This window comes from Antrihabitans spumae, assembly GCF_043944905.1.
Classification (GTDB): Bacteria; Actinomycetota; Actinomycetes; order Mycobacteriales; family Mycobacteriaceae; genus Antrihabitans; species Antrihabitans spumae.
Window position 1 is genome coordinate 1 of sequence record NZ_JBIMSN010000060.1, and the last position, 56,191, is coordinate 56,191.

The window sequence follows — 56,191 nt, forward strand, 5'->3', positions numbered from 1 at the left end:
CCCGAAACAGCTCCGTCACGAAACCGTTCCCGCCGATCCACCCCCATTAGTCTTTTCGGCGGGCCCAACCACCGAAAGGACTCACGAGGCCGAAGGCCCCAACGTGTCCCCGAAGGCGCAGGATGACAGCTCGGCGAGGGCTGGATCCTGGTGAGCGTGCTCCGGCGCCTGCATGGCGAGCAGCACATTCAGTAGCATGCCCTGGGCGATGAATTCGCGCGCTCGTTCGGGGGTGCACCCGGTACGACGGATCAATTGCTGATAGATAGCGGACATGCATTCGCGAGCCTGGGCACCGATCTCGGGCACCGCACCACCGGTGAAGCCGTGCATCATCACCAGAAGTAGGTCGCGGTCGGTGACGAGTTCGCTGTAGGCCGAAGCCAGGGCATCCCAGATTTCATCGCGATGCGGGTCGGCCTCGAGTTTGTCGAGCTCGGCATCGAACGCCGCCATGATCGCGTCGCCTGCGCGACGGAAGACTTCGAGGAAGAGTTCGACCTTGGAGCCGAACATTCGCACTACGTAGGGCTGGGACACGCCGGCCTCGCGTGCGACAGCATCGGTGCTGGTACCGGCATACCCGCCGACTGCAAACGCCCGAGAGGCCGCCGCAAGAATAAGCTCACGCCGCTCGGGGGCGCTCATCCTGGTCGCGGGCTTTGTCGAAGTTTCTACGCTTGCCATATTGACATGTTATCAGTTGATTACTACGTTCGACAGCACTAGTTATCATTCGATGCTTACAAGGAGTGATCATGACGATCGTCTCGGATCCACCTGATCTACTGTCGGACCGCGGGGCGGCGGCGAACGTCCCCGACAACCCGAAAGAAACGTCCAGACGAAGGATTCCAGTGTGGCTCGCACTGGTAGCGGCGTCGTTGCCGATGTTCATGGCGACGCTGGACAACCTCGTCATGACCAGTGCACTGCCTGTCATTCAGGCCGATCTCGGTGCCACGGTCGGGCAGCTGCAGTGGTTCGTGAACGCCTACACACTCTCTTTCGCGACGTTGATGCTTGCGGCCGCGACGCTCGGTGACAGGCTCGGCCGCCGCAAGCTGTTCGTCGGCGGCATCACGGTCTTCACGCTTGCCTCCATCGCATCCGCACTCGCGACCACCTCGGCAATGCTGATCGCAGCACGAGCAGTGCAGGGAATGGGAGCGGCCGCGATCATGCCGCTGTCGCTCGCGCTGCTCGCCGGTGCTGTCCCAGCAAGCAAACGCGCGCTTGCCATCGGCGTCTGGGGCGGAGTGTCGGGTCTGGGTGTTGCACTCGGGCCGGTCGTCGGCGGAGCCGTCGTCGACGGTGTCTCGTGGCAGGCCATCTTCTGGCTCAACGTGCCCGTCGCCGTCGTCGCCGTTCCGCTCGCGCTGTACGCACTCGGCGAGTCCCGCGGTCGCAAGGTGCCGCTCGACGTCGTCGGCGTTCTACTCGCCGGAGCAGGCATCTTCGCCGGTGTCTGGGGCATCATCCACGGCAACGACGATGGCTGGACCTCGACGTCGGTGCTCACGACACTCGTTGCGTCCGGTGCGCTCCTTGTCGCATTCGTCGTCAGGGAGTCGAGGATCCGCTTTCCCGTAATGCCGTTGCGGCTCTTCGGATCTCGAAGCTTCTCCATGGCCAACATCATCGGCCTGACGTTCTCGCTCGGCATGATGGGCGCGGTTTTCCTGCTGTCGCAGTACCTGCAGATCGTCATGGGGTACACACCGTTCGAGGCAGGTGTGCGCACGCTGCCATGGACCGCTGCTCCCATGATCGTGGCGCCGATCGCAGGCCTGCTCGTCGAGCGTCTCGGGCTGCGGACCCTGCTCGTGACCGGGCTCGGTCTGCAAGCAATCTCGCTCGCCTACATGGCTGCGGTGACAGTGCCCGGCGCGACCTACTCCGACTTCGTTCCCGCCTTCATCATGGCCGGCGTTGGAATGGGGTTGACTTTCGCGCCGAGCGCTACCGCCGTTCTCGTCGACATGGCCGAAGCCGACCACGCGACAGCGAGTTCCGCGAACTCCACGATTCGTGAGATCGGCATCGCGCTCGGTGTGGCAGTCCTGACCGCGGTGTTTCTCGGGTCGGGCGGTTCGTTGACACCGACCGGTTACACCGACGCGCTCCGGCCCGCACTCCTGGTGGGAATGGCCTCGGTGTCGGTCGCCGTCGTCGCCGCGTTCTTCGTGCCGAGCCGCCGAGCTGTTCGAGTTGCACGGTGAACCTCGCCATTTGACGTGGGACGTGTCAGGGCTGACCTGGGAACGGCACCGTCGGGGGTGCCGTTCCCAGTATCGTCTGCCAATTGGCAAGTCGCAGAGCGGCTTCGGTGAGCGCATCGACACCGGTGCCGCGGGTGTGGTCGGACTGGGCTCGCTCGATGACCGAGCGCCATGCGATCGCAGTCTCTGCTTCGACCTCGGCGGCGAGCCGCGCAGCGGAGACCGGATCGACAACCGGGAACGGCACTGTGTAACCCGCTTCGGCGGTCGGCGCGTCGACGCTGGCGGCGGTCAGTGCGTCGATCGTCGCGTCCCGCCGCGCGCGATGTGCCGCGGCATTCGTCGCGATCAGTTCTGCGCGTTCCGGATTGGAGAATGCTGCCGCGAGGCCATAGGCATACACGGCGGCGTGTTCCGCTTTCAGCGCGTCGACGAGCGCTTGCTGCTCGGTTCCGGTCATCGCAGCAACACCCCGACCTGAGTTGTACAGCAGGCGCTGATCGAGCCGAGTAGTCCTGCCCGATAACCCGATTCGGTTCGAGCGAGGTTCGACGCGCTGCGTGCCGATTCGGTGAGCCTGGTACGCAATTCGTCCAGGTCCGGGGGAGTTACCGGCGTAGCGGTGCCGCCGGTGGTCGAGCCGCGGTTGGCTGCGGGCGTCGATCCGTCATCGTATGTCCCTGCTGCTCTTGCTATTTCGGTGTCGAGCGCGTCGCGGTGAGCTGTTCGTTCGGCGGCGATCGACGTGAGTGCCTGCCCGCGATCGGGCATCGCCGCGACCGCCGCGGTTGCGAGGTTCGAGTCTCTGTCTGCTCGATCGCGCTGTGCGATAAGCACATCGACAGGCGCCGGGGCACTGTCGTCGGCACCGGCTCCGCAGGCCGGCAACGACGCGACGCCGACAGTCCCCAGCGCGCCGAAACCCGCGAGCCGCAGGGCGGACCGTCGCGATACCGATCCAGTGGTGAACGAGGTGAGCACGGTTACATCGTGCCAGGAACGCCGGCGTCGACGTAGCGCGGCTGGACACCACACCCCGAAATCAGCGTTAGGCTAGACGTCCGACCAACGCTCGTGAGCACCGCACACAACTGAACCTAGGAGCCTTTTCAGATGCCGATTCCGTCGATCGAGAGGGTGAGCCAACTCGTCGCAGATCCCGTCGCAGCGCACGGATTGGATCTCGAGGATGTGTCGCTGATAGCAGCAGGCACGCAATCCACAGTTCGTGTGATCGTCGACCGCGAAGGTGGCGTCAGTCTCGATGCCATCGCAGACGTCAGTCGTGACATATCCGCTGCTCTCGATGCCGCGGACGAATCGGACGACGACGCCTACACCCTCGAAGTGACCACGCCCGGCATCAATCGTCCCCTCACCCAGCCGCGGCACTGGCGTCGCGCCCGTGGCCGGAAGGTGCGGGTCAGGACACCAACGGAGAAGTTCGACGCCCGTGTCGGTGAGGTGTCGGAGGGTTCGGAGGGTGCTGAAGGCCCCGAGGGCTCGGAGGGTGAAGGGCCGCACGTTGCGCTCGTCGTCGTCGCCGACCCGAAGGTCGGTCCGGTCCTGCGTACGGTGTTGCTCTCCGAAGTCACCGAGGCGGTTGTGAAGGTCGAGTTCTCGCCGCCCAATCCGCGGGAGCTCGAGTTGGCGGGTGGCGTCACACCCGGGCGGCCGACACCCGGCACAGAAGACGATTCGATCGAAGTAGAGGAAGCCGACAAATGAATATAGACATCGCCGCATTGCGTGCCATCGAAGCCGAAAAAGGCATCTCGATCGAGACCGTCATCTCGACGATCCAATCGGCACTGCTCACTGCGTACCGCCACACCGAGGGACACCAGTCGAACGCCCGCATCGACGTCAACCGCAAGTCCGGCGTCGTCCGCGTCATGGCGATCGAGACCGATCAGGACGGCAACCTGATCTCCGAATGGGACGACACGCCTGAAGGCTTCGGCAGGATCGCGGCGACGACCGCGCGCCAGGTAATCCTGCAGCGCTTGCGTGATGCCGAGCACGAGCGCTCGTTCGGCGAGTACTCGACCCACGAGGGCGAGATCGTCGGCGGCGTCATCCAGCGCGACACCCGAGCGAATGCGCGTGGCACCGTCGTTGTCCGAATCGGCAGCGATGCCAACGGCGCCGACGGTCTCATTCCTGCGGCCGAGCAGGTGCCGGGGGAGAGCTACGTGCACGGCGAGCGGCTCAAGTGCTACGTCGTCGGTGTCACTCGCGGTCAGCGTGGACCGCAGATCACCCTGTCGCGGACACACCCGAATCTGGTTCGCAAGCTGTTCGCGCTCGAAGTTCCCGAGATTGCAGACGGCTCGGTCGAGATCGTTGCAGTCGCTCGCGAGTCGGGCCACCGTTCGAAGATCGCAGTGAAATCCAACATCAACGGACTGAACGCCAAAGGTGCGTGCATCGGACCGATGGGACAGCGGGTCCGCAACGTCATGAGCGAACTGGCTGGAGAGAAGATCGACATCATCGACTTCGATGCCGATCCTGCGCGATTCGTAGGGAATGCGCTGTCGCCGTCGAAGGTTGTCTCGGTGACCGTCGTCGACGCAGATGCCCGCGCTGCCCGCGTTGTCGTACCCGACTTCCAACTCTCGCTCGCCATCGGCAAAGAAGGCCAGAACGCGCGTCTCGCAGCACGGCTTACCGGGTGGCGGATCGACATCCGCAGCGATGCAGCGCCCACTGCGGACAGTCCCGCGGGGCCCGAAGGAAATCGGGTCCAGGGAGGGATGCGGGATTCTCCGGCGATCAGCGGTAGAGTGGACGATGGCTCAGCACGAGCCTGAGGTTTCTGTGTCACAGCCGTCCCGGTCCCCGGTTCGGACGTGTATTGGATGCCGAGAGCGCGTGCAAGCTGTCGACCTGCTCAGGGTCGTAGCGCGCAAGTTCGAAACCGACGGCAGTACACAGGCCGCAAGCTTCGAATTGGTGCCAGATCCTAAGCGCAGACTTCCCGGACGGGGTGCTTGGTTGCACCCCGATTCGAGCTGTCTGGCACTTGCAGAGCGGCGCCGAGCATTCGGCAGAGCATTGAGAGTGTCCGGAATTCTGGATAACTCCGCACTGGTTCGGGTGATCGATGCCGTACCGGCCGGAGGCCAGGCGCAGTAGTAGGCCCGAGTAACAGATCTCGAGAAGAACAGGCACGAGCACTCATGAGCACACCGTGAAGCACCAGCGATGAACGTCCGTCGGAGATAACCCGAGGTCGTGCGGGCCCCCATCAGTGGGGACGCCACGCTCGACCTCTCAGTGAGGAGAGCAGTGGCAGGCAAGGCCCGCGTGCACGAGTTGGCAAAAGAACTCGGTGTCACAAGTAAGGAACTACTCGCAAAGCTCAAAGAGCAAGGCGAGTTCGTAAAATCGGCGTCCTCGACAGTAGAGGCGCCAGTCGCACGTCGTGTGCGTGAATCTTTCGCCGCACCGAAGGCACCAGCCAACGGCAGCGCAACCAAGCCGAGTGCAACCGCATCGGCACCGTCCACGTCGGCAGCATCGACGACCTCGGCCAAGCCGGGCGGACCCCGCCCGGGCCCGAAGCCTGCACCGGCTGCACCGAAGGCTCCGGCCGCGGAGGCCCCACAGGCCCCGGTCGAGGCCCCGGTAGCAACCCCCGCAGCGGCAACCGAGGCTCCGGCTGCAAGTCGTCCCGCTCCTAGTGCACCGCGTCCCGCTCCGCGAACCGCAGCTCCTGTTGCCGAGGCTCCCGAAGCAAGTGCAGCTCCCGCCCCGGCGGCAGCAGCACCGGCCGCCCCGGCCGCACCAGCTACTCCGGGCGGACCGAAGCCGGGTCCCAAGGCTCCTCGCGTCGGCAACAACCCGTACTCCTCGGCACCCACCGAGCGTCCGGCTCCTCGTCCGGCTCCCGGCGCACCGCGTCCGGCGGCAGGTCGTCCGGCACCCGGTGGCACCCGTCCGGCTCCCGGCCAGGGCGGCGCTCGTCCGGCTCCCGGTCAGGGCGGTCCGCGTCCGGCTCCCGGCTCACGTCCCCCCGCAGGTCAGGGCGGTCCACGTCCGGCTCCCGGTCAGGGCGGTCCGCGTCCGAGCCCGGGTTCGATGCCTCCTCGGCCGAACCCAGGCGCAATGCCGACCCGTTCGGCTCGTCCCGCACCAGGCGCAGGTAGGCCCGGCGGCGGTCGTCCAGGCGGCGCTCCCGGCGGTCGTCCGGGTGGTCCCGACGGCGGCGGTCGCCGTGGCGGCGGTTACCGCGGCGGCGGCGCAGGTGGCGGCGGCGGCGCTCCGGGTGCTCCCGGTGCAGGCGCACCCGCAGCAGGTGGCTTCCGTGGTCGTCCAGGTGGCGGCGGCGGTGGCGGTCAGCGCCGTGGCGGCGGTGCCGCAGGTGCCTTCGGTCGTCCGGGCGGCGCAGTCCGTCGTGGACGCAAGTCGAAGCGGGCGAAACGCGCCGAGTACGAGAACATGCAGGCGCCGGCAGTCGGTGGCGTTCGGCTGCCACGCGGCAACGGCGAGACCATCCGTCTCGCTCGCGGCGCATCGCTCGTCGACTTCGCAGAGAAGATCGACGCGAACCCCGCTGCATTGGTCCAAGCCCTGTTCAACCTCGGCGAAATGGTCACCGCGACACAGTCGGTCGGCGACGAGACGCTGGAGCTGCTCGGCGGCGAGATGAACTACGTCGTCCAGGTCGTCAGCCCCGAGGACGAGGATCGCGAGCTGCTCGACAGCTTCGACCTCACCTACGGCGAAGACGCAGGTGACGAGGACGATCTCGAACAGCGTCCGCCTGTCGTGACCGTCATGGGTCACGTCGACCACGGTAAGACGCGACTGCTCGACTCGATCCGTAAGGCCAACGTCCGTGAGGGCGAGGCCGGCGGCATCACGCAGCACATCGGCGCCTACCAGGTGCTGACCGAGCTAGAGGGCAACGAACGTCTCGTGACGTTCATCGACACCCCCGGTCACGAGGCCTTCACGGCCATGCGTGCCCGTGGTGCCAAGGCCACCGACCTCGCGATCCTGGTCGTTGCCGCCGACGACGGCGTCATGCCGCAGACGGTGGAAGCGATCAACCACGCCCAGGCGGCCGACGTGCCGATCGTGGTCGCGGTCAACAAGATCGACAAGGAAGGCGCGAACCCGGACAAGATCCGGCAGCAGCTGACCGAATACGGTCTGGTCGCAGAGGAGTACGGCGGCGACACGATGTTCGTCGACATCTCGGCGAAGCACGGCACCAACATCGATGCACTGCTCGAGGCTGTCCTCCTGACCGCGGATGCCGCGCTCGATCTGCGCGCCAACCCGGACATGGATGCACAGGGTGTTGCCATCGAGGCACACCTCGACCGTGGCCGCGGACCTGTCGCGACCGTCCTCATCGCACGCGGAACCCTGCGTGTCGGTGACTCGATCGTCGCAGGTGACGCCTACGGACGCGTTCGTCGAATGGTCGACGAGCACGGCGAGGACGTCGCGGAGGCGCTGCCTTCACGTCCGGTCCAGGTCATCGGTTTCACCTCGGTGCCAGGCGCAGGCGACAACCTCCTCGTCGTCGACGAGGACCGTATCGCCCGCCAGATCGCGGACCGTCGTAACGCACGTAAGCGCAACGCGATGCAGGCCCGCAGCCGCAAGCGCATCAGCCTGGAAGATCTGGATGCCGCGCTCAAGGAGACGAGCGAGCTCAACCTCATCCTCAAGGGCGACAACTCCGGAACAGTTGAGGCCTTGGAAGAGGCGCTGCTCGGTATCCAGATCGACGACGAGGTGCAGTTGCGCGTCATCGACCGCGGCGTCGGTGGCGTCACCGAGACCAACGTCAACCTGGCGTCGGCGTCCAACGCGATCATCATCGGCTTCAACGTCCGTGCCGAAGGCAAGGCGACCGAGCTGGCGAACCGCGAGGGTGTCGACATCCGGTACTACTCAGTGATCTACCAGGCCATCGACGAGATCGAGAAGGCCCTCAAGGGCATGCTCAAGCCGGTGTACGAAGAGGTGGAACTCGGCCGCGCCGAGATCCGCGCTCTGTTCCGGTCGTCGAAGGTCGGCACGATCGCAGGTTGCATGGTCACGTCGGGCTCGATCCGCCGCAACGCCAAGGCGCGCTTGCTGCGTGACAACGTCGTTGTCGCCGAGACCGTCACGATCTCCTCGCTCAAGCGCGAGAAGGACGACGCAACCGAGGTGCGCGAAGGCTTCGAATGTGGTCTGACGTTGACGTATTCCGATATCAAGGAAGGCGACATCATCGAGGCCTACGAGCTGCGCGAAAAGCCGAGGGACTAGTTTCTGCCCGGTCGGTGGGGTCTTCGGACCTCGCCGACCGTGCACGGCTCGACCGGAGGAGGGCCCCACCGCACATGTATTTGGGTGCACTGGAACTCGACATCCTGCTCGGGGATGTCCGCTCGCTCAAGGAAAAACGGTCGGTGATCAAGCCCATCGTCGCCGAGCTGAAACGCTTCGGTGTATCGGCTGCCGAAACCGGCGAGCAGGACCGATATCGACGGACCATGGTCGGCGTCGCGATCGCCAGCTCGGGAGCAACGCACGTGCACGAAGTGCTCGACAACTGCGAGAGACTCGTCGCACGGCGACCCGAGATTCAGCTGCTCGCGGTGCGTCGACGCATTTTCGGACCAGAGGATTGATTTCGGACAAGTCGGACTCGAAACGGTCCGACCTTCTGCCCACCGGCAGAATCTTCTAGACTCGAACGCCTGCCCATCGGCAGGTGTTCCACAACTTCGGACACCGCATCACATGGTGGTTCGAGAGGGGGTGATTGCGATGGTCGATCAGGCCAGAGCACGGCGACTCGCCAAACGAATCGCAGCTATCGTCGCAACGGCAATCGAGTACGAGATCAAGGATCCGCGATTGCGTTTCATCACTATCACCGATGCCAAAGTGACCGGTGATCTGCGTGACGCGACGGTCTACTACACGGTGATGGGCGAGGACCTCAATACGCCGCCCGACGTCGAAGCAGCGGCCATCGGTCTCGAAAAGGCCAAGGGCGTGCTGCGCTCGAAAGTCGGCGCAGGTACCGGCGTGAAGTTCACGCCGACGCTGGCGTTCGTCGAGGACAAGGTGCCCGATACGGCTCGGCAGATGGAAGAACTGCTCGCCAGAGCACGTGCTGCCGACGACGAGGTCGCTCGGGCACGAGCAGGTGCGAAGCACGCAGGCGACGCCGACCCGTACAAGACCGATGCGGACAAGCTGGACGCCGCGTCCGAAAACGCTGCAGATGCCGACTGAATCCGGCCAGGAGGTGTCCGAACTGTCGGACGCCGATCTGGCCCCCGCCATCGATGCCCTCACCTCGGCGTCGTCGGTGACGGTGCTGTGTCACCTGCAACCGGACGCGGACACCATCGGTAGTGGTTTGGCGCTGGCCATCGCCCTCGATCGGCGCAATGTGCCGGTTCAGGTGTCGTTTGCCGAGCCCGCGATATTGCCGGACTCGCTGCAGACGTTGCCAGGTGGCGATTTTCTCGTCGCACCGGACGAGGTTGCCGACGAGGTCGATCTGCTCGTCACGGTCGACTGCGGCAGCGTCGGGCGGCTCGGTCGCCTGCGTGACCGGCTCGACGGCGCGCGTCGCACAGTGGTCGTGGATCACCATCGTTCGAATACCTGCTTCGGCGAGATCAACGTCGTCGACGCGGCAGCGGAGTCGACGGCGAGTGTCATTGCGCGGCTGCTGGATCTGATGGGCGCCGAGATCGACAAGGATGTCGCCCACTGTCTGTATGCCGGACTCGTCACCGACACCGGCTCGTTTCGATGGGTCAGGCCAGGGACTCACGCTCTTGCCGAACGGCTCCTGGAGACAGGGATCGACGGCGGCCGAATCGCGCGCGCATTGCTCGACACGCACCCGTTCGGCTGGCTGCCGATGTTGTCCCGTGTACTCGGATCTGCCGAACTCGTGCAGGAATGCGCGCAGGGTCGCGGCCTCGTGTACGCCGTGGTCGAGCGATCCGACGTCGGTGACCTCCGCTCCGAAGAAGTCGAAAGTGTCATCGACATCGTCCGTACTACCTCCGATGCCGAGGTCGCCGCGGTGTTCAAAGAGATGCCCGACGGCGACGCCACCGACGGTCCGCTGTGGTCGGTGTCGTTGCGATCCAAGGACTCTGTCGACGTATCCGCTGTCGCTGCACAGCTCGGTGGCGGCGGGCATCGGTTCGCCGCCGGCTATACGACCCGAGGACCGATCGCCGAGCTGGTGTCGGCACTGACCGATGCCCTCGAATGAGCATTCCGAGGCCATCGCAACCGGTGCGGTAAAACCACGCCGGATCGCCGAGTTGGCTTTGCCCGCGTTCGGTGTCCTCGTTGCCGAACCCGTATACCTTTTGTTCGATCTCGCCGTTGTCGGCAGACTCGGAGCACTTGCGCTCGCCGGCCTCGCTGTCGGCGGGCTGATCCTCACGCAGGTCAGCACCCAATTGACGTTTCTCTCCTACGGCACGACCGCACGGTCCGCGCGATTTCACGGCGCAGGCGATCGAAAGTCGGCGGTGAGCGAAGGCGTCTCGGCAACCTGGTTGGCAATCGGAATCGGCGTCACGATCGTCGTCGTCATGCAAGTGCTCGCGCGGCCGGTGACCGAACTGATCGCCGGTGGTTCCGATATCGCGGGCGAAGCAGAGGCATGGTTGCGCATCGCATTGTTCGGTGCGCCGCTGATTCTGATCAGTATGGCGGGCAACGGCTGGATGCGTGGTGTGCAGGACACGATGCGGCCCTTCCGCTATGTGGTCGTCGGGTTGGCAGTGTCTGCGTTGTTGTGTCCGTTCCTCGTGCACGGCCTGTGGATCGCACCGCACATGGGTCTGCCGGGGTCTGCGGTGGCGAATGTGATCGGGCAGGGCATTGCGGCCGTGTTCTTCGTCTACGCGCTGATCCGTGATGGCTCGGATCTGCGTCCACACCCGGCCGTCATGCGTGCCCAACTTGTACTCGGCCGGGATCTGATCGCACGAAGTCTCGCGTTCCAGGCCTGCTTCCTGTCGGCCGCGGCTGTTGCGGCCCGATTCGGTGCCGCATCTGTCGCCGCGCATCAGCTGGTACTGCAGTTGTGGAATTTCGTTGCACTCGCCTTGGATTCGCTTGCCATCGCCGCTCAGTCACTGATCGGCGCGGCTCTGGGCGCTCGCCACGCGGACGCGGCGCGAACGCTGGCGTGGCGGATCACCCGCTGGTCGAGTGTGTTCGCCGTGGTGTTGGCTGCCGGTTTCGCGCTTACCAACTCGGTTCTGCCCGGTGTATTCACCACCGACGACGAGGTGATCGCGCAGACCCAGCTTGCGGGGTGGTTCTTCGTCGCGATCGTTCCGATCGGTGGTGTCGTCTTCGCTCTCGACGGAGTACTGCTCGGCGCGGGCGACGCACCCTTCCTGCGCACGGCGACGCTCGGCAGTGCGGTACTCGGCTTCCTGCCTGTGATCTGGCTGTCTCTCGCGTTCGATTGGGGGCTGGTGGGAATCTGGGCAGGGCTGACGGCGTTTATGTTGCTGCGGATGACTGCGGTCGTGCTCCGGACCGTTTCAGGTAAATGGGCGATCCCGGGATCCGACATCCAGACCCGAGCTACGGCCGGGGTGGGCGACACGCCTGAGACGAAGTAGGGAAAGGTAGGACGAGTGAGTCCCAAGCTGATGGCCGTGAGCGATATCCATGTCGGGCACCGTGGAAATCGCCCGGTCACCGAATCGATCGAGGCTGATTCGCCGCAGGACTGGCTGATTGTCGCTGGTGACGTATCGGAGAAGACCGACGACATTCGGTGGGCGCTAACTCTGCTCCGCAGTCGATTCGCGAAGGTGATCTGGGTCCCCGGAAACCACGAATTGTGGACCACTGCAAAGGATCCCGTGCAGATACACGGCGCAGCGCGCTACGACTACCTGGTGAACATGTGCCGCGATATCGACGTCGTTACCCCCGAGGATCCGTATCCCGTGTGGGACGGAATCGACGGACCGGTCACGCTCGTGCCGATGTTTCTGCTCTACGACTACTCGTTCCTGCCCAAGGGTGCGAAAACGAAGGCCGAAGGTCTGGCGATCGCGCGTGAGCGCAATGTGGTGGCGACGGACGAATTTCTGCTGTCGTCGGAGCCGTATGCGACGCGTGACGCGTGGTGTCACGACCGCGTCGCCGCCACCCAGAAGCGGCTCGACGAACTGCACCCAGACATGCCGCTGGTGATGATCAATCACTTTCCGCTCGTGCGTCAGCCGACCGAGGTGCTGTTCTATCCAGAGTTCGCGCTGTGGTGCGGCACCGAGCGCACGTCCGACTGGCACAAGCGCTACAACGTGCTGTGCTCGGTCTACGGACATCTGCATATTCCGCGGACGACGTACTACGACGACGTTCGATTCGAAGAGGTCTCCGTCGGCTACCCGAGGGAGTGGCAGCGACGCGGGTTGCCCAAGAAGATTCTTCGGCAGATTCTTCCGGTGCCCGAGTATCCGCCGGGCTCGCTGAACAGGTTCGGTGGGCATTTCGAGCTGACGCCGGAGATGGAGGCCGAGGCCGCGAAGATGAAAGCCAAGGCGCAGGGGGACCGTACGTGATCGAGGCGATACTGCCTGCAGGCGTGGCGGCCGCCGAATTGTTCGCCGATCCGCCCGGACTGACGCCGCATCCGCGCGAGGAGTCGCTGATCTCGCGCGCGGTCGAAAAGCGTCGGCGCGATTTCATCGGCGCCCGGCACTGCGCGCGGCAGGCGCTGGTACAGCTCGGTGAACCGGAGGTTGCGATCCTCAAAGGCGAGTCGGGCGCACCGATCTGGCCGAAAGGCATCGTCGGCAGCCTGACCCACTGCGACGGGTACCGGGGTGCTGTCCTTGCACACGCGATGGCGTTTCGCTCGATCGGCATCGATGCCGAACCGCACGGACCGCTGCCGGACGGTGTGCTCGACGCGGTGAGTTTGCCCGCCGAACGCGACTGGCTTGCAAGCACGTCGGGCGATCTGCACCTTGACCGTCTGCTCTTCTGCGCGAAGGAAGCTACGTACAAGGCGTGGGAGCCGCTGACCGGGCGGTGGCTCGGCTTCGAGGACGCGCACATCACCTTCACCGTCGACGGTTCGGGCGGGACGTTCCACAGCGATCTGCTGATCGACGGCAAGACGACCGACGGTGGCGCGCCTTTGGCCTCGTTCGACGGTCGCTGGCTGATCGCCGACGGGCTCGTCGTGACTGCGATCGTGACGCACTAGATGAGCACTCTCGAAGGTGCTGGTCTGTTGATCGTCGACAAGGCCGCGGGTATGACGAGCCACGATGTGGTTGCGCGGTGCCGAAAGCTGTTGCATACGAAGAAGATCGGACATGCCGGCACGCTCGACCCGATGGCAACCGGTGTCCTCGTGCTCGGCGTCGACCGGGCAACGAAGATGCTCGGTCTCCTCGCGCTGACAACCAAGTCCTACAGCGCGACGATTCGACTCGGCGCGGCGACGACAACCGACGATGCCGAAGGTGAGGTCGTGTCGACTGTTTCGGCGTTGCACATCACCGATGAAGATATCGCTGAACATGTTGCTGCGCTGACGGGGGACATTTCTCAGGTGCCGTCCAGTGTCAGTGCGATCAAGATCGATGGCCGCCGCGCGCATGCGTTGATCCGCGCAGGCGAAGAGGTGGTAATTCCGCCCCGCCAGGTCGTCGTGTCGAAGTTCCACGTGCTCGCTCGGCGCGATGAGGCCGATGGATTCGTCGATCTGGACGTGGAGGTCGACTGTTCCTCAGGCACCTACATCCGCGCATTGGCGCGGGACCTCGGCGCTGCGCTCGGCGTCGGTGGTCATCTGACGGCGTTGCGGCGAACAGTGGTTGGACCATTCACGCTCGAGCATGCGCGAACGCTCGAGGAGTTGGCCGACGAACCTGCAGTGAGCCTGGATATCGACACGGCGGCACTGACGGCGTTCCCGCACAGGACGATCGACGCCGACGAGGCCGAATCACTCAGTCAGGGCAGATGGTTGGAGCCGATCGGACTTGCCGGTGTCTATGCGACCGTCGACTCCGAGGGTCGGGCCATCGCACTGGTCCAGGAGAAGGGCAAGCGCGCGGCATCCGTCATGGTCGTGCGGCCTGCGACGTTGCGCTGATTCAATGCCGATCCGGTGGCGTGAGGGGCACCTTGACGTCGTTCGATGGTGGCTGGGGCACCCTCACGCCGCGTGAAGCGGAGTTGGGTCGGTCAGGTGGGCGCCTCGACCCGGCATCGCGAGCACGGCTAGCGCTGCTACCTCACACAGGGCCGCTGCGGCAATCCACACGGTTGTGTAGGAGCCGAGCGCGTCTCTGATTGCGCCGCCGAGAAATGCCATCAGTCCTGCGCCGATCTGGTGCGCGGCATTGATCCAGCCGAACACGATTGCACTGTCGGCGCCGTATCGCTCCCCGCACAGTGCGATGACCGGCGGTACCGTCGCAACGTCGAGAATGCCGAAGACTACGACGAAGGCGACCATCGGCACGCTGACGGTCGACGCGAACAGCAGTGGCAGCAAGGACAGTGACAGCCCGCGCGTGGCGAAGAAGATGCTGAGCAACCAGCGTGGGTCGATTCGATCGGTCAGCCATCCGGACGATACGGTGCCGACCACATTGAAGATCCCGATGAGCGCCAGCAGCGACGATGCGCTCGTCATCGGCATTCCGTGGTCGTGGGCCGCCGGAGTGAAGTGCGACCACATGACACCGTTCGTCGAGGCGCCGCAGATCGCGAATGTTCCTGCCAGTAGCCAAAACGGCCAGGTCCGCGCGGCCGCGACAAGCGCGCCCATCGTGCGACGAGTGACGCTGGAGCCTGAATCGGCATTTGAGTCTACCGCCGAGTTGGGCGGATGTGCACCGACAGCGACCGCACCGCCATCGGCAGGCCGGTCCCGGAGCATCAACCAGACCAGCGGTGAAATGGCAAGCGCAGCAAAGCCGATGGTTGCAACGCCAGGTCGCCAGTGGTGCTGCTCGATGATCCACGACAGCAACGGGAGGAAGAGGAATTGGCCGAGGACGCTCGACGCTGTCAGCAATCCGACGACGAGTCCTCGCCGGGCGACGAACCAGCGATTAGCGACTGTGGCGGCGAAAACCATTGTGACCGAACCGGTCCCGATCCCGACGAACAGTCCCCAGTACAAGGTCAACTGCCACGGTGCGGATACGACCGTCGTGAGCCCGGCGCCCAATGCGATCAGGAGCATCGCGACGGGTACGACGCGTCGTATACCGACTCGATCCATGAGGGCTGCGGCAAAGGGTGCGGTGAGGCCGTACAAGACCATGTTTACTGCGATGGCAACTCCGATGGACCCTCGCGGCCACGAGAACTCTGTCGCAAGTGGCTGCACGAGCAGCCCTGACATCGTCGTGAAGGCGCCAGCACCGATGATCGCCAAGCACGCACCCGCCGCGACCCACCAGGCTCCAGGTACGTGGGTCGAGGCGCTCGTTGGTCTGCTTTCGGTGGTAACGGCAGTCATATCAACGATCCTGCGGACCCTGCGGCGTTGAGACGAGTGGCCTGAATGCCAACATATGTAAGATTCAGGCCATGTCCTGCTTTTCGCATCCCGATCGGCACAAAGTCGCCGTCTTCGTGCGTGACGGCCTGCTTCCCATCGAACTGGGTATTGCGCACCGCTTGTTCGGTCAGGCGCGATCGCTGGACGGAGAGCTGCTGTACGACGTGGTGACCTGCACTCTGAAGCCAGGGGCGGTCCGCACCGATATCGACGTCACGATCGACGTTGTGAACGGACCCGACGCACTCGGCGAAGCCGACACGGTCGTCATCCCGGCATCGGACGACGACTACGAACCTCTCGATCGCGTCATGAACCCGGACCTCGCCGCGGCTTTGAAGCGCATCCGGCCGACCGCGCGAATCGCGTCCATCTGCACCGGCTCGTTCGTCCTTGCTGCCGCTGGGCTGCTCGACGGACTCTGCGCCACAACGCATTGGCGGTCGGTCGAACAGTTTCGAGCGCTCTATCCGAAGGTCCGGCTCGACCCCGACGTCCTCTATACCGATGCAGGGCGAATTCTCACATCGGCAGGCGTCGCATCCGGTATCGACCTGTGCCTGCACATGATTCGTTCCGATTATGGTTCCGCCGTCGCGAACGAGGTGGCCCGCGGGACGGTGGTGTCACCACATCGCGAGGGTGGCCAAGCTCAGTTCATAGCTAGGCCGGTCCCGGAGATACAGGCATCGTCGACCGGCAAGGCCCGCGAGTGGGCGCTCGGTCACCTCGATCAGCCGCTGACCATTGCCGACCTCGCCGCCGTCGAGTCGGTCAGTATCCGTACCTTCACTCGCCGATTTCGTCAGGAGGTCGGGACGTCTCCATTGCAATGGCTCAACGAGCAGCGCGTCGAGCGCGCACGGGCACTCCTGGAGGAAACCGACCTCACCATCGATCACGTGGCCACGCGGTCCGGATTCGGAACGGCCGCTTCCATGCGACAGCATCTGCACGCGGTGCTGTCGGTCTCGCCTTCGGCTTACCGCGCGACATTTCGCGGGAGTTCTACCGCGTGCGGCTGATCGGGTGGAGCCAATGTCGCAGCGGTACCGCCCAGGGGTACGAGTGTCACATTCGCGCCGGGCAGGTGGCGCGAGGGGCGCCCTGACTCCGTTCGATGGGGGCTGGGGCGCCCTCATGTCGCGCGGCAGAGACCCTACTCGTGGACCAGCCAGATCGCCTGTGCTGCAATACTTCCTAGGTCGATCGGTGCTGCAGAATCGGAACCGATTCGCACCGAGACAGTGCCCGCGAAGTCGCGTCGCTCGATGATGCAGACGTCGGTATCGAGCGCGATACCGACCGAGTCGAAGTAGCGCAGCATCGCCGGATCGGAGTCGGAAATACGGGCCACCCGGCCGGATTCGCCGTCGACGAAATCGCTCAGTTGCTTCGCTGCCGGTGTCGGCACCGCCCCGTCGACCGACGGAATCGGGTCGCCGTGCGGATCACGTTCGGGATAGCCGAGTTTCGCGTCGATACGCGACATCAGGAGGTCCGACACAGCGTGTTCGAGCACCTCGGCCTCGTCGTGCACTTCGTCCCACCCGTAGCCGAGTTCGTTCACCAGGAACGTTTCGATCAAACGATGCCGACGAACCATCGCGATTGCCGCTGCTCGCCCTTCGTCGGTGAGGGTTATGGAGCCGTACTTGGCGTGATCGACCAAGCCCTGGTCCGCCAGTTTGCGAATCGCCTCGGACACCGTGGACGCCGATACGCCGATCCGCTCGGCGACGAGTTTGGTGGAGACTCGCTCCGGCGACCACTCCTGAGCAGTCCAGATGACCTTGAGGTAGTCCTGCGCGACGGGGGTCAGCTGGGTGGACGGGTTCGTTCCGTCAGCGGTCGGCGCAGCGCCGGCCGACGGAACGTCGTTTCCGCTCGCCTCGTTTGCCGTTGTCTCGCGCTTACCCGCCACGGTTAGAGCTTAGGCAAACCAATGCGGAAAGACACATCCTGACGGGGTGAACCGTTAGTGTCGCGAGCATGATCGCAACGATGCGAGTCCGGGCGACTGCGCTGTTCGTAGTACTCATCGCAGCTCTGGTGGCGTCGACTGTCCCGGCATCGGCAGCACCCCAGACCGTAGCGCCGCTCGGGGATCGGTTTCTATTCGGCGTCAGCTCGTCCGGATTTCAGTCGGAAGGCTCTGCGCCGGATAGTAATTGGAGTCGGTACGCAGCCTCGGGCACGGCGAAGGATCCGTACCTGAACTCGGTCGACTTCTTCAACCGTGCAAGCTCCGATATCGAACTCGCGAAGGATCTCGGTGTCGGCGTGTATCGGCTGACGATCGAATGGGCGAGGGTGCAACCACGTCCGGGAGTCTGGGTGGAAAGCGATTTTGCGTTCTACGACAGCGTGATTCGCCAGATTCGCGATGCTGGCATGCGGCCGATGATCACTCTCGACCACTGGGTGTATCCGGGTTGGGAGGTCGACCGTGGTGGCTGGCGGAACCCGCAGATGGTGTCGGACTGGTTGGCGAACATGCGCCGGGTCGTCGATCGATACAAGCAGTTCGATCCGTTGTGGGTGACCATCAACGAACCAACCGCCTACGTCGGGCAGGAGCTTGCGACCGGCGGATTGGGGCCGCTGGACGTGCCGACGATGTTCGACCGACTTGTGCAGGCGCACAACGGAATCTACGACTACATCCACACCGTGATGCCTGGCGCGTTGGTGACCAGCAACGTTGCGCATATTCCCGGCGGTGCGGAGCCCGTGATCGCCACACAGTTCGTCGACCGGGTGAAGCTGGACTACGTCGGCATCGACTTCTACTACGGAGCGTCGCTAACCAATCCGCCGTCGCTCGACCCGCTGATCGGCACGCACTGGGACGCAACGATCGAGCCCGAGGGCATCTACTACGCATTGCGGTACTACGCCCGCAAGTACCCGACGCTGCCGCTCTACATCGTCGAGAACGGAATGCCGACCGACAACGGCAAACCGCGCAGGGACGGCTACCAACGTGCCGATCATCTGCGCGACATCGTCTACTGGCTGCAGCGGGCGAAAGCCGACGGCATCGACGTCATCGGCTACAACTACTGGAGTCTGACCGACAACTACGAATGGGGAAGCTACGCACCGCGTTTCGGCATCTACACCGTCGACGTCGAGACGGATCCGACGCTGACCCGCAAGCCGACCGACGCAGTGCCCGCGTACCGGGAGATCACCCGAAACGGGGGAGTGCCTGCGGGCTATCGACCGACGCGTGCACCCGGGCTGTGCTTGATCATCGCACCGCCCGCGAGCTGTCTGGAGCCTGTCAGGTAGTGACCGACTCCCGGCGCCATGCCCGGACGATCTCGGCCTCGCGTTGAACTTAGTGGTCAGGCACTCGGACGATTAGTGCGTCGAGGTTGATTGTGCCGCTCTGGGCCGGTCCGGATGCTGTCCCGATTTCCAGATGGACCGGCGCGTTGCCCGTTTCACCTTCAAGAAATCGGTTGTACGCAGCAATTCCTTCCTCCCGAATTTGCGAGGCAGTCATGCCCCTCGTCTTTCGGCTTGCGAACACGATGCGCCGATGATCGACATCGACGAGCTGGGCAATCGTCAACACAAAGATCCCTGGATGACGCGCCTCGCGAATTTTGGCTATGTCGCGGCCAATCCACGCGGCAGTGTGCGCAGCGCTGTCCTCAACAGAAAAGCTAGCGAATGTCGATTTGAATTCGATCGGAGTCAAGCCTAAGGCCAGGTCAACTCGCTTGTGTGCACCGACAGAGGTTTCTCTCGTGATCGCAGCCGCCTCGACGCCGACACGAAGAAGCTGAAAAGCGGTTTCCTGCACCCACGTCGACTCTGCGTGGCTCAATGTTGAGGCGTAGGCGACGCGATCACGCGCGGCAGGCTCTGCGCCAATGGCGGTCAGGGCTGCGGTGAGCATCGCGAACGCACCCGTGAAGGTGGACGTGTCCGGATTGTCGAGGTCCGAAGCAAGAGCGTCGATAATTTCCTCCTTGAGATAGATCGGCAGGCCCATGCCGCCACCACCACCCCAATATTTGTCGAACAAGGTGGCCATCGCTTGTTCTCGGTTGAAGAACGTTGTTCCGGCGTTCTCCAAGAGCGCCATGACTACATTCGCGTGCTCGGCGGTTCGGACCGGCATGAGGGCATTGGTAGGTACGCCGGCAGCCGGATCGATGAGTCCGCGCATCGCTGGCGTCATACATGCCTCGTACACCCTGCGAGGGCTGACAGCCCACACCGTTCTGCGCATGGCCCCATTCTCCGGCACGGTGCCCCGCCGGACGTCCATACGGCAAATACTTTCAACGCGGGCACGTTGACTAGCACGCGCTCGAAGATTGGTGGCCGCTATTCCTCGACCATCAAGCTGTTTAGATGTGGTGATTCGTTGATCACCCCAGCGATATGGTCCACTCTGTTCGAGCTGAGAGTGCTTGCGACAACTGACGAACTGCCTGCTCTCCGTCTGACAGCATCGCAGTTACCAGATCGACTGCGATGCAGTGCGATCTGGGGCCCTCCTCTGGATCCGATCGGACCCAGACGTTCATACCAGCTGCGTACCCGCAGAATGCCTGATACTCGTCAGACCAAGTGAACGTCACGTTGAGGATCGCCGCTACCTCAGCGACCACTTCCTCTGTCGACGCGACATCATCGACGAACACAGATCCGTCCCAGCCCATTCCCGTGTTTATCACGCGAACAGAGCACACTGCGAGCTATCGAAAGCCGTCAGGTAGTGACCGGCTCCCGGCGCCTCACGTAGCGCGGCACGATGCCTTGGCTCGGGCTGAAGAGGTAGGCGACGGTGAAAACGGCTCCCTGTGCGAGGACGACGCAACCGCCCGACGACACGTCCAGGTGATAGCTGACGTAGATTCCGACGACTGCGCAGGCGGCCGATACCGCGGGTGCGATCAGCATCATCCGGCCGAAACGGTCGGTCAGCAGATACGCCGTCGCGCCCGGTGTGATCAGCATGGCGACCACGAGAATGACTCCGACCGCCTGCAGCGTGACCACCGTCGTCAAGGCGAGCAGGCCGAGCAGAAGTGCAGACAACACCGGCGGCGACAACCCGACCGCTCGTGCGTGAGTTTGATCGAAGGCGTACAGAATCAGGTCGCGACGCTTCAACACGAGCACCGCAAGGACAAGGAGTCCGAGTCCGAGGACCTGCCAGAGATCTTCGCGGGTGACGCCGAGCAGATTGCCGAACAGGATGTGGTTGAGGTCGATCTGGCTCGGATACTTCGACACCAGGACGACACCGAATGCGAAGAGCGTCGTGAAGACGACGCCGATCGCGGCATCCTCTTTCACCCGAGACGTGTTGCGCACGACGCCGATCGAGGACACTGCGATTACGGCGAAGACGATGGCACCGATCGCGAACGGCAACCCGAGCAGATAGGCGAGCGCGACACCGGGCAGCACGGCATGGGAAATGGCGTCGCCCATCAGCGACCAGCCGATGAGGACCAGCCAGCAGCTGAGCACCGCACCGACGATTGCGGCGGTCACGGTGACGAGTAGTGCGCGCTGCATGAAGGTGTACTGCAGCGGTTCGAATACCAAATCGACAAGATTCACAGGTGTTGTCCGTCCGCGGTCGTCCGGTTGTCGCGTGAGCTGCCCGCGAGCGGGTCCGCGCCGAATGCGCGTGCAAGGTTTTCGGGTCGCAGGACTTCGTCGGGAGTTCCGTGTACGAGAACACGCTTCTGAATCAACACCGCCTCGTCGCACAACTCGGGTAGTCCGTGCAGGTCGTGCGTCGAAACCAGGACCGCGGCACCGTCGGCGGCGAGGCTGCGCAGCAATCGGGTGATCGTCGCTTCGGTCCGTTTGTCGACACCGGCGAAAGGTTCGTCGAGCAGCAGAACCGACGCCTCCTGGGCGATTGCCCGTGCGACGAACGCGCGTTTGCGTTGCCCGCCGGACAGGCGGCCGATCTGACGGTCGGCGAGATCGGTCAGCTCGACCTGTTCGAGCGCCATGGCAACCGCGTCGCGGTCGACCTGACGCGGACGTCGCAGCCAATTCTGTTTGCCGTAGCGGCCCATCATCACCACTTCGCGCACGCTGATGGGAAACGTCCAGTCGACCGATTCGCTTTGCGGCACATAGCTGACGAGGGCGCGACGACGAGCGATCGCGGGTGCCACGCCACGGATGACGACGTCGCCGCTCGACGGCTTCACGACGCCCATCACTGCCTTGAACATGCTCGACTTGCCCGAGCCGTTCATGCCGACCAGTCCGCAGACGCGACCCGAGTCCAGAGTCAGCGACGCGCTGTCGAGGGCAAGGACCTCGCGATAGCGAACGGTGAGATCGGTGATGCGCAACGCCGGCTGGGCGTTTCGTGCTGCGGTGTCCTGCGTTGTCGTCATGGCCGAGTGAGTCCTTGGGCGATCGTGTGGGTGTCGAATCGAAGGAGATCGAGGTAGGTGGGGACGGGACCTTCGGCACCAGACAGCGAATCGACGTAGAGCTTGCCGGCGATCGGTGCGCCCGTGTCTTCGGAGACCGCTGTCTGGGCTTTGTCGGACACGGTCGATTCGCAGAAGATCGCGGGAACCTTGTTGTCGCGGACGAACTCGATCGTCGCGACGACCTGCTTCGGTGTGCCTTCGTGTTCGGCGTTGACGGGCCAGAGATACGCCTCGCGAAGGCCGACATCGCGTGCGAGATAGGAGAACGCACCTTCGCAGGTGACGAGGGCGCGCTGGTTCTCCGGTACCGGAGCCAGTTCGCGTACGAGGTCCTCGCGGACCGACCTCAGTTGCGCCTTGTAGGCCTCGGCGTTCGCGCGATAGTCCGCCGCATTGGCAGGGTCGAGATCGGCAAATGCCGTCACGATGTTGTCGACGTAACGTTGCGCGTTGGTCGGCGACATCCACGCGTGTGGGTTGGCTTTGCCGGAGTACGCGCCGTTGGTGATGGTGATCGGCTCGACGCCTTCGCTGAGTACGGCGTGCGGAACCTCGAGATCGGCCACGAACTGCCCGAACCACGACTCGAGTCCGAGCCCGTTGTCGAGAATCAACGACGCGCTCGCGGCATTCTTCAGGTCGCCCGGTGTGGGTTCGTAGCCGTGAATCTCTGCGCCCGCCTTGATGATCGACTCGACTCGCAGGTGCTCGCCTGCGACGTTGCGCGCGATGTCGGCGAGCACGGTGAAGGTCGTCAGCACCAGCGGACGCGGATCGTCGCTCGATGCTGCGGTAGAGGTCGGCATTGTGCAGCCGGTGCCTACGGCGAGGACGACGGCACCGGCGGCCAGGGCGCGGACGAGGGCAAATGCCTTGATTTCAACCCCTCCAAGATAAAAGTTCGGGTTACCGAATTCTGAGTGTAGACGAGTCGAGCCGCCCCGCGAACTCCCCGGTTGGGCAGGTCCGGGGATGACCCGCCCAGAGGCTTTGACCTAGGCTTCGTACTTGTGCAGAGATGGCGAGGTCTCGACGACGTTCCGGCCGATTGGGGTCGCTGCGTTCTCACGATCGGTGTCTTCGATGGCGTGCACCGCGGCCACAGAGAACTGATCGCCCGTGCGGTCGAATCCGCGCAGCGCCGCGGCATCCCGAGCGCCTTGATGACATTCGACCCACATCCGATGGAAGTTGTTCGCCCAGGCAGTCATCCGGCCCAATTGACGACACTCACCCGACGTGCAGAACTCGCCGAAGAACTCGGCATCGACGTCTTTTGCGTCATGCCGTTCACGCACGAGTTCATGAAGCTCACGCCCGCTCGGTATGCACACGAAGTCCTTGTCGAACGGATCCATGTCGCCGAGGTCGTCGTGGGGGAGAACTTCACCTACGGCAAGAAGGCCGCGGGCACGATCGAAACCCTCGAAGAAGCCGGCCAGCGGTTCGGCTTCGCGGTCGACGCCGTGAAACTGCTCGGCGAGCACGCTGTCACGTTCTCCTCGACCTATATTCGCGCCTGCGTCGACGCCGGCGATGTCGCGTCGGCCGCTGAAGCATTGGGCAGACCCCATCGCGTAGAAGGTGTCGTCGTGCACGGTGACGGTCGCGGGCGGGCCCTCGGCTATCCGACCGCCAACATCGCGCCGCCGATGTACGCCGCCATCCCAGCCGACGGCGTATACGCGGCGTGGTTCACGGTGCTCGGTCCCGGACCGACGATCGGGACGGTAACGGCTGGTCAGCGCGCTAAGGCCGCTGTATCCGTCGGCACCAACCCCACCTTCTCCGGCCGCACCCGGACCGTCGAGGCTTTCGTTCTCGACGGCGAGGCCGACCTGTACGGCCAGCACGTCGCCGTCGACTTCGTCGAACACCTGCGTGGGATGGAGAAGTTCGACTCCATCGACGATCTGATCGGCGAAATGGGTCGCGACGTCGAACGTGCGCGAGAAGTACTCCGCTGAACTGGTATTATTCTCGGTTGGTGTGCGCTGCGGTCCGCGGTGGCTACACCTGTGTGTGCAAAACCCTGCACCAACCAGCGCGCGGACGTAAACACCAGGAGTAGACGCGTGGCATTGACCACCGAGCAGAAAAAGGCCGTCCTTTCCGAGTACGGAATTCACGAGACGGACACCGGTTCGCCGGAGGCCCAGGTTGCGATGCTCACCAAGCGCATCGTCGATCTGACCGAACACCTCAAGAAGCACAAGCACGATCACCACTCCCGCCGCGGCCTGTTGCTGCTGGTCGGACGTCGTCGTCGCCTGCTGAAGTACGTCCAGAAAGTGGACATCGCGCGTTACCGTTCGCTGATCGAGCGGCTCGGACTTCGCCGCTGATCGAGCTGAGCGGCACGGACGACAAATTTGCGATCTGACACAGAAGCCAACGGAGCAACGCCTAGACTTGCTCCGTTGGCTACTCGTGTTTGTCGAGGATTTGCGCAACACCTGCACACCTGAACACCCGGACTTCAGTCCGTAGCTAGAGAAGATGTGGACACGAGTCCACAGCAATGCCGTATGTACCTGCCAGTCGTGGCGTCGGTCTTCGGTAGTGGCTTTTCGGTAGTGCCCGTTCCATTCTGCGAACGCACCGGCCGGCGAGCTTCGATCGATGACCGCCACCGCGCAGCCGCGTCCAAGGGGACACGAGCCAGGTGCGCGCGCTGCAGCCAGGAGGGCTGCGGCGCGTCCGCGCGGGTACGGCGAAGACGAGAGGTAAGAGAAAGCAAATATGACAAATGCAACGGGCACTGATGCCCCAACGAGCGGTGCCGTAGAGGTCGACGAAGGCGTGTTCGAATCGACTGCCGTCATCGACAACGGCAGCTACGGAACCCGTACGGTCCGGTTCGAGACCGGACGCCTGGCCCAGCAGGCCGCAGGCGCCGTCGTCGCGTACCTGGACGAAGAGACCATGCTGCTGTCGGCGACCACCGCGAGCAAGCACCCCAAAGAGCACTTCGACTTCTTCCCGCTGACGGTCGACGTCGAAGAGCGTATGTACGCCGCAGGCCGGATCCCCGGATCGTTCTTCCGTCGTGAAGGACGTCCGTCCACCGACGCGATCCTCACGTGCCGTCTGATCGACAGGCCGCTGCGCCCCTCGTTCGTGGACGGACTGCGTAACGAGATCCAGGTCGTCGTCACCGTCCTGAGCCTCGACCCGAACGACCTGTACGACGTCGTCGCGATCAACGCGGCATCGGCGTCGACCCAGATCGCAGGACTGCCGTTCTCCGGCCCGGTCGGTGGCGTTCGCGTCGCGCTCATCTCGTCCGAGGAGAACAAGGCCGGCCAGTGGGTCGCGTTCCCGAAGGTCGATCAGCTCGAAAACGCCGTCTTCGACATGGTCGTTGCCGGTCGCATTGTCGAATCCGGCGACGTCGCGATCATGATGGTCGAGGCAGAGGCAACCGTCGACGTCATCGCGAAGATTGCGGACGGCGCGCAGGCGCCGACCGAAGCGATCGTCGCCGAGGGCATCGAAGCCGCCAAGCCGTTCATCGCTCGCTTGGTCAAGGCGCAGCAGGACCTCGCAGAGAAGGCCTCCAAGCCGACCGGCGACTACCCCGTGTTCCCCGCGTACCAGGACGACGTCTACGCCGCCGTCGAGGCAGCAGCCTCCTCGGCACTGTCCGACGCCCTGACCATCGCTGGCAAGAAAGAGCGCGACGACAAGACCGACGAGGTCAAGGTCGAGGTGCTCGCATCGGTTGCTCCGAACTTCGAGGGTCGCGAGAAGGAAATCGGCGCAGCATTCCGCTCGCTGACGAAAAAGCTTGTGCGCCAGCGCATCCTGCGTGATCAATTCCGTATCGACGGCCGTGGCATCACCGACATCCGGTCGCTGTCGGCCGAGGTCGCGATCATTCCGCGCGCACACGGTTCGGCATTGTTCGAGCGTGGCGAGACCCAGATCATGGGCGTCACCACCCTCGACATGGTGAAGATGGCGCAGCAGGTCGACTCGCTCGGACCCGAGACGAGCAAGCGCTACATGCACCACTACAACTTCCCGCCGTACTCGACCGGTGAGACCGGCCGTGTCGGCTCGCCGAAGCGTCGTGAAATCGGCCACGGTGCCCTCGCAGAGCGCGCCCTGATGCCGGTGCTGCCGAGCCAGGACGAGTTCCCGTACGCGATCCGTCAGGTCTCGGAAGCGTTGAGCTCCAACGGTTCCACCTCGATGGGTTCGGTCTGCGCATCGACGTTGTCGTTGCTCAATGCCGGTGTGCCGCTGCGCGCCCCGGTCGCAGGCATCGCCATGGGCTTGGTCTCCGACCAGGTCGACGGCGAAACCCGCTACGTCGCCCTCACCGACATCCTCGGTGCGGAAGACGCCTTCGGCGACATGGACTTCAAGGTCGCGGGTACCAAGAACTTCGTCACGGCGCTGCAGCTGGACACGAAGCTCGACGGCATCCCGTCGCAGGTGCTTGCCGGTGCGCTGTCGCAGGCGCACGACGCCCGCACCACGATCCTCGAGGTTATGGCCGAGGCCATCGACACCCCGGACGAGATGAGCCCGTTCGCGCCTCGCGTGACGGCCATCAAGGTCCCCGTCGACAAGATCGGTGAGGTCATCGGGCCCAAGGGCAAGATGATCAACTCGATCACCGAGCAGACCGGTGCCAACATCTCCATCGAAGACGACGGCACCGTGTTCGTCGGCGCTACCGATGGACCGTCTGCCCAGGCCGCGATCGACATGATCAACGCCATCGCCAACCCGCAGCTCCCGAAGGTCGGCGAACGCTTCCTCGGCACGGTCGTCAAGACCACCGCCTTCGGCGCGTTCGTTTCCCTGCTCCCGGGTCGCGACGGATTGGTGCACATCTCGAAGCTCGGTAACGGCAAGCGGATCGCCAAGGTCGAAGACGTCGTCAACGTGGGCTCCAAGCTCCGCGTCGAGATTGCCGACATCGACAACCGCGGCAAGATCTCGCTGATCCCGGTCCCTGAAGACGAGACTGCCGACGCACCGGCGGCCGACGCTCCTGTCGCCGACGCCCCCGTGGCCGACGCTCCCGCCGAGACCGTCGAGGCGGCCTCGGCTGAGTAAGAAAACTCGATCGACGGCCCCCTTGCGCAGTTCCGCTGCGCTTGGGGGCCTTTCGGTCACGACGGAGCACGCCGAAGCAGGCGTGCGGCGCACGGTGCTGCCCGGTGGGCTGCGCGTGGTCACCGAGCATGTTCCCGGAGTCAGGTCGGCGTCGGTTGGTGTGTGGGTCGGCGTCGGCTCTCGCGACGAAGGCCAGACCGTCGCGGGTGCGGCGCATTTCCTCGAGCATCTGCTGTTCAAATCCACCCCGACGCGGTCTGCGCTGGACATCGCGCAGGTCATGGATTCGGTCGGTGGCGAGCTGAACGCGTTCACCTCGAAAGAGCAGACGTGTTTCTACGCTCACGTCATCGACGACGACCTCCCGCTCGCCGTCGATCTGGTATCCGACGTGGTGCTGCGTGGCCAATGTCGTAGTGCCGACGTGGATGTCGAGCGCCAGGTTGTCCTCGAAGAGATCTCGATGCGCGACGACGACCCGGAGGATCTGCTCGGCGACGCGTTCTTGAGCGCCCTGTTCGGTGACCATCCGATCGGGCGACCTGTCATCGGCACTGTCGAGTCGATCGAAGAGATGCGACGAGCTCAGCTGCATTCGTTCCACACTCGGCGTTACACGCCGGACCGGATGGTCGTCGCGGTTGCGGGCAACATCGAGCACGAGCACACGGTCGAGTTGGTCCATCGAGCGTTTTCGGGCCACCTGGATTCGGCGGTCGCATCGGCACCGCGGCGCGAAGGCACGATCCGGCTCAAGACCCCACCGAGCCTGAGCCTCACCACTCGTGACAGCGAACAAGTGCACATCGCACTGGGTGTGCGGGCGTTCGGACGACACGAGGGCAAGCATCGCTGGCCGCTGTCGGTGTTGAACACCGCTGTCGGTGGTGGGTTGAGTTCTCGCCTGTTTCAACAGATTCGCGAAGAGCGCGGACTTGCCTACTCGGTCTACTCGAGTGTCGACACGTTCGCCGACACCGGCGCGTTCTCCGTGTACGCGGGGTGCCAGCCGGAGAATCTGGTCGAGGTCACCACTCTTGCGCGAGAAGTGCTCGCCGAAGTGGCTGCCAACGGCATCACCGATTCCGAATGTGCCAGGGCGAAAGGCTCGTTGCGCGGCGGACTTGTTCTCGGACTGGAGGATTCGGGGTCACGGATGAACCGAATCGGTCGGAGCGAACTGAGCTACGGCAACCATCGCAGCATCTCCGAGACACTGGCACGCATCGATGCAGTGACGACCACGCAAGTCGCCGACGTCGCCGCCGAGTTGTTGAACCGGCCGTTCGCCGCGGCGGTGGTCGGTCCGTACAAACGCAAACGTGATCTGCCCGCGGCAGTACGGGGCATCGTCAAGTAGGTCCGCTTCATGGTGTGGCTAGGGTGGCGGTTATGAAGATTCGTGGCGCCGTGCTCGAAGCGATCGGCAGTTCGCAGCCGTTCGCAGACTCCAAGCCCATCTCGATCTCCGAGCTCGAACTGGACGCGCCAAGGAGCGGCGAGATTCTGGTTCGGCTGGAGGCGGCCGGGCTGTGCCATTCGGACCTGTCCGTCGTCGACGGCAATCGGGTTCGACCTGTGCCGATGCTGCTCGGTCACGAAGCGTGCGGGCGGATCGAAGAAGTCGGTCCGGGGGTGGACGACCTCGCGGTCGGTCAGCGGGTTGTCATGACCTTCCTGCCGCGCTGCGGCGACTGTGTCGGCTGCGCGGCGGACGGCCGAATGCCTTGTGGCCCAGGCAGTGTCGCCAACAATGCCGGTGTGCTGCTCGAAGGTGGGCGGCGGCTGCACCGCGACGGCGCCGAGGTTCATCACCATCTCGGTGTGTCCGGGTTCGCGACCCATGCCGTCGTCGATCGGCGTTCGGTCGTCGCGATCGACGACGACGTACCACCGGAGGTCGGGGCCGTTCTCGGGTGCGCGGTCCTCACCGGCGGCGGCGCAATCCTCAACGCGGGCAAGCCCGTTGCGGGCAACTCGATCATGGTCGTCGGTCTCGGGGGAGTGGGAATGGCAGCCGTGCTGACCGCCGTGTCCCTCGGCCTCGGTGAGGTGATCGGGGTCGACGCGGTGCCGGCGAAACTGGAAACGGCACGGTCGCTCGGGGCAACGCAGGTGTATTCGCCCGCCGAGATCGTCGAGCAGGGAATCGTCGCGGACCTCGTCGTCGAGGCCGTCGGCAACGTCCGCGCGTTCGAGGCGGCCGTGAAGGCGACGGCACCGGGTGGCACGACAGTGACGGTCGGTCTGCCTGCGCCGGATGCGGTCGCGTCGATATCGCCGCTCGGCCTCGTAGCCCAAGCTCGCACGATTGTCGGAAGCTACCTCGGTTCCGCCGTGCCGGAACGCGACATCCCTGCCTACGTGAAGCTGTGGCGGGAGGGCAAACTGCCCGTCGAGAAGCTGATTTCGTCGCAGATCGAACTCGATGGCATCAACGAGGCGATGGACGAACTGGCTGCTGGCAACGCGATTCGACAGGTGATCGTGTTCGATTGAGTGCCGGCATGCCCTTCCAACCGGCCAAGTAAGCTCGGTCGAATGGACGACAAGGTTAAGGTTCGCGTCGGTGTGCTCGGCGCAAACGGCAAGGTGGGCAAGGCTATCTGCGAGGCCGTCGATGCGGCCGCGGACCTCGAGTTGGTCGCCTCCGTCGACCAAGGTGACGACATCGCTGCGTTCGTGAACTCAGGAACCGAGGTCGTCGTCGACTTCACCCACCCCGATGTGGTGATGGACAACCTGAAGTTCTTGGTGGAGAACGGCATTCACGCTGTCGTCGGCACCACCGGCTTCGACGACGCCAGGCTCGCCACGGTCACCGAATGGCTCGACGCGAGTCAAGGAACGGGCGTTCTGATCGCACCCAACTTCGCGATCGGGGCCGTCCTGCTGATGCGCTTCTCCGAGCAGGCGGCGCGGTTCTTCGACTCGGTCGAGGTCATCGAACTGCATCACCCGAACAAGGCCGACGCCCCGTCGGGAACTGCCTACCGAACTGCCGGCCTGATCGCCGAAGCGCGCGCGAAGGCAGGCGTCGGCAGGAGTCCGGATGCGACGACCACGGAGTTGGAAGGCTCACGCGGCGCCGATGTAGACGGTGTTCGTGTGCACTCCATACGCCTCGCGGGCCTCGTCGCACACCAGGAAGTGCTCCTCGGCACGCAGGGTGAAACCCTCACGATTCGTCACGACTCGATGGACCGGACGTCGTTCGCTCCGGGTGTTCTGCTCGGCGTTCGAGAGATCTCGAAGCGTCCAGGTCTCACCGTCGGACTCGACCCACTCCTCGACCTGTGAGTGGCGCGGTCGCCCGCAGAGTCGCGGTCATCGTTGCGCTCGTCGGCGCACTCCTCTTCTACTTCGTCGTACTCGGTAGTCGTGGCATCACGATGATCCAAGACGGTCGGGCGACGTCGATCGGCCTCGGTATAGGTCTGCTGATCCTGCCGTTCCTCGGCCTCTGGATCGTGGTCGCGACGCTGCGAGCAGGTCTGGCGCACCAACATCTGGCGAAGCGCATCTTCGACGAAGGCCGCGAACTGGACGTCTACGATCTCCCGCGCAGACCATCGGGCCGAATCGAGCGCGAAGCCGCCGACACCCTGTTCGCCCAGGTCAAGGCCGAATGGGAAGCCGACCCGGACAATTGGCGGAGCTCGTATCGGCTTGCCCGCGCCTACGACTACGCAGGTGACCGAGGCCGCGCCCGCGACACAATGCGCCGTGCTGTCCGCCTAGAACAACTCGAGGTACGCAAACAATGAGCAAAACGCTGCTCGTCGTTCATCACACGCCGTCTCCGCACTGCCAGGCGATGTTTGAGGCTGTTCTGGCAGGTGCCACCGATCCCGAGATCGAGGGTGTCGAGGTGGTGCGTCGCGCCGCGCTGTCGGTGTCCGCGAGTGACTTCCTCGACGCCGACGGCTACGTGCTCGGCACACCGGCCAATCTCGGGTATATCTCAGGCGGCCTCAAGCACGCCTTCGATCAGAGCTACTACCAGATTCTCGACTCGACCAAGGGTCGTCCGTTCGGCGCGTACATTCACGGCAACCAGGGGACCGAGGGTGCTCAGCGCGCCCTGGACGCGATCACGACCGGCCTCGGCTGGGCCAGGACGGCGGCGGACGTGGTGGTCTCGGAGAAGCCGACAAAGGCCGACCTCGAGGCCTGCTGGGAGCTGGGGGCGTCAGTCGCCGCACAGCTGATGGAGGCTTGAGTCGTGGAGCTGACTGAGTTAGCGACCATCGCCGGCCCGGTCGTGGCTCTCGTCGGTGTCGCTCTCGCGATCTGGGCGCTGGTCTACAGCAAGCAGTCTCGGGACCTCGCCGAACAGAGCAGTAAGGAATCGGCCAAGGCAATCGGTCTGGCCGAGGAGTCGAACGATATCGCCACCGACGCCAAGGATGTGGCCGAGGAGGCCAATAGGATTTCGCGGCGGGCGGAGGATCGCGACACGGAGCGTCACGATGTCGAGTGGGAGCACATCACCGCCGAGCCGGGTGTCTATGAACTGGTCAACAACGGCACCGACACCGCCTACCGCGTTCGTGTCAGTTTCTGGGTGGGTGAGTGGTCAGCTAATGGCGCGTGCGATGAGGTCGGGCCGGGCGAAGCGATCAGTGTGGTGATTCCTGAGGCCGTTGACGAGTTCGAGCTGGAGATGACCGAGGTGCGTGAGGATCGTCGCGAAGAAGAGCGTGTTGCACAGCTTCGTCGAAACGATCCACTGATGAGGACCTGGATTCCAGGAATGGTCCAAGTGCCCGACACATATCGCTTCCAGCACCAAACGGGCTATCGGGCGGTGTGGCAGACCGCGTTGGGAACCCAGATGATCGCTGAGCCTAAGGCTTGGCTGGAGGAGTTGGCCGACCACAACGACCACGAGTGACTTCCTTCTGAGGCTACGACGGGACACCGCGCGTTCGGAAGTCAATACTTCCCGGCCTCATCACAGCCGGTCGCCGAACACCCATCTACCGTCGGTCCCTACGCTTAATGTTGCACGGACCGGGGCGGCGCGAAGCCGCGACGTGTGAAGACCAAGGAGGGCGGACATGGCGAGAGCGCCTATTGACCCCGCCGCCTTAGCCTGGGCGCGCGAGGTGAGTCACGTTGAGCTGGATGACCTCGCTCGCGCGCTCAACGTTAAGCCGTCCCGCGTTGTTGAATTCGAAAGTGGTAGCGCGCAGCCAACTTTCCGGCAACTCACCCTGATGGCTGGCAAGCTCGATCGTCCGTTAGGCTTCTTTTTTGCACCGCCGCCCGCCGTGCCGGACATACCCGAAACGGCTGACTTTCGGGGCCGAGCCAATGAAGACCTCCCCGCAGACCTGGCTAAGGAGATGCGGCGTGCCGAGCAGCACCGCGATGCTATGCTCGACCTAGGTGGCCTCCCGGCACGCCGCGTAGACGTTCGCTCTATCACCTGGGACACCTTTGCCGCGCGCGCAACCGAGCTGCGGGCGCAGTTCGGGCTTACGGACGCGTTCGTTCCGCCTGAGTCCTCCAACAATCAGGTGTTCAGCTTCTGGCGTGGTCTGTTGGAGGACAACGGCATACTGGTGCTCCAGGCGACGAAGATATCCCTGAAAGCCTTCCGCGGCCTTTCCCTACACCATGACGATCTCCCGGTGGTTATAGTCAACGGCGCCGATAGCCCGGCGGGCCGCACCTTCACCTTGTTCCACGAGGTCGGGCACCTAATCAACCGAACAAGCGGTCTGTGCGTGCTGCAGCAGAGCGTCAACGAGGAAGCGCTCGCAAACAACTTCGCTGCCGCTTTTTTGATGCCGGAGAAGGCCGTCCGCGCCAGTATCGTGGACGCCGAGGACCCGGGCGCGGTTGCCGACTCTCTTGCGCGCCATTTCAAGGTGAGCACGCTTGCCGCGGCGGTGCGGTTGCGCAGGCTCGGTGTCATCGAAGACGACGACCTCGACGGTATCCGCGCAGACAGCGACGAGCGGTGGGAGCAGGCTCGGCAAGCGCAGAGCGCGAAACCTGGGTTCGTCCCACCGTGGCGACTCCGATATCGCGATCTGGGGCCTAGCTACATCGGCACGGTCGCGCGGGCACTTGAAGATCGACGGGTCGATTTCGTCGATGCAACCTATCTGCTGAACGCGCGCTTGCCAATGGTCGAGCAGATACTCGCAGAGTATTACCGCACCGGCGGCGCTGAATGAGGTTCACGCTCGATACGAATATCCTCATTGGTCTGGTACGGCAATACCCACGCGATATCTTCCCCGGGCTTTGGGCGAGTATCGAAGCATCGGTCGGGGCGCACGAGAGTTGCATTTGTGAGGCGATACTTCGTGAGGTCAAACGCGGCGGCGACGATCTACACAAGTGGGCGAAGGACCTGCCAGGGTTCGTGTGCGAAGTCAGCGATGAGGAGCTGATCACGGTAGCGTCGATCGGTCGAGCTCACCCAGGCTGGGTCCAGGGGCAGCTAAACGAGGCCGACCCGTTCATCGTCGCTCATGCCAAGGCCGAGGACTCGACCATCGTTACGGAGGAGAACCGCAAAGGGCCGGGCACGGAGGACAAGAACCAGAAGATTCCGAACATCGCTGACGAACACTCAGTCGAGACGGTGAAGTTCTTCGATTATGTGCGGGCCAACGGGTGGTCGTTCGGCGCCACCTAGCTCCGAGACCCCACCGGGTAGATCGTGAAACAATTTGGCGTCGACCCGAACCGAATCATTGCGAGCGCGTGGCTTGTGACAGTCCTCGTTTCAAGCGGCGAGTTGGAGCGCCCAGTCGATGTCGGCCTGTGTAGCCGACTTGTACACCTGCAGATGGCTGGCGAGATCGGTGCCCATACCCTCGAGATCGTCGGTCCGATCGATGCGAAGACGCGGGAGCAGTGCTACGAACTCGGTGCGACGGTGGCAGTGACTGTTGCAGGAGACGCGTGACGGAGAGGGAAACCTCTGCCCCCAGTTTTGGCGGGTATTCGGAACCGACATTGTGGACAAGACTGGTTACGGGGTCGGGCAAGCGCCCCGCACGGATGGCTGGCCCATCCGTGCGGAGCCTTACCTGTGGCACCGGCAACCCGTCGTTGGACATTCAGAGCTGAGGAGGGCGCGACATGATCGCCGCCGCGTTGCGTCGAATCGGCTTGGTCGAGGACCACGAATCCGTGATCATCGGCGTGTCTGCGATGTTGTCGGCCGAAGCCGATCTGGAGGTCGTTGCTTCGGCGGGGACGGTTCGCGAGTTGCTCGACCAAACCCACGATCTCGATCTCGTCGTGCTCGACCTGCGTCTGGCAGACGGTTCGGTTCCGGAAGAAAACGTCCGCACGCTGCGCGAACATGGCGTCGAGGTCCTTGTCTTCACCGGGGCGGAGAATGCGTTTCTGGTTCGGTCCGCTGCACGTGCCGGCGTGCTCGGCGTCATTCGGAAGTCGGAGGACGCGTCCTACGTCGTCGATGCGGTGCGGCGCGCCGCGTCGGGTGCACAGGTTGTGACCACCGACTGGGCGGCGGCTATCGACGGCGACCCGAGATTGTCCGACGTCGGGTTGAGTCCACGCCAGGAGGAAGTGCTCACCCTGTACGCATCGGGGGAGAAGGCGTCTCGCGTGGCGCGTCTCACCGGCCTGTCGGAGCAGACGGTCAACGACTACCTCTCGCGAATCAGGCAGAAGTACTCCGACGCCGGTCGTCCGGCGCCGACCAAAACCGATCTGTACAAGCGCGCAGTGGAGGACGGGTGGCTACCCGTTCCCGAGTCGCCGCACCTGCAGTCTTGAGCGGGCTCCGAGGGATGACAGCCGTCACCGACGCCACAGTTTCGACGTACGGCGCGATGCGCGCCAACGAACGTGTCACCCGTTCGCTTGCCGTCACGATCGGGCTCGGTGGTGTCATCTACGCGGCGATGGACTCGCCTGAGATCGTCCATCAGGCGCGGCTGCTCGAATCATGGTGGACGCCAGCGGCTGTCGTGCTCGTCGTCGGCTTCTGCCTCGCGTTGGCCGTTGCCGGGATCAAGGCTCAGCTGACGAGCGTGCGCCGAATCGCCGCAGCGCTTGCCGTGAACTATCTGCTCAGCGTGGCGGTGTTCCCTCTGGCCGGCGAGTTCGGTGGACTCGAGGGTCAGGCGTCGTGGATCGGCCGCATCATCGCAATCGGTGCCGTCGCGGCCGCACTCGTCTGGACGCCGAAGATCACCCTTGCCTACCTCGTCGTCACGTCGATCATTGCGTCGTTCGTCGCGCGCTACGGCGCCGGTGATTCGGCCTTGTTCGACTACGTCCAGCACGCGGTTCGCGGCTTCTGCACGGCAGGTCTGTTCGCGTGGGTTGTCGTCTTCGCCGTTCGTGCGACGACCTTGCTCGACACCGAATCCAGCCGAGCGGCACGGGAGGCTGCCGCGATCGCCGCGGTCGCGGCCCGCACCAAGGAACGCGCGAAGTTCGCGGCCCTGATCCACGACGGTGTGCTGTCGACGTTGCTCGACGCCTCGCGTGGTCGCGAATCCGCGATCCTTGCCGAGCAGGCCGGCCGCACGCTGCAGGAAATGAATGAATTCCGGTCCGAGGCCGTCGATCGGTCGGAATACGACGCGGCCGCAGCGATCGGGTTCCTGCGCGCTGCTGCTGTTCAGGTGAATACGCGAGTGATCTTCACGGCGCGCAAGCAAGCCGGGTTCGACGACCTCAAACTGCCTGTTCAGGCTGCGGAGACGATCGCTGCTGCGCTGAGCGAAGCCCTGCGCAACAGTCTGCGTCATGCCGCCGAGCCCGGTCGCGACGTGCGGCGCGAGATCGTGGCGACGGTCGGTGCGGGAGGACTACGTGTTGCCGTCATCGACGACGGCGCAGGCTTCGATCCTGCCGCCGTGCCGACCGATCGACTCGGAGTGTCGTTGAGCATTCTCGGCAGAATGCGCGAGTTGCCTGGCGGTGCCGCTTTCGTCGAATCGTCGCCAGGACGCGGAACCACCGTCACGTTGGTCTGGGGGTCCGATGGAATCCGCTAGCGACGTCGACCTGCGCGGACTGCTCGGACTTCGTGGCCGACCGGCGTGGTTGATGCTCGGGTTGCTGTTGCTCACCGTTGTCATGGTGATGCTGCAGAACCTCGACACGACGAACAACGCCTCGTTGGTCGTGGTCTGTTACGCGGCGATCGGAGTCAGTGCCACGATCGTCGTGTTGTCGCGACGCGACCCGATCCCGCTGCCCTACACATTCCTGATCATGATTATCGGACCCGTCGCGACCTACGCGACGTTGTCCAACACCCGCGCACCCGGTCAGGACAGTCACATTCTGTGGACGGCCTTCGCGTATTCACTTGTGCTGTGTCTGTTGATCATTCGCGGTCGGACCGCCTACGCGTGGATCGGTGTCGCGGCGACGGGCGTCGTGGTCGCGCAGGTGGACCGCGGCACGGACCTCGGCTTGTCCGGCATCGTCGGCGCAACGGCTCCGGTCGGCACCGTCGCTGCCGTCACCGTGTTCATGGTGATCATGCGTCCGGCTATCCAGTCGTTGTCCGATCTGCGCGCGGACGCGACGAGACGTGCGGCCGCCGAGGCGACCATGGCCGCGCAGAACGAGGAACGCGACAGGCAGCTCGATCGACTCGACGAGCTGGCCCGACCGGTGCTCGAGCGTATCGCACGGGGTGAGGCTCTCGACCTGGCCGAACGAGAGGAGTGTCGCCTGCTCGAGGCCGAGTTGCGCGATGGTCTGCGCGCTCCGCAACTGTCGTCGGCGGAGGTCGTCGCCGCGACGAGGGGCGCTCGTAGCCGCGGTGTCGAGGTCGTTCTGCTCGACGACGGCGGGTTCGCCGATGTCGGCTCGGGGGTACGTAAGACGGTGCTGCGGATCGCCGCGCAGGAACTCGACGGCGCCAACGAGGGGTCGGTGACGGTGCGGGTGCTGCCTCGTGGAAAACGTTTTCTCGCGACCGTGCTGGTCAGCGGTCCGGCTGTGGACCGGCGAACCGAATTCGATCGGGACGGCCGCATCTCGACGACGGTCGAGCAGGCAGATCCGGCCTGATCAGGTCCGCAGGCGTGCGTACAGGGCGGGCGCGCCGTCCCCGGTGAACTCGTCCGGTTCGACGGGACGTTGCGCGAACATCAGCAGTATCGCGGCGCTGCTGCCGCTGACCACCGGACCGTCGCCGGTCGACCAGTCGAGGTCGTCGGCTTGCAACCGAAGTCCGGCGATACGCGCGCGGCTGCCGAACTTCGATGCCGTGATGCCGCGACGAGTGAAATCGTGGGCAGCGATGCCGAAAGGTCCGGCAGGAATAGCGCGGGGCTTGCCGAGCGGGCGTCGAATGTCGAGGCCGTGCACCAACACGTCGATCAGCGGCGCTGTCTTGGGAATGCCGGGCGGATGTTTGCGCCAACCCGCGACTGAACGCAAGCGAGCCGTGATCACCGCAGGGTCGTCGGCACCGAGGCGCTTGGCGTCTGCGGCGATCCAGCGATCGAGACTGAATCCGTTGCGGGCGATGCCGAGTACGGTCGGGACCGGGGGAGTCCAGGCGCCGATCGCCAGGTGCGCTGCCACATCGCGAACCAGCCATTCGCCGCACAGCGACGGGGTATTCCACTCCTCGGGTGTGAGGGTGTCGAGGAAGTCGGCAAGGTCGAGTCGTTCGGCTTCGAGGTGACTCCACACGTCGGTCATGGACCCATGATCCATGTGTCGGTGCCTCGTGGCAGGGTTTGGGGTATGCGTCAGATCAGCGCTGCGACGGCGCGCCGCATCGCACTAGCCGCCCAGGGTTTCGCAGGGCGGTTGCCCGCGAGTGCGCCCACCCGCCGAACGGTGCTCGGCGTGGTCGACAAAACACAACTGCTGCAGATCGACTCGGTGTCTGCCGTCGTGCGAGCTCACTATGCACCGGTGTTCAGCAGGATCGGCGAGTACGACCGGACGTTGCTCGACGATGCCGTGTGGTCGCACAGTGCGCGCAAACCGCGCCAGTTCGTGGAGTACTGGGCGCACGAGGCGGCGCTGCTGCCCGTCGAGGACTGGCCGCTGATGCGGTGGCGCATGCGCGAATTCGAGTTCGGTCGCTGGTCGCACGCACGCAGGGTGAACGAGCGGAACCCCGGCCTCGTCGACGATGTGCTCGCAGCGGTCGCCGAGGTCGGGCCTGCGGGAGCCGGAGCGATCGAGAAGTATCTCGAACGCGGCAACAACGGACCCAAACGGTCGTCGTGGTGGGACCTGAGCGACACCAAGATCGTCTGTGAGCAGCTGTTCGCCTCGGGCGAGTTGTCGGTCGACAAACGTGTCGCCTTCACCAGGCAGTACGACCTCACCGAGCGAGTCATCCCGGCGCACGTGCGCGAACGAGACGTCGACGAGGCCGACGCCATCCGCGAACTCGTCACCCGGTCGGCTCGGGCGTTGGGGATTGCGACGGAACCCGATCTACGGGACTACTACCGGCTCAAGCGAATTCAGACCGAACCGGCGATAGCCGAGCTGGTCGACAGCGGTGTGCTCGAACCCGTGACCGTCAGCGGCTGGGACAAGCCGGCCTATCTGCACTCCGAAGCGCGCGCGCCACGCAAGATCACCGGGTCCGCGCTGTTGTGCCCGTTCGATCCACTGATCTTCTGCCGCCCGCGGACCCAGCAGATCTTCGGTTTTCATTTCCGAATCGAGATCTACACACCGGAACCCAAACGCGTGCACGGGTATTACGTGTTTCCGTTCCTGCTGGACGGCGAACTGGTCGGCCGGGTCGATCTCCGTGCCGAGCGAGGCACCGGCCGGCTGCTCGTTCCCGCGGCCTTCACCGAGGACGGACACCGAACCGACCGCGTTGCAAGCGAATTGGCGGACGCGCTCCGTCGGATGGCGAAGTGGCTCGAGATCGACGAGATCGTGATAGGTGAACGCGGTGATCTGGCCGCGATGCTTGCCGCCAAGTTCTAGATCGGCGACGTTCTGAGTCAGCGCGACTCGACGAACTTCGTCAAACCCTTGCTCGCGGTGTCCATCGCAATGCTCAGGACCTTCTTTACGACAAAACCGGGCAGTGGGATCTTCGGTTTCAGCGCCAGGTCGAAGTGCACGTGTGTGCCCTTGGCGGTCGGAGTCAGCCGGTAGGTGCCTTCTTGGACAGCCTGCAGTGTGCTGTCCTGCAACGACCACGACATGTAGTCGTCGCCGTTCCAGGTGTAGTCGGTGATCTGATGGTCGGTGAATCCGACCGCGCTGACGTCGGCGCGGACCCGGTGGGGTCGGCCGTCTTCGAATCTGGTCTCGACGGTGACCGATTTGTGCGGTCCGGACCATCCCGGCAAGTCTTCGACGGCGACGATCGCTGCCATGACGTCGGCGGGCGTCGCCTTGATGTCGAACTCTTTCGTACCTGTCACCGTCATTGGTGTGGCTCCGCTCGTCGTGGGGAGACAGTTCGTCTGCCCGGCTCGGAGCCTAGTTCGGATCAACGCCAGGTCGGACCGTTTTTGCCGCCGCCCATACCGCCGCCCATGCTGCCCCACTGGTCGCGCAACGCTCCTTGAACCGCTTGCGAGACCCAGGAATTGAGGGATACGCCACTTTGGGCCGCTGCTTCCTCGGCCTTGGCCTTCATCTGTTCCACCAGGCGCAGTGTCACTCGGCTGATGTCGCCTGTCAGTTCTTCGAAGGTCGGATGTTCGCCCGAGTCGTCGGCAGCGGGGTCGGACTCGGACTTTTCCTTCTCTTTGCGGCGAACGTCGACGACTGCCTCCGTGCCGTGCAGTTCGACGTGCACGGTGCGGTCGCCGAGTGCGTCCGATACTTCACCGGCGAACGTCGAAAGTGCCGAGAGCAGCATCAATTGCGCAGAAGTTTCGACGGCGCCTGCGAGGGCATCGGCTATCGCGATGGTCTTTTCGTCACCGAGAGCGGCAGCGGCACGGAGGTCGTCGCGCAGGCGGGCGGTTGCTTCAATGAGTTCCATGACACCATCGTGATGTCAAAAGTGACGTCAGTCAAGGAATCGGTTGACGTCACCCAATCCGAACACGCTCACCTAGGGCATTGTGACCCCGTGGTACCGGGTAGCCTTCTGACCATGATTAATGGTGATTCCGCACCGGCTGCCGTGCGCGCCTTCGGAACTGTCTCCGTCGCAATGGTGACCCCGTTCACCTCCGAAGGTAAGTTGGACATCGACGCAGGCGTCCGTCTCGCGGATCATTTGGTAGCCCACGGCTGCGATGGACTGGTCCTCGCCGGTACGACGGGCGAATCGCCGACCACTACCGAGACCGAAAAGCTCGAACTGCTGCGTGCGGTGATCGCAGCCGTAGGCGACCGCGCCAAGATCGTCGCCGGTGCAGGCAGCAACGACACCGCGCACAGCGTCGAATTGGCGCGAGACGCCGCCCGAGCGGGAGCGCACGGCCTTCTCGTCGTCACGCCGTACTACTCGAAGCCGCCGCAAGCGGGCCTGTTCGCGCATTTCACGGCCGTCGCCGATGCGACGGATCTGCCCGTCGCGCTCTACGACATTCCGCCGCGTTCGGTGGTGCCGATCGAGACCGAGACCATCCGCAGCTTGGCCGAACACCCCAATATCGTTGCCGTCAAAGACGCCAAGGGCGATCTGCTCGCAGGTGCGGAACTCATCGGGACGACAGATCTGGCGTTCTACTCGGGCGACGACGGACTGAACCTGCCGTGGCTGTCGGTTGGCGGAACCGGATTCATCAGTGTTATCGGGCACCTCGCCGCGCCGCGTCTCGTCGAGATGCGCACGGCTTACCTCGCGGGCGACATCGTCCGCGCTGCCGCAATCAATTTGAGCCTGACGCCGCTTGTGCGTGCGATGGCTGGACTAGGGGGAGTGGCAATGTCGAAAGCAGGACTTCGATTGCTCGGCATCGATGTGGGCGAGCCACGGCTGCCGCAGATTGCGCCGACCACCGAGCAGATCGATCTGCTCGCGCTCGATCTCGTTGCCGCGGGAGTGCTTACGTGACGCAGCAGGGACAGGGCGAGCGGAACGACGGCGGATCCCGTAGGTCACGCGGGCGAGCAACACGCAACGCTGGACCGCCGCAGCATCGACCCAAGCAGGTGCCGCAGAATTCGGCAGCCCAGCGTCGACCCGATGCGCGTCCGAAGAGTACCGATCCGACCGCCCGCCTCGGCACGCCACCGAAGGCTCCGCGCAACGGTCTGCGCGTCGTCGCACTCGGCGGTATCGGCGAAATCGGCCGCAACATGACGGTTTTCGAGCACCAGGGCAAATTGCTCGTCGTCGACTGCGGTGTGCTGTTTCCGGAGGATCAACAGCCCGGCGTCGACCTGATCCTGCCCGACTTCCGCCACATCGAGAACCGGATGGCCGACGTCGAAGCTGTCGTCCTCACCCACGGTCACGAAGATCACATCGGCGCGTTGCCGTTCCTGCTGCGTCTTCGCCCTGACATCCCGGTCGTCGGATCGAAGTTCACGCTCGCGCTCGTTGCCGCGAAATGCCGTGAGCACCATCAGCGTCCGAAGCTGATCGAGGTGACCGAGGGCGAGCGCACGACGCACGGACCCTTCGAGTGCGAGTACTTCGCCGTCAACCACTCGATCCCGGATGCGCTTGCGGTTGCCATCCGCACCGACGCGGGCGTTGTCCTGCACACCGGCGACATCAAGCTCGACCAGCTGCCCCTCGACGGTCGACTCACCGACCTCGCCGGATTCTCCCGCCTCGGTGACGAGGGTGTCGACCTGTTTCTCGTCGACTCGACCAACGCCGAGGTTCCCGGTTTCGTCACCCCCGAGCGCGAGATCGGCAACGTTCTCGACAACGTCATCGGCAAGGCGAAGCAGCGCGTCATCGTCGCGTCGTTCGCGAGCCACGTGCACCGCATCCAGCAGGTCGTCGACGTCGCTGACCGATACAAGCGGCGGGTGTGCTTCGTCGGCCGATCCATGGTGCGCAACATGGGAATCGCGCAGGAACTCGGCTATCTGAACGTGCCCGACGGCGTCGAGGTCGACATCGACACGGCCGCGGGTATGCCCGACGACAAGCTGGTACTCATCTCCACCGGGTCGCAGGGCGAGCCGCTGTCGGCTCTGTCCCGGATGGCTCGTGGCGAGCATCGACAGATCAACATCCGCGCGGACGATCTCGTCGTCCTTGCGTCGTCGCTGATTCCGGGCAACGAGAACTCGGTGTTCGCAGTGGTGAACGGATTGGCCCGTCGTGGCGCGACGGTCATCACTCAGCAGAACGCGAAGGTCCACGTTTCCGGGCACGCGTCCGCCGGAGAGTTGCTGTACCTCTACAACGCGGTTCGACCGACGAATGCGATGCCGGTCCACGGCGAGTGGCGACACCTGCGCGCCAACGCGGCGCTGGCCATCGCAACGGGTGTGCCTGCCGATCGCGTTGTGCTCGCCGAGGACGGCGTCGTGGTCGACATGGTCGACGGCTTGGCCGAGATCGTCGGTCGGGTGCCGGTCGGGCACGTGTACGTCGATGGATTGTCGGTCGGTGACGTCGGTGAATCGACGCTCTCGGACCGTCTGGTCCTCGGTGAGGGTGGCTTCATCTCGATCACCGTTGCGATCGATTCCTCGGGCAAGGCTGTCAGTCCGCCGGAGTTGAACGGTCGAGGATTCTCCGATGATCCTGCCGCGCTCAAGGAAGCAGCGCAGCTGGTCGAGGCAGAAATCATCCGGATGGCGGGCGAGGGCATCACCGATACCCATCGCATCGCTCAGGGCGTGCGTCGCATCGTCGGCCGCTGGGTTGCCGACAAGTATCGCCGCCGCCCGATGATCGTGCCGACCGTTATCGGCGTGTAGGCGGCTTCGCCGCTCGTGAGTCCTTTCGGAGGTTCCGCCCTCCGAAAGGACTCACGACAGCAGGCGCCAGAGACCGATCAGGCCGAGCACGACGATCGCGGCGCGCAGGGCCGTCGGTGAAAGTCGGCGCCCGTACCGCGCCCCGACGGTGCCGCCGATCAACGATCCGACGGCGATGAGTCCTGCTGCGGCCCAACTGATCCGATCGAACGCAACGAGGGTGTAGGCGGCTGCCGCGACGACGTTGACGACCAGCGACAGCAGATTTTTTGCCGCGTTCATCCGCTGCATCGACTCGGGAAGCAACGCTCCCATCACACCGATCAGCAAGATCCCCTGTGCCGCAGTGAAATAGCCGCCGTAGATGCCGACGGCGAAGGTTCCCACCGTGAGCGCGATGGTGTTTCGTCTACTCGGGCCCGCTGCCGTCCGGCCTTCGTCCTCGGCACGCTTCTTCGCCCACGCCTGAATGCGTGGACCGGTGACGACGAGGATGAGAGCCCCGATCAGGAGGACGGGAACTATTGTGGTGAAAGCTTTTTCGGGTAGATGCAGCAGCAGGAACGCGCCGACTACCGCACCGACGAACGATGCCGGAATCTGCCACCGCAGCCGCGACCATTGCCCTTTGAGTTCGCGGCGATAACCCCAGGTTCCCGACACCCCGCCCGCGACCAGACCTACCGCGTTCGACATCGTCGCGATCACAGGTGGATAGCCGAATGCGACCAAGGTCGGGAAGGTGATCAGGGTGCCCGACCCGACAACCGCGTTGATCGCGCCTGCGCCGAAACCGGCGAGTGCGATGACGATGATCTCGGTTATGGGCACTCAGGCACGCTACGACAGGTCCGGGTCGGGCGCCGTCGCAGGGGTTGGGCGAACCGGCATAGGTAAGGCTATGCTAATGCTCGGTATGGACCGAGCTGGCGTTGCCGACCAGCATTCGACGAAGTGGAGTGACGACGTGGCCGTGGTGATCTTGTACGGAACAGAGACCGGAACCGCCGAAGAGATTGCGGACACCATTTCCGACGTCATCGCTCGGCACGCGGATACATCGGTTTACGGCATGGACGAATACGACGTCGCCGACCTGGACCCCAGTGACTTCCACATCATCGTGTGCTCGACCTACGGCGACGGTGAACTCCCAACCGGCGCGGTCGGGTTCTTCGACGACCTCGACGCCGACCAACCCGATCTCGCAGGCCTTCGCTTCGCGATGTTCGGGCTCGGTGACAGCATCTACGACACGTTCAATCACGGCAGCGACATCGCCGCCGACAAGTTGATCGCCCTCGGTGCGGAGCGGGTTGGCGAACACGCACGCCACGACGGTTCGAGCAAGGTCCGCCCTCGTGACCTGGCGAAGGAATGGGCAACGGACATCGCAGCCGTGGTGTCGGGGCGCGCGCTGGAGTCGGTTTCCGGCAACTGAGCAGATCTGCCGCGTCGGACTGCGGACTGTGTAGCTTGGCACCATGAGCTTCGCGCAGCGTGAACGTGGTGCCCTCGTGGTGTCGATGGCCGAGATCGGACCCGACGCGCCGACCCTTTGTGGCGAGTGGACGGTTCGAGATCTCGCTGCTCACCTGGTGATTCGAGAACGCCGCCCCGACGCGTCTCCTGGGATTCTGATCAGCGCCCTCGCGGGGTACACCGAGGGTGTGCGTCGCAAAGCAGCGCAGCGGCCGTTCACGGAGTTGCTCGAACAGGTCCGTGAAGGTCCGCCGATTTGGTCGCCGCTGAAGCCGCTGGACGCAGCTGTGAACCTGACCGAGATGTTCATTCATCACGAAGACGTCCGGCGTGGCAGTCCGGGGTGGGAACCTCGCGTTCTCGACCCGTCCGACGAGGCAAAGCTGTGGACGGTCCTGAAAAGGATGGCCCGCATGTCCTACCGCAAGGCGACCGTATCGATCGTGCTGGAAAGACCGGACGGTCAGCAGGTGACCGTCACGCGGCCGAGCGATCGGTCGGTGACGCTGCGTGGACCGGCGTCGGAGCTGTTGTTGCATGCTTTCGGACGCAACGAGGTCCGACTCGAGACCTCCGGGGCCGGAGCCGACGTCGAGGCGGTTATGAAGCTGGATCGCAGCGTGTGACTGCTCCGACGGTTGGATCCGGCGGTCGGCGCGATGCTCTCGATGGGGTGCGATGCCACGCCGGGGGAGCCTGATCTGCCAGCGCTGATGGTGTGACTGGTGTTGCAGATGGTCTCGATGGGGCTTTTGCGACTAATCTGACACCCATGGCAGCAAAGTCCGGAAGCCCGACCGCAGCACGATCGCGATCGGGCGCGCGCGCAACCACGGCATCATCCGGTTCAAGGGCTGGAAGTAGGGCAGCCGATGGCGCCGGCGAGAAGCCGAAGCCGCGCTCGCGCACGACGCGAACCGTCTCGACGCCACGCAAGTCCGCGGCCTCACGTTCGGGGTCGGGACGCCCGGCCGCGCGGCGCGCACCTGCACGGAAGCCGCAGAAGTCTTTCTTCGCGACCATCGGCAAAGGTGTCGGTTCGAGCTGGGCACTGGCCGCCAAGGGCGTCGGCGCGACGACCCGCACGGTAAGCAAAGCCAAGGACATCGAACACGGTCACCGTCGTGACGGCATCGCACTCGGTCTGATCGCGGCAAGCGCGATCATCGCGGCCAGCATCTGGTTCACCGCCGGTGGTCCGGTCGGCCGTTGGATCGACACCGGAATCAGCGCAGTTCTCGGCGCGCCTGCCGCGGCGATACCGTTGCTGGCCACTGTGATTGCGGTCATCCTCATGCGGTCCGAGCCCAACCCCGAAACCCGCCCGCGACTGGTCCTCGGCTCGTTGCTCGTCGGGTTGCCGGTGCTCGGTCTGTGGCATCTCGCGTCAGGATCGCCACAGGACGCGGCCGGTCGCGCAAGCGGTGCAGGGTTCGTCGGCTACGTCGCAGGCGGACCCATCACCGATGGACTGTCGGTGTGGCTGTCGGTGCCGCTGATGGTGCTTGCGATCCTGTTCGGCGTCCTGCTGCTGACCGGAACAACGGTCCGCGAAATCCCGGACAGGCTGCGCACGCTGTTCGGAACCGCATCGGGTGGCGACGAATACGACGATTACTACCCCGACGTCGAAGACATCGAGATCGCGGACGACGGCTATACCGACGATTCCTTTGATGCGGACGGCTACCCGGTCGACGACACCCCCAAGCGCTCCCGTGGAACCCGTCCGTCCGACAACTATCCGACCGACGAGTTCGTCGCCGCCGATTCGGTGACCGAAGTGCTTCCCGTTGCGGCGCCGGTGCCACCTCCGGTTGCCGCACCGCCGAAGCAGCGCGTCAAACCGAAACCCGTTGTCAAAGAACACGAGCCCGCAAAACCGGACAAGACGGAGTTCGTCGCGGACCGCGTCATCGAAGGCGACTACACGTTGCCGCCTGCCAACCTGCTCGTCGTCGGCGATCCGCCGAAGACCCGCAGCAAGGCGAACGACTCGATGATCGAGGCGATCACCGAGGTCCTCGAACAGTTCAAGATCGATGCTGCGGTCACCGGATTCACCCGCGGACCGACGGTCACCCGCTACGAGGTCGAACTCGGTCCGGGCGTCAAGGTCGAGAAGATCACGGCCCTTGCTCGCAACATCGCCTATGCGGTTGCGACGGACAACGTCCGGTTGCTCGCGCCCATCCCGGGTAAGTCGGCTGTCGGTATCGAGGTCCCCAACTCCGACCGTGAGATGGTTCGACTCGCGGACGTCCTTTCCGCACCGTCGACCCGTAAGGATCACCACCCGCTGGTGATCGGTCTCGGCAAGGACATCGAAGGCAACTTCCAGAGTGCGAACCTCGCGAAGATGCCCCACTTGCTCGTCGCGGGCTCGACCGGTTCGGGTAAGTCCAGCTTCGTGAACTCGATGCTGGTGTCGCTGCTGTCTCGAGCGACGCCGGACGAGGTTCGGATGATCCTCATCGACCCGAAGATGGTGGAACTCACGCCGTACGAAGGCATTCCGCACCTGATCACGCCGATCATCACGCAGCCGAAGAAGGCAGCTGCTGCGCTGGCGTGGCTGGTGGAGGAGATGGAACAGCGCTACCAGGACATGCAGGTCAACAAGGTTCGCCACATCGACGACTTCAACACGAAGGTCCGGTCGGGGGAGATCTCGGCGCCGCTCGGCAGCGAGCGCGTCTACCGTCCGTATCCGTACATTCTCGCCATCGTCGACGAGCTTGCCGACCTCATGATGACGGCGCCCCGCGACGTCGAAGAGGCGATCGTGCGCATCACCCAGAAGGCTCGTGCCGCCGGTATCCACCTGGTGCTGGCGACACAGCGACCGTCTGTCGACGTCGTGACCGGTCTGATCAAGACCAACGTCCCGTCACGCCTGTCGTTTGCGACATCGTCGCTCACCGACTCCCGAGTCATCCTCGATCAGCCCGGTGCCGAGAAGTTGATCGGTATGGGTGACGCACTCTTCCTGCCGATGGGTGCGGGCAAGCCGACGCGTCTGCAGGGTGCCTACATCTCCGACGAGGAGATTCAGGCCGTCGTCGACTTCACCAAGAACCAGGCGGAGCCGGAGTACACCGACGGCGTCACCGCGTCGAAGGTCGGCGAGAAGAAGGATGTCGATCCCGACATCGGCGACGATCTCGATGTGTTCCTGCAGGCGGTGGAACTGGTTGTGACAAGCCAGTTCGGGTCGACGTCGATGTTGCAGCGCAAGCTGAGAGTCGGATTCGCCAAGGCCGGTCGTCTGATGGACCTCATGGAGACGCGAGGAGTGGTCGGCCCCAGCGAGGGCTCGAAGGCCCGTGACGTCTTGGTCAAACCGGACGAGCTCGAGGGTCTGCTGTGGTCCATCCGCGGCGGCGCCGAAGGTGACGAAGGTTCAGAGGAGTCGTGAGTCCTTTCGGAGGGTCCGCCCTCCAAAAGGACGCACGAGCGGCATGAAGTTGCCGGCCGCGACGACCGACCTAGGCGGCGGCTCGCGGCTACTGTCGGGTATGTCCGAATAGTAGGTAAGGTCGTTGCTGTGAATGTTTCTGCACTCGGTTGGTTGATCACCTGCTTGGTAATAGCGGGCCTGTTTATCTTCGATTTCGTCACTCATGCGCGCGTGCCGCACGCGCCCACCTTCCGAGAGTCGGCGATCTGGTCCGCCGTCTACATCGGGCTGGCGATCATCTTCGGATTCGTCGTCATGTGGATCTGGGGCGGCACCAATGGCGGTGAGTATTTCGCCGGCTACGTGACGGAGAAGGCGTTGTCCGTCGACAATCTCTTCGTCTTCGTCATCATCATGGCCACCTTCTCGGTGCCACGTGAGAATCAGCAGAAGGTGCTGTTGATCGGCATCGTCATGGCACTGGTCATGCGCGGTGCGTTCATTGCGGTCGGCGCTGCCGCGATCAACGCCTACAGCTGGGTCTTCTACCTGTTCGGCTTCTTCCTCATCTACACCGCGGTCAAGCTCATCCGCGAGCACGGGCACGAGGAGGAGATCGAAGAGGAGCGCGAGAGCAAGATCATCCGGCTCGCGAAGCGCTTCCTCCCGACGACCGACGAGTACCACGACGGCAAGCTGACCACCAAGATCGACGGCAAACGCGTCGTGACGCCGATGCTCCTTGCACTCGTCGCGATCGGCTTCACCGACATCTTGTTCGCGCTCGACTCGATTCCGGCCATCTACGGCCTGACCGAGGAGGCCTACATCGTCTTCACCGCCAACGCCTTCGCGCTGATGGGCCTACGGCAGCTGTTCTTCCTGATCGGTGGACTGCTCGACCGGTTGATCTACCTGGCGTACGGATTGTCGATCATCCTGGCGTTCATCGGCGTGAAGCTGGTGTTGCATGCCTTGCACGAGAACACCCTCGGGTTCGTCAACGGTGGCGAGATGGTGAGTGTCCCCGAGATTTCGACGGGATTGTCGCTCGCGGTGATCCTCGGCGTGCTCATCGTGACAGCGGTCGCGAGCCTGCTGCGTACACGCCATACCGACGCAAAGACCGCGTCGGAGACAAGCCAGTCGGAAACAAACTAGCCAGACAAGCTAGCCGGAGCGAGTGCGACATCCGCGCCCTGTGCGGGCCGGATGTCGCACTCGTTTGCTAGTTCTTGCCGGGAATGAGCGACTCGACGACTGAGAACGGCCATGGCCAACCGTTGCGGTCGCCGTTCAGCTTCTCGATTTCCTTCTCCAGTTCGTCGATGCGGTCCAGCGCGGCCGCGAGACCGTCGACGAGGGTCAGGAAACCGCCGTCGGGATTCGGTCCGAGTTGCGGCCAGCCCTTCAATCCGGGACCACGAAGCTGAATCTGGATGTCGCGCAGTATTGCGTCCTGTTCGGGTGTCACGTCTGTCTCCTTCGGAGGATTGGGGTTTCCCTGTTGGTCCCCTAAGTAGTCCCACTGTCCGAAATCGGCAGTGAATGCTTCGTTGACGTCGCATGCCACACCGCCGACGTAGACGGTGCCGATGCGCTGGTGCATGTTGCGACGAGTCTCGACATTGCTGCCCGACCACGCCCCGGTCTGCCACGACCACCGTGCGGTGCCGTTGTCGAGTGCTCGGCTCACCGGCCAGTAGCCGCCGTAGATCCCGATGTTCTCCGGGCCGAGCACCGACGCCGCACCGCGGAGGTAGTTGTCGATCGGAACCTGCTCGCCCGGTGTGGCGTCGAAATCGACGGAAAAGTAGATCGGCCGGTCTGCCCGGCCACCGCAGCGCAGGACCTGGGCGCGGGCAAGGTTGGAGTCGTACACGCCGGCGCCGTAGCCGTCGAGCATGCGGTTGGCCGTCGTCTCCCAGTTGGAGACGATCGAGACGCCGTTCGCACGCAGGTCAGCGGCTTCGTTGGGGGTGAGAAGCTTGCCGGGCAAACTCGGCCCACCGTCGGAGAGATACCGAACCACGAAGTCGTAGCCCGCTGCTCGTATGGCAGCCCCGCCGGGGCGTGCTGCCGAATAGTCCAGTCCCAATCGCATTTGCGCAACATTAGTCGAGCGGTCCGACAACTACCCAGCGACGACAAAAGGGACAAATCGGGAACAAATCGGACTACGTGCTGAGCGCACCCATGACCGGCAACCACTCCGTCACGCGGACCGCATCGATCAGGTCGGCGGTCGCGAACGGGTCGTCGGCGAGCCTGGCGTCGACAGCTGCGCGGTCGGCGGCGCTGACGAGGATCAGCGCGCCGGAACCATCCACATACGGACCCGACGAGACGACGAAGCCGTCTTCCACCTGCCGACCCAGCCACTCCCGATGGCTCGGACGATGCTCGTCACGTCCGGCGGCGGTTGCATCCGAATAGGTGTACTCGACGGCGAAAAGTGGCATCGATTGCTCCTGGGTAGTCAGCGGGATCGAAAGATTCACAGAGACAACAACATTCGGGTGTTTCCGAGGGTATTCGGTTTGACGTAACTGAGATCGAGGAACTCGGCGACACCCGTGTCGTAGGAACGACACATCTCGGCGTAGACCTCTGCGGTCACGGGAGTGCCGTCGATCTCGGCGAAACCGTACTTACGGAAGAAGTCGACCTCGAAGGTGAGGACGAACACGCGCGACAATTCGAGTTCCCGCGCAACCTGGATGAGCTGCGATACGACAAGCCCACCCACCCCGAGGCCCTTGACCTTCGGATCGACTGCGACGGTGCGTACTTCGCCCAGATCGGCCCACAGCACGTGCAGCGCACCGCAACCGATGATCTCGCCGTCGCGTTCGGCGACCCAGAACTCCTGGGTGGCCTCGTACAACGTGACGAGGTTCTTCTCGAGAAGGATTTTTCCGGAGTAGACGTCGACGAGTCGCTTGATCTCCGGAACGTCCGATGTCCGCGCCCGCCGCACGACTGGCATAGTGTCGCCGGGACTTGGCGGCGAAGATGTCATGCGCGCAACATTAGTCATCCACCAACCCGATAGTCTTGGTTGGTGCCGGTCCGCCCATCCACCCGCCAGCGGGTCACCACGCCCCGTCGCGGCTGTTGTAGGCCAAGCCTTGGAGTCGTCGGGTGAGCGCGCAACGCGAGGATCTGGCCAAGGACGATCGCGACGATGTCGGCGTCGAGTCCGTGCCCGCAGCTGTGACGAGCGCAGGCAGCGAGGTCGGTCATCCGCCCGCCGGACCCGAAGTACCGCTCCTGAATATTGCGAACGTGCTGACGATGGTGCGAATCGCGATCGTCCCCGTCTTTCTGTGGGCGCTCTTCGCAGACGGTGGGCACGACACGACCTGGCGGATCGTCGCCTTCCTGCTGTTCGCTGGGGCGGCTGTGACAGATCGTGTCGACGGCCAGTTGGCGCGCAAGTACGGACTCGTCACCGATTTCGGCAAACTCGCCGACCCGATCGCCGACAAGGCACTCATCGGTGCAGCGCTTGTCGGCTTGTCGGCGCTCGGCGATCTGAGTTGGTGGGTGACCATCGTCATCGCGGTGCGCGAGTTGGGCATCACTGCTCTGCGGTTCAGTGTGTTGCGCCACGGCGTCATCCCGGCCAGCCGGGGCGGCAAACTGAAGACGCTGGTCCAGGCGTTCGCGATCGGCTTCTATATTCTTCCGCTGCCCGCTGGTCTCGCCGTTGTGAGCACGACCCTCATGGGAATCGCCGTAGCGCTGACCGTCATCACGGGCATCGACTACGTCGTGCAGTCGATCCGGTTGCGTGCGCACGTTCATGCTCCGCAGCTGCGTCGATCGTGAATTCGGACCCGTTCGCCCGTACCGCTGTTCGCGAACTTGTGTCCGAACTGGCGCAGGCCGGCCAGACCGTCGCGACCGCCGAATCGTTGACGGCAGGGCTGCTTGCCGGTGCCATCGCGGGAGTTCCCGGAGCGAGTGACGTCCTGCGCGGCGGAGTGATCGTCTATGCAACCGACCTGAAGCACTCGATCGGTGGGGTGGACGCCGACGTCCTTGCAGCACAGGGGCCTGTCGCGGCCGCTACCGCCGAGCAACTCGCTGTTGGAGCCAAGACCACCTGTGGGGCGGATTGGGGTGTTGGGCTGACCGGCGTTGCCGGCCCCGACACTCAAGACGGTCGGGCGGTCGGCACGGTCTTTCTCGGCATCGCGGGACCCGATGGGGCCGAGGCGATCCAGCTGGCGCTGACCGGTGATCGGTGGCAGATACGGCTCGGCGCGGTCGAATCGGCTGTGTCGGAACTGGTTCATCGCCTTCGCGCGCGGAGATCACGCTAAGGTCGGGAACCAATCGGGTCGGCGTGAGCGTTGAACTGACGAGGTCGGTAGATTTGTGGCGACGGCGGGACGTAGATGGAGGAGCGAGATGGCGCTGCTATTGCGTGAGGCAATCGGTGACAGCCTGCGGCGTACCCGGGTGTCACAGAGTCGGACTCTGCGTGAGGTTTCCAATTCGGCGAGTGTGAGCCTCGGGTATCTGTCCGAGGTCGAGCGCGGCCGTAAGGAAGCATCGAGCGAATTGTTGGCGGCAATCTGCGATGCCCTCGCGGTACCGCTCGCGGAAGTGCTGTTCGACGTGAGCGAGAGTATGGCCGATGCATCCGGACGGACCGCTTCGGTCGCGCAACGGACGGACCGCGACGCAGCAGCGGAAACAGCTGCAGCAGCACGGATCGGCGGGGACACTCGAATCGTCATCCCAGCACCGACGACGCGGGCACTCGCCGCGGCATGACGATGGCCGCATCGGAGCGCTTCGGTTCTTCGTCGAGTAATCGTTCCGTGCTGTGGACGGACGCAGAAACGGATAGATTCTCTGATGGGCACCGAATGTCGGCCGTGAACACGGCTTTGCGGCCCCGACATTGCAGGGCAGGCCCGAGTATGACGCGGGCAAAAAGGTTACGGGCAAAAAGAACCACGTTCCGGTGCGTGACGGTCGCGTATCGGGTCGCGCTGAGCGCGGCGCAGCAGATGGAGGCGGGATCAACCGATGGCTAATCCGTTCGTGAAGGCCTGGAAGTACTTGATGGCCCTTTTCGACTCCAAGATCGAAGAGCACGCTGACCCGAAGGTCCAGATTCAGCAGGCGATCGAAGACGCGCAGCGTCAGCATCAGGCACTGTCCCAGCAGGCTGCGTCGGTTATCGGCAACCAGCGTCAGCTGGAGATGAAGCTCAACCGCCAGCTCGACGAGGTGGAGAAGCTCAACGCCAACGCCCGCCAGGCAGTCAACCTCGCCGATCAGGCCCAGAATGCGGGCGACACCGAAAAAGCGATCCAGTACACGAACGCCGCGGAAGCGTTCGCGGCGCAACTGGTGACGGCCGAGCAGGGCGTCGAAGACCTCAAGGTGCTGCACGACCAGTCGCTGCAGGCGGCTGCCCAGGCCAAGAAGGCCGTCGAGCAGAACGCGATGGCGTTGCAGTCGAAGGTCGCCGAGCGCACCAAGCTGCTCAGCCAGCTCGAGCAGGCGAAGATGCAGGAGCAGGTCAGCGCGTCGCTGCGGTCGATGGACAGCACACTGTCCGCGCCGGGCAACACCCCGAGCCTGGATGCTGTTCGCGACAAGATCGAGCGCCGGTACGCCAATGCGCTCGGGTCGGCAGAGTTGGCACAGAACTCGGTGCAGGGCCGCATGATGGAGGTCCAGCAGGCGAGCATCCAGATGGCAGGCCATTCGCGGCTCGAGCAGATCAGGGCTTCGATGAAGGGCGACGCATTGCCCTCCGGCGGTGCCACTCCGGCCGTTGCCCCGAAGACACAGGCCGGCCAGGGCGAGACCGCCAACTAGCGGACTCGACGGCCTACGCACCCACGCGACCCGAGGTAGGCCCACATGCTGAGAGATATCGGAGATTCGGTACTTGTCTCGGTGCGGCGGTGGGCCGATCCGCGTGAGCGTGAAATTCGTAAACGGCGGCGTGCGCGTCGACGCGGCATCCGCTACGGCGCTGCGTCGGGGGTGACCGCACTCGGCGCAGCGGGCCTCGCGGTCGCTGCGGCACCGGTGTGGATCGTTGTGGCAACCACGGGTGGGGCAGCGGTGCTCGTTCTGCCTGCGGCGCTTGCGACCAGAAAGTATCTGCGCCTCCGCGATGCGCCGCTCCCGCCCGCGGCGCCTCCGGTGCGGGCACTGCCACCGGTCGGTTCGTCGGCGCGGCCGGCCATTGCGCGTTTGGCGCACGTCGAGCGCAGTTTGCACGACGTGCTCGGTGTCGTGGCGCGACTCTCGCCCGTGCCTGCCGAGGAGTTGGCGGAGACGGCTGCCACAGCGCAGTCGGCTGCTGGGGCACTCGAAGCGCTGGCGGTCGACATCGTTGCGTTGGAGCGAGCGGCACACCGGGTCGGGCGGCCGGGTCCGGAACTGCAGCGGTCGATCGCTTTTGCCCTCGGGGAGTTGTTGTCGGGGTTGAGCGAGTACGAACATCTCCTCGAGGCTGCCGCGCGGATGACGTCGCCGCTCGGTCTCGAACAACGCTCGCCGCTGGCGTCGGCGAATCGCGAACTTCGTGTCGCAGCAGACCGTCTCGACGGCTGGGCCGATGCGCTCGCCGAACTGGCAAATCCCGCCGCGATCGGTCCGGGGCGTCCCTGACTCGTGGCCTTGGCCTATGTCCAAGAGCCCTCAGGGTCATCCCTGATCTTACCCTGATATATCCTCTGACCTGCTGCTTTGCTGCGAGAGCCATGCCAGTATCGGTGTTACACGGATCCCAAGATCTGGTGGATTCATCGAAGTTGGAGGCTTAGCGTGTTCTGGAAAATCATTGGCATAGTCGCACTGATCTGGATTGCATTGGCCGTGATCGGCGCGCTCATCAAGGGCCTGTTCCCGATCCTGGTGATCGGCGCGGTCGTGTTCGGTCTCTACATGCTCTACAAGGCGATTTCGGGATCCGACCACAAGGATCTGACCAAGATCTAGATTCGTCCGAATTGGGCCGTCCGAGCACCCCAACGGTCTGCTAGACAGATCACCATGGAACCTGTACCAGAAGACTGGCAGCGCGGCATCGTGATCGCCGCGCACCCCGACGACATCGAATACGGCGCTTCAGCCGCTGTCGCCAGGTGGACCGCACAGGGCAAGGAGATCGCCTATGTGCTCGCGACCAGCGGCGAAGCTGGGATCGCGGGCCTGAACCCTGCGGAGTGCGGACCGTTGCGGGAGGCCGAGGAAATTCGATCGGCAGCGGTCGTCGGGGTGAGCGAAGTCGAGTTCCTCGCTCACCCCGACGGCCGTTTGACGGCAGGGCTCGACTTGCGTCGTGATCTGGCGAGGGCGATCAGGCGGCATCGCCCCGACCTCGTCGTTACCCTCCACCACGGTGAGACGTGGGGACCGGGAATGCTCAACAGCTCGGACCACAGGCTGCTCGGTCTGGCAACGCTCGATGCCGCCGCCGATGCAGGCAACGAGTGGATCTTTCCGGACCTCGCCGATCTGGATCCATGGACGGCCAGGTGGGTGGCAGTGATGGCACCGAACGGCTCGCATGCCGTCGATGTGACGGATACGGTCGAGCAGGCCGTTGCGTCGCTGTGCGAGCATCGCCGCTACCTGGAAGCGTTGAGCGACGAGCCGGTAGAGGTGCAGGCGCGCAAGCAGATCGAGATGGTGACCGGCCCGATCGAGGGGTTCGAGGCCGAGCGTGCGGTGTGCTTCGAGCTTTATACGTTCATGGGGTGAGTCGACCATGGGGTGAGTCGACGCTGTGGCGGCATCGACGCGGGGTGTCCTGTGGCACTCTGGTGCGATGCGAGTTGCCGTAGTCGCCGGACCCGATCCTGGCCATGCTTTTCCGGCTATCGCGTTGTGCCGCAGGTTTCTCGACGCCGGTGATCAGCCGATGCTCTTCACCGGCACCCGCTGGCTCGACGATGCCAAGAAGGCGGGCATCACCGCGCAGCGACTCAAGGGCCTCGCGCCGCGTGTCGAGGACGACGACATGGACGCAGGCCGCCGTATCCACGAGCGGGCCGCCTACATCTCGACCGAGCTGCTGCCGGATCTGAGCGCGACCCTTCCCGAACTCGTCGTCTCCGACATCCTGACCGCCGGTGGCGGCCTCGCCGCGGAGCGCTTGGACGTGCCGTGGGTCGAGCTGTCGCCGCATCCCTTGTATGCACCCTCGAAAGCGTTGCCGCCCATAGGG

Annotated in this window: 59 protein-coding genes and 1 pseudogene (1 of these 60 cut by a window edge); 44 read left to right on the plus strand and 16 right to left on the minus strand. The window is 64.3% G+C overall.

Annotation, left to right across the window (positions count from 1 at the left end; translation table 11 throughout):
- Positions 1 to 81 precede the first annotated feature (81 nt).
- A complete protein-coding gene (locus tag ACHIRB_RS14235; RefSeq protein ID WP_395123749.1) occupies positions 82 to 687 on the minus strand; it encodes a TetR/AcrR family transcriptional regulator in 606 nt (201 codons plus the stop codon).
- A 71-nt stretch (positions 688 to 758) separates the two neighbouring features.
- Here ACHIRB_RS14235 and ACHIRB_RS14240 point away from each other — a divergent pair, with 71 nt between their 5' ends.
- Positions 759 to 2,222: a DHA2 family efflux MFS transporter permease subunit gene (locus ACHIRB_RS14240; RefSeq protein ID WP_395123750.1), complete on the plus strand. Its 1,464-nt coding sequence runs from the start codon at positions 759 to 761 to the stop codon at positions 2,220 to 2,222.
- A 25-nt stretch (positions 2,223 to 2,247) separates the two neighbouring features.
- Here ACHIRB_RS14240 and ACHIRB_RS14245 read toward each other — a convergent pair whose 3' ends face one another.
- Positions 2,248 to 2,682 (minus strand): ferritin-like domain-containing protein, encoded by a 435-nt coding sequence (locus ACHIRB_RS14245; RefSeq protein ID WP_395112219.1) that lies wholly within the window; start codon positions 2,680 to 2,682, stop codon positions 2,248 to 2,250.
- Complete coding sequence (locus ACHIRB_RS14250) at positions 2,679 to 3,203, minus strand: hypothetical protein (RefSeq protein ID WP_395123751.1); 525 nt, start codon at positions 3,201 to 3,203, stop codon at positions 2,679 to 2,681. The genes ACHIRB_RS14245 and ACHIRB_RS14250 overlap by 4 nt, the downstream gene beginning before the upstream one ends.
- Before the next feature lie 132 nt (positions 3,204 to 3,335).
- On the opposite strand from ACHIRB_RS14250, the gene rimP reads away from it, so the two are divergent.
- The 11 genes from rimP (at position 3,336) to truB (ending at position 14,358) form a co-directional block, all read left to right on the plus strand.
- Positions 3,336 to 3,950 (plus strand): ribosome maturation factor RimP, encoded by a 615-nt coding sequence (rimP, locus tag ACHIRB_RS14255; RefSeq protein WP_395123752.1) that lies wholly within the window; start codon positions 3,336 to 3,338, stop codon positions 3,948 to 3,950.
- A complete protein-coding gene (gene nusA / locus ACHIRB_RS14260) occupies positions 3,947 to 5,038 on the plus strand; it encodes a transcription termination factor NusA (protein WP_395123753.1) in 1,092 nt (363 codons plus the stop codon). Before rimP ends, nusA begins: the two co-directional genes overlap by 4 nt.
- Positions 5,019 to 5,363: a YlxR family protein gene (locus tag ACHIRB_RS14265; protein WP_395112214.1), complete on the plus strand. Its 345-nt coding sequence runs from the start codon at positions 5,019 to 5,021 to the stop codon at positions 5,361 to 5,363. The genes nusA and ACHIRB_RS14265 overlap by 20 nt, the downstream gene beginning before the upstream one ends.
- A gap of 153 nt (positions 5,364 to 5,516) precedes the next feature.
- On the plus strand, positions 5,517 to 8,501 hold the full coding sequence (gene infB, locus ACHIRB_RS14270) for a translation initiation factor IF-2 (RefSeq protein ID WP_395127720.1): 2,985 nt from the start codon (positions 5,517 to 5,519) through the stop codon (positions 8,499 to 8,501).
- A 74-nt stretch (positions 8,502 to 8,575) separates the two neighbouring features.
- Positions 8,576 to 8,866 (plus strand): DUF503 domain-containing protein, encoded by a 291-nt coding sequence (locus ACHIRB_RS14275; protein WP_199706445.1) that lies wholly within the window; start codon positions 8,576 to 8,578, stop codon positions 8,864 to 8,866.
- Between the two features lie 139 nt (positions 8,867 to 9,005).
- Positions 9,006 to 9,479 carry a 30S ribosome-binding factor RbfA gene (gene rbfA, locus ACHIRB_RS14280; protein ID WP_199706551.1) on the plus strand — a complete coding sequence of 158 codons (474 nt, stop codon included), beginning with the start codon at positions 9,006 to 9,008 and terminating at the stop codon, positions 9,477 to 9,479.
- Positions 9,469 to 10,482, plus strand: a complete 1,014-nt coding sequence (locus ACHIRB_RS14285; RefSeq protein WP_395112211.1) for a DHH family phosphoesterase — start codon at positions 9,469 to 9,471, stop codon at positions 10,480 to 10,482. Before rbfA ends, ACHIRB_RS14285 begins: the two co-directional genes overlap by 11 nt.
- Positions 10,469 to 11,857 carry an MATE family efflux transporter gene (locus tag ACHIRB_RS14290; protein WP_395123755.1) on the plus strand — a complete coding sequence of 463 codons (1,389 nt, stop codon included), beginning with the start codon at positions 10,469 to 10,471 and terminating at the stop codon, positions 11,855 to 11,857. Before ACHIRB_RS14285 ends, ACHIRB_RS14290 begins: the two co-directional genes overlap by 14 nt.
- Before the next feature lie 15 nt (positions 11,858 to 11,872).
- Positions 11,873 to 12,811 carry a metallophosphoesterase family protein gene (locus ACHIRB_RS14295; RefSeq protein WP_395123756.1) on the plus strand — a complete coding sequence of 313 codons (939 nt, stop codon included), beginning with the start codon at positions 11,873 to 11,875 and terminating at the stop codon, positions 12,809 to 12,811.
- Complete coding sequence (gene npt / locus ACHIRB_RS14300) at positions 12,808 to 13,461, plus strand: 4'-phosphopantetheinyl transferase Npt (protein ID WP_199706437.1); 654 nt, start codon at positions 12,808 to 12,810, stop codon at positions 13,459 to 13,461. Before ACHIRB_RS14295 ends, npt begins: the two co-directional genes overlap by 4 nt.
- A complete protein-coding gene (truB, locus tag ACHIRB_RS14305; RefSeq protein ID WP_395123757.1) occupies positions 13,462 to 14,358 on the plus strand; it encodes a tRNA pseudouridine(55) synthase TruB in 897 nt (298 codons plus the stop codon).
- 63 nt (positions 14,359 to 14,421) lie between these two features.
- Here truB and ACHIRB_RS14310 read toward each other — a convergent pair whose 3' ends face one another.
- Entirely contained in the window at positions 14,422 to 15,738 is a 1,317-nt protein-coding gene (locus tag ACHIRB_RS14310; RefSeq protein ID WP_395123758.1) for an MFS transporter, read from the minus strand.
- A gap of 71 nt (positions 15,739 to 15,809) precedes the next feature.
- Between ACHIRB_RS14310 and ACHIRB_RS14315 the strand changes: the two genes are divergently transcribed.
- A complete protein-coding gene (locus tag ACHIRB_RS14315; RefSeq protein WP_395123759.1) occupies positions 15,810 to 16,805 on the plus strand; it encodes a GlxA family transcriptional regulator in 996 nt (331 codons plus the stop codon).
- 134 nt (positions 16,806 to 16,939) lie between these two features.
- Here ACHIRB_RS14315 and ACHIRB_RS14320 read toward each other — a convergent pair whose 3' ends face one another.
- Positions 16,940 to 17,602 carry a metal-dependent transcriptional regulator gene (locus ACHIRB_RS14320; RefSeq protein WP_199706549.1) on the minus strand — a complete coding sequence of 221 codons (663 nt, stop codon included), beginning with the start codon at positions 17,600 to 17,602 and terminating at the stop codon, positions 16,940 to 16,942.
- Positions 17,603 to 17,772: 170 nt separating this feature from the next.
- On the opposite strand from ACHIRB_RS14320, the gene ACHIRB_RS14325 reads away from it, so the two are divergent.
- Positions 17,773 to 19,077 (plus strand): family 1 glycosylhydrolase, encoded by a 1,305-nt coding sequence (locus ACHIRB_RS14325; RefSeq protein WP_395123760.1) that lies wholly within the window; start codon positions 17,773 to 17,775, stop codon positions 19,075 to 19,077.
- 49 nt (positions 19,078 to 19,126) lie between these two features.
- Here ACHIRB_RS14325 and ACHIRB_RS14330 read toward each other — a convergent pair whose 3' ends face one another.
- The 4 genes from ACHIRB_RS14330 to ACHIRB_RS14345 form a co-directional block, all read right to left on the minus strand.
- A complete protein-coding gene (locus ACHIRB_RS14330; RefSeq protein ID WP_395112201.1) occupies positions 19,127 to 19,978 on the minus strand; it encodes a hypothetical protein in 852 nt (283 codons plus the stop codon).
- A 536-nt stretch (positions 19,979 to 20,514) separates the two neighbouring features.
- Entirely contained in the window at positions 20,515 to 21,375 is an 861-nt protein-coding gene (locus ACHIRB_RS14335) for a metal ABC transporter permease (RefSeq protein WP_395123761.1), read from the minus strand.
- Positions 21,372 to 22,175, minus strand: coding sequence for a metal ABC transporter ATP-binding protein (locus tag ACHIRB_RS14340; RefSeq protein ID WP_395123762.1), 804 nt, complete (start codon positions 22,173 to 22,175; stop codon positions 21,372 to 21,374). The genes ACHIRB_RS14335 and ACHIRB_RS14340 overlap by 4 nt, the downstream gene beginning before the upstream one ends.
- Entirely contained in the window at positions 22,172 to 23,023 is an 852-nt protein-coding gene (locus ACHIRB_RS14345) for a metal ABC transporter substrate-binding protein (protein WP_395123763.1), read from the minus strand. Before ACHIRB_RS14345 ends, ACHIRB_RS14340 begins: the two co-directional genes overlap by 4 nt.
- Positions 23,024 to 23,227: 204 nt before the next feature.
- Between ACHIRB_RS14345 and ACHIRB_RS14350 the strand changes: the two genes are divergently transcribed.
- From ACHIRB_RS14350 to ACHIRB_RS14420, 15 genes and pseudogenes are all read left to right on the plus strand, one after another.
- Positions 23,228 to 24,184 carry a bifunctional riboflavin kinase/FAD synthetase gene (locus tag ACHIRB_RS14350; RefSeq protein WP_199706427.1) on the plus strand — a complete coding sequence of 319 codons (957 nt, stop codon included), beginning with the start codon at positions 23,228 to 23,230 and terminating at the stop codon, positions 24,182 to 24,184.
- Positions 24,185 to 24,292: 108 nt separating this feature from the next.
- Positions 24,293 to 24,562: a 30S ribosomal protein S15 gene (gene rpsO / locus ACHIRB_RS14355; protein ID WP_199706425.1), complete on the plus strand. Its 270-nt coding sequence runs from the start codon at positions 24,293 to 24,295 to the stop codon at positions 24,560 to 24,562.
- Between the two features lie 397 nt (positions 24,563 to 24,959).
- Complete coding sequence (locus ACHIRB_RS14360; RefSeq protein ID WP_395123764.1) at positions 24,960 to 27,290, plus strand: polyribonucleotide nucleotidyltransferase; 2,331 nt, start codon at positions 24,960 to 24,962, stop codon at positions 27,288 to 27,290.
- Between the two features lie 22 nt (positions 27,291 to 27,312).
- Positions 27,313 to 28,650 carry a M16 family metallopeptidase gene (locus ACHIRB_RS14365; RefSeq protein WP_395112196.1) on the plus strand — a complete coding sequence of 446 codons (1,338 nt, stop codon included), beginning with the start codon at positions 27,313 to 27,315 and terminating at the stop codon, positions 28,648 to 28,650.
- A 32-nt stretch (positions 28,651 to 28,682) separates the two neighbouring features.
- Entirely contained in the window at positions 28,683 to 29,789 is a 1,107-nt protein-coding gene (locus ACHIRB_RS14370; protein WP_395123765.1) for a zinc-binding dehydrogenase, read from the plus strand.
- Between the two features lie 42 nt (positions 29,790 to 29,831).
- Positions 29,832 to 30,590 (plus strand): 4-hydroxy-tetrahydrodipicolinate reductase, encoded by a 759-nt coding sequence (dapB, locus tag ACHIRB_RS14375; protein ID WP_395123766.1) that lies wholly within the window; start codon positions 29,832 to 29,834, stop codon positions 30,588 to 30,590.
- Positions 30,587 to 31,057 carry a hypothetical protein gene (locus ACHIRB_RS14380; protein WP_395123767.1) on the plus strand — a complete coding sequence of 157 codons (471 nt, stop codon included), beginning with the start codon at positions 30,587 to 30,589 and terminating at the stop codon, positions 31,055 to 31,057. Before dapB ends, ACHIRB_RS14380 begins: the two co-directional genes overlap by 4 nt.
- Positions 31,054 to 31,512: a flavodoxin family protein gene (locus ACHIRB_RS14385; RefSeq protein ID WP_395123768.1), complete on the plus strand. Its 459-nt coding sequence runs from the start codon at positions 31,054 to 31,056 to the stop codon at positions 31,510 to 31,512. The genes ACHIRB_RS14380 and ACHIRB_RS14385 overlap by 4 nt, the downstream gene beginning before the upstream one ends.
- Positions 31,513 to 31,515: 3 nt before the next feature.
- Positions 31,516 to 32,187 (plus strand): hypothetical protein, encoded by a 672-nt coding sequence (locus tag ACHIRB_RS14390; RefSeq protein WP_395123769.1) that lies wholly within the window; start codon positions 31,516 to 31,518, stop codon positions 32,185 to 32,187.
- 166 nt (positions 32,188 to 32,353) lie between these two features.
- The gene (locus ACHIRB_RS14395; RefSeq protein WP_395123770.1) at positions 32,354 to 33,481 is read left to right on the plus strand and encodes an ImmA/IrrE family metallo-endopeptidase; all 1,128 of its coding nucleotides are present in this window, start codon (positions 32,354 to 32,356) and stop codon (positions 33,479 to 33,481) included.
- A complete protein-coding gene (locus ACHIRB_RS14400) occupies positions 33,478 to 33,948 on the plus strand; it encodes a DUF4411 family protein (RefSeq protein WP_395123771.1) in 471 nt (156 codons plus the stop codon). Before ACHIRB_RS14395 ends, ACHIRB_RS14400 begins: the two co-directional genes overlap by 4 nt.
- Before the next feature lie 153 nt (positions 33,949 to 34,101).
- A pseudogene (locus tag ACHIRB_RS14405) lies at positions 34,102 to 34,221 on the plus strand (flavodoxin); the annotation flags it as partial.
- A gap of 176 nt (positions 34,222 to 34,397) precedes the next feature.
- On the plus strand, positions 34,398 to 35,063 hold the full coding sequence (locus ACHIRB_RS14410; protein ID WP_199706407.1) for a response regulator transcription factor: 666 nt from the start codon (positions 34,398 to 34,400) through the stop codon (positions 35,061 to 35,063).
- A gap of 14 nt (positions 35,064 to 35,077) precedes the next feature.
- On the plus strand, positions 35,078 to 36,295 hold the full coding sequence (locus ACHIRB_RS14415) for a sensor histidine kinase (protein WP_395123772.1): 1,218 nt from the start codon (positions 35,078 to 35,080) through the stop codon (positions 36,293 to 36,295).
- Positions 36,282 to 37,325: a hypothetical protein gene (locus tag ACHIRB_RS14420; protein ID WP_395123773.1), complete on the plus strand. Its 1,044-nt coding sequence runs from the start codon at positions 36,282 to 36,284 to the stop codon at positions 37,323 to 37,325. The genes ACHIRB_RS14415 and ACHIRB_RS14420 overlap by 14 nt, the downstream gene beginning before the upstream one ends.
- Here the strand turns inward: ACHIRB_RS14420 and ACHIRB_RS14425 are convergent, their stop codons facing one another.
- Positions 37,326 to 37,964, minus strand: a complete 639-nt coding sequence (locus ACHIRB_RS14425; protein WP_395123774.1) for a maleylpyruvate isomerase family mycothiol-dependent enzyme — start codon at positions 37,962 to 37,964, stop codon at positions 37,326 to 37,328.
- Between the two features lie 45 nt (positions 37,965 to 38,009).
- Between ACHIRB_RS14425 and ACHIRB_RS14430 the strand changes: the two genes are divergently transcribed.
- A complete protein-coding gene (locus ACHIRB_RS14430; RefSeq protein ID WP_395123776.1) occupies positions 38,010 to 39,227 on the plus strand; it encodes a winged helix-turn-helix domain-containing protein in 1,218 nt (405 codons plus the stop codon).
- A gap of 17 nt (positions 39,228 to 39,244) precedes the next feature.
- On the opposite strand, the gene ACHIRB_RS14435 is transcribed toward ACHIRB_RS14430, so the two are convergent.
- Together ACHIRB_RS14435 and ACHIRB_RS14440 are read right to left on the minus strand one after the other, a co-directional pair.
- A complete protein-coding gene (locus tag ACHIRB_RS14435; RefSeq protein WP_395123777.1) occupies positions 39,245 to 39,679 on the minus strand; it encodes an SRPBCC family protein in 435 nt (144 codons plus the stop codon).
- A 62-nt stretch (positions 39,680 to 39,741) separates the two neighbouring features.
- On the minus strand, positions 39,742 to 40,242 hold the full coding sequence (locus ACHIRB_RS14440; protein WP_395123778.1) for a toxin-antitoxin system HicB family antitoxin: 501 nt from the start codon (positions 40,240 to 40,242) through the stop codon (positions 39,742 to 39,744).
- Between the two features lie 114 nt (positions 40,243 to 40,356).
- Here ACHIRB_RS14440 and dapA point away from each other — a divergent pair, with 114 nt between their 5' ends.
- The gene (gene dapA / locus ACHIRB_RS14445) at positions 40,357 to 41,265 is read left to right on the plus strand and encodes a 4-hydroxy-tetrahydrodipicolinate synthase (RefSeq protein WP_395123779.1); all 909 of its coding nucleotides are present in this window, start codon (positions 40,357 to 40,359) and stop codon (positions 41,263 to 41,265) included.
- Between the two features lie 98 nt (positions 41,266 to 41,363).
- Entirely contained in the window at positions 41,364 to 43,097 is a 1,734-nt protein-coding gene (locus ACHIRB_RS14450) for a ribonuclease J (RefSeq protein ID WP_395123852.1), read from the plus strand.
- Between the two features lie 51 nt (positions 43,098 to 43,148).
- Here the strand turns inward: ACHIRB_RS14450 and ACHIRB_RS14455 are convergent, their stop codons facing one another.
- Complete coding sequence (locus tag ACHIRB_RS14455) at positions 43,149 to 43,928, minus strand: sulfite exporter TauE/SafE family protein (RefSeq protein ID WP_395112177.1); 780 nt, start codon at positions 43,926 to 43,928, stop codon at positions 43,149 to 43,151.
- 136 nt (positions 43,929 to 44,064) lie between these two features.
- Here ACHIRB_RS14455 and ACHIRB_RS14460 point away from each other — a divergent pair, with 136 nt between their 5' ends.
- The 4 genes from ACHIRB_RS14460 to ACHIRB_RS14475 all read left to right on the plus strand — a co-directional run bounded on the left by ACHIRB_RS14460 (position 44,065) and on the right by ACHIRB_RS14475 (position 49,140).
- Positions 44,065 to 44,538, plus strand: a complete 474-nt coding sequence (locus tag ACHIRB_RS14460) for a flavodoxin domain-containing protein (protein WP_395112176.1) — start codon at positions 44,065 to 44,067, stop codon at positions 44,536 to 44,538.
- 43 nt (positions 44,539 to 44,581) lie between these two features.
- A complete protein-coding gene (locus tag ACHIRB_RS14465; protein ID WP_395123780.1) occupies positions 44,582 to 45,205 on the plus strand; it encodes a TIGR03085 family metal-binding protein in 624 nt (207 codons plus the stop codon).
- Between the two features lie 146 nt (positions 45,206 to 45,351).
- Complete coding sequence (locus ACHIRB_RS14470; RefSeq protein ID WP_395123781.1) at positions 45,352 to 47,997, plus strand: DNA translocase FtsK; 2,646 nt, start codon at positions 45,352 to 45,354, stop codon at positions 47,995 to 47,997.
- Between the two features lie 129 nt (positions 47,998 to 48,126).
- Positions 48,127 to 49,140 carry a TerC family protein gene (locus ACHIRB_RS14475; protein WP_395123782.1) on the plus strand — a complete coding sequence of 338 codons (1,014 nt, stop codon included), beginning with the start codon at positions 48,127 to 48,129 and terminating at the stop codon, positions 49,138 to 49,140.
- A gap of 67 nt (positions 49,141 to 49,207) precedes the next feature.
- Here the strand turns inward: ACHIRB_RS14475 and ACHIRB_RS14480 are convergent, their stop codons facing one another.
- From ACHIRB_RS14480 to ACHIRB_RS14490, 3 genes are all read right to left on the minus strand, one after another.
- A complete protein-coding gene (locus tag ACHIRB_RS14480) occupies positions 49,208 to 50,083 on the minus strand; it encodes a DUF1906 domain-containing protein (protein WP_395112171.1) in 876 nt (291 codons plus the stop codon).
- Positions 50,084 to 50,156: 73 nt separating this feature from the next.
- Entirely contained in the window at positions 50,157 to 50,441 is a 285-nt protein-coding gene (locus ACHIRB_RS14485) for a YciI family protein (protein WP_395123783.1), read from the minus strand.
- A gap of 35 nt (positions 50,442 to 50,476) precedes the next feature.
- On the minus strand, positions 50,477 to 51,001 hold the full coding sequence (locus ACHIRB_RS14490; protein WP_199706378.1) for an amino-acid N-acetyltransferase: 525 nt from the start codon (positions 50,999 to 51,001) through the stop codon (positions 50,477 to 50,479).
- Positions 51,002 to 51,183: 182 nt separating this feature from the next.
- Between ACHIRB_RS14490 and pgsA the strand changes: the two genes are divergently transcribed.
- The 8 genes from pgsA to ACHIRB_RS14530 all read left to right on the plus strand — a co-directional run.
- A complete protein-coding gene (pgsA, locus tag ACHIRB_RS14495; protein WP_395112235.1) occupies positions 51,184 to 51,813 on the plus strand; it encodes a CDP-diacylglycerol--glycerol-3-phosphate 3-phosphatidyltransferase in 630 nt (209 codons plus the stop codon).
- Positions 51,810 to 52,310 (plus strand): CinA family protein, encoded by a 501-nt coding sequence (locus ACHIRB_RS14500; protein WP_395123784.1) that lies wholly within the window; start codon positions 51,810 to 51,812, stop codon positions 52,308 to 52,310. Before pgsA ends, ACHIRB_RS14500 begins: the two co-directional genes overlap by 4 nt.
- Positions 52,311 to 52,398: 88 nt before the next feature.
- Entirely contained in the window at positions 52,399 to 52,767 is a 369-nt protein-coding gene (locus ACHIRB_RS14505; RefSeq protein WP_199706374.1) for a helix-turn-helix domain-containing protein, read from the plus strand.
- Between the two features lie 258 nt (positions 52,768 to 53,025).
- Positions 53,026 to 53,826 (plus strand): PspA/IM30 family protein, encoded by an 801-nt coding sequence (locus tag ACHIRB_RS14510; protein ID WP_199706372.1) that lies wholly within the window; start codon positions 53,026 to 53,028, stop codon positions 53,824 to 53,826.
- A gap of 45 nt (positions 53,827 to 53,871) precedes the next feature.
- A complete protein-coding gene (pspM, locus tag ACHIRB_RS14515) occupies positions 53,872 to 54,630 on the plus strand; it encodes a phage shock envelope stress response protein PspM (protein WP_395112167.1) in 759 nt (252 codons plus the stop codon).
- 156 nt (positions 54,631 to 54,786) lie between these two features.
- A complete protein-coding gene (locus tag ACHIRB_RS14520) occupies positions 54,787 to 54,960 on the plus strand; it encodes a hypothetical protein (protein WP_199706368.1) in 174 nt (57 codons plus the stop codon).
- Positions 54,961 to 55,014: 54 nt separating this feature from the next.
- Positions 55,015 to 55,725: a PIG-L deacetylase family protein gene (locus tag ACHIRB_RS14525; RefSeq protein WP_395123785.1), complete on the plus strand. Its 711-nt coding sequence runs from the start codon at positions 55,015 to 55,017 to the stop codon at positions 55,723 to 55,725.
- Between the two features lie 67 nt (positions 55,726 to 55,792).
- A protein-coding gene (locus ACHIRB_RS14530) for a glycosyltransferase (protein WP_395123786.1) crosses the window boundary here: on the plus strand, positions 55,793 to 56,191 show its beginning. The gene runs 753 nt beyond the window's last position; only the first 399 of its 1,152 coding nucleotides appear in the window; the start codon lies at positions 55,793 to 55,795; its stop codon lies beyond the right edge, outside the window.

Bases quoted from the DNA above. Each gene is read 5' to 3' on its own strand.
- ACHIRB_RS14430 (WP_395123776.1), top strand. From the start codon at position 38,010: ATGCGTCAGATCAGCGCTGCGACGGCGCGCCGCATCGCACTAGCCGCC.
- ACHIRB_RS14265 (WP_395112214.1), top strand. From the start codon at position 5,019: ATGGCTCAGCACGAGCCTGAGGTTTCTGTGTCACAGCCGTCCCGGTCC.
- ACHIRB_RS14465 (WP_395123780.1), top strand. From the start codon at position 44,582: ATGAGCTTCGCGCAGCGTGAACGTGGTGCCCTCGTGGTGTCGATGGCC.
- rimP (WP_395123752.1), top strand. From the start codon at position 3,336: ATGCCGATTCCGTCGATCGAGAGGGTGAGCCAACTCGTCGCAGATCCC.
- dapB (WP_395123766.1), top strand. From the start codon at position 29,832: ATGGACGACAAGGTTAAGGTTCGCGTCGGTGTGCTCGGCGCAAACGGC.
- ACHIRB_RS14510 (WP_199706372.1), top strand. From the start codon at position 53,026: ATGGCTAATCCGTTCGTGAAGGCCTGGAAGTACTTGATGGCCCTTTTC.
- ACHIRB_RS14340 (WP_395123762.1), bottom strand. From the start codon at position 22,175: ATGACGACAACGCAGGACACCGCAGCACGAAACGCCCAGCCGGCGTTG.
- ACHIRB_RS14235 (WP_395123749.1), bottom strand. From the start codon at position 687: ATGGCAAGCGTAGAAACTTCGACAAAGCCCGCGACCAGGATGAGCGCC.
- ACHIRB_RS14435 (WP_395123777.1), bottom strand. From the start codon at position 39,679: ATGACGGTGACAGGTACGAAAGAGTTCGACATCAAGGCGACGCCCGCC.
- ACHIRB_RS14325 (WP_395123760.1), top strand. From the start codon at position 17,773: ATGATCGCAACGATGCGAGTCCGGGCGACTGCGCTGTTCGTAGTACTC.
- ACHIRB_RS14345 (WP_395123763.1), bottom strand. From the start codon at position 23,023: ATGCCGACCTCTACCGCAGCATCGAGCGACGATCCGCGTCCGCTGGTG.
- ACHIRB_RS14485 (WP_395123783.1), bottom strand. From the start codon at position 50,441: ATGCCACTTTTCGCCGTCGAGTACACCTATTCGGATGCAACCGCCGCC.
- dapA (WP_395123779.1), top strand. From the start codon at position 40,357: ATGATTAATGGTGATTCCGCACCGGCTGCCGTGCGCGCCTTCGGAACT.
- ACHIRB_RS14395 (WP_395123770.1), top strand. From the start codon at position 32,354: ATGGCGAGAGCGCCTATTGACCCCGCCGCCTTAGCCTGGGCGCGCGAG.
- ACHIRB_RS14440 (WP_395123778.1), bottom strand. From the start codon at position 40,242: ATGGAACTCATTGAAGCAACCGCCCGCCTGCGCGACGACCTCCGTGCC.
- ACHIRB_RS14310 (WP_395123758.1), bottom strand. From the start codon at position 15,738: ATGACTGCCGTTACCACCGAAAGCAGACCAACGAGCGCCTCGACCCAC.
- ACHIRB_RS14425 (WP_395123774.1), bottom strand. From the start codon at position 37,964: ATGACCGACGTGTGGAGTCACCTCGAAGCCGAACGACTCGACCTTGCC.
- ACHIRB_RS14470 (WP_395123781.1), top strand. From the start codon at position 45,352: ATGGCAGCAAAGTCCGGAAGCCCGACCGCAGCACGATCGCGATCGGGC.
- nusA (WP_395123753.1), top strand. From the start codon at position 3,947: ATGAATATAGACATCGCCGCATTGCGTGCCATCGAAGCCGAAAAAGGC.
- ACHIRB_RS14480 (WP_395112171.1), bottom strand. From the start codon at position 50,083: ATGCGATTGGGACTGGACTATTCGGCAGCACGCCCCGGCGGGGCTGCC.
- ACHIRB_RS14410 (WP_199706407.1), top strand. From the start codon at position 34,398: ATGATCGCCGCCGCGTTGCGTCGAATCGGCTTGGTCGAGGACCACGAA.
- ACHIRB_RS14420 (WP_395123773.1), top strand. From the start codon at position 36,282: ATGGAATCCGCTAGCGACGTCGACCTGCGCGGACTGCTCGGACTTCGT.
- ACHIRB_RS14285 (WP_395112211.1), top strand. From the start codon at position 9,469: ATGCCGACTGAATCCGGCCAGGAGGTGTCCGAACTGTCGGACGCCGAT.
- rbfA (WP_199706551.1), top strand. From the start codon at position 9,006: ATGGTCGATCAGGCCAGAGCACGGCGACTCGCCAAACGAATCGCAGCT.
- ACHIRB_RS14290 (WP_395123755.1), top strand. From the start codon at position 10,469: ATGCCCTCGAATGAGCATTCCGAGGCCATCGCAACCGGTGCGGTAAAA.
- ACHIRB_RS14275 (WP_199706445.1), top strand. From the start codon at position 8,576: ATGTATTTGGGTGCACTGGAACTCGACATCCTGCTCGGGGATGTCCGC.
- ACHIRB_RS14400 (WP_395123771.1), top strand. From the start codon at position 33,478: ATGAGGTTCACGCTCGATACGAATATCCTCATTGGTCTGGTACGGCAA.
- ACHIRB_RS14360 (WP_395123764.1), top strand. From the start codon at position 24,960: ATGACAAATGCAACGGGCACTGATGCCCCAACGAGCGGTGCCGTAGAG.
- ACHIRB_RS14525 (WP_395123785.1), top strand. From the start codon at position 55,015: ATGGAACCTGTACCAGAAGACTGGCAGCGCGGCATCGTGATCGCCGCG.
- ACHIRB_RS14490 (WP_199706378.1), bottom strand. From the start codon at position 51,001: ATGACATCTTCGCCGCCAAGTCCCGGCGACACTATGCCAGTCGTGCGG.
- ACHIRB_RS14245 (WP_395112219.1), bottom strand. From the start codon at position 2,682: ATGACCGGAACCGAGCAGCAAGCGCTCGTCGACGCGCTGAAAGCGGAA.
- ACHIRB_RS14330 (WP_395112201.1), bottom strand. From the start codon at position 19,978: ATGACGCCAGCGATGCGCGGACTCATCGATCCGGCTGCCGGCGTACCT.
- pspM (WP_395112167.1), top strand. From the start codon at position 53,872: ATGCTGAGAGATATCGGAGATTCGGTACTTGTCTCGGTGCGGCGGTGG.
- ACHIRB_RS14505 (WP_199706374.1), top strand. From the start codon at position 52,399: ATGGCGCTGCTATTGCGTGAGGCAATCGGTGACAGCCTGCGGCGTACC.
- ACHIRB_RS14385 (WP_395123768.1), top strand. From the start codon at position 31,054: ATGAGCAAAACGCTGCTCGTCGTTCATCACACGCCGTCTCCGCACTGC.
- ACHIRB_RS14370 (WP_395123765.1), top strand. From the start codon at position 28,683: ATGAAGATTCGTGGCGCCGTGCTCGAAGCGATCGGCAGTTCGCAGCCG.
- ACHIRB_RS14415 (WP_395123772.1), top strand. From the start codon at position 35,078: ATGACAGCCGTCACCGACGCCACAGTTTCGACGTACGGCGCGATGCGC.
- ACHIRB_RS14240 (WP_395123750.1), top strand. From the start codon at position 759: ATGACGATCGTCTCGGATCCACCTGATCTACTGTCGGACCGCGGGGCG.
- truB (WP_395123757.1), top strand. From the start codon at position 13,462: ATGAGCACTCTCGAAGGTGCTGGTCTGTTGATCGTCGACAAGGCCGCG.
- ACHIRB_RS14315 (WP_395123759.1), top strand. From the start codon at position 15,810: ATGTCCTGCTTTTCGCATCCCGATCGGCACAAAGTCGCCGTCTTCGTG.